48 protein-coding genes (1 of these 48 running past the window's edge) are annotated in these 57,671 nt (G+C 33.4%); 18 read left to right on the top strand and 30 right to left on the bottom strand.

The annotated features are described in order from the left end of the window. The 5 genes in view from DNC80_RS01160 to DNC80_RS01140 are tightly spaced (at most 38 nt apart) and all read left to right on the top strand, a layout consistent with a single transcriptional unit that may run on beyond the window. Positions 1 to 21, top strand: partial view of a DinB family protein gene (locus tag DNC80_RS01160; protein ID WP_182648512.1) — the final stretch only. Its footprint begins 468 nt before the window's first position; 21 of the gene's 489 nt are visible here — the last part of the coding sequence; its start codon lies off the left edge, out of view; the stop codon is at positions 19 to 21. Next, complete coding sequence (locus DNC80_RS01155) at positions 9 to 719, top strand: NRDE family protein (protein ID WP_182648511.1); 711 nt, start codon at positions 9 to 11, stop codon at positions 717 to 719. The genes DNC80_RS01160 and DNC80_RS01155 overlap by 13 nt, the downstream gene beginning before the upstream one ends. 11 nt (positions 720 to 730) lie before the next feature. After that, the gene (locus DNC80_RS01150; RefSeq protein ID WP_182648509.1) at positions 731 to 1,765 is read left to right on the top strand and encodes a D-alanine--D-alanine ligase; all 1,035 of its coding nucleotides are present in this window, start codon (positions 731 to 733) and stop codon (positions 1,763 to 1,765) included. 4 nt (positions 1,766 to 1,769) lie between these two features. After that, positions 1,770 to 2,423, top strand: a complete 654-nt coding sequence (locus tag DNC80_RS01145; protein ID WP_182648507.1) for a hypothetical protein — start codon at positions 1,770 to 1,772, stop codon at positions 2,421 to 2,423. A gap of 38 nt (positions 2,424 to 2,461) precedes the next feature. Further along, positions 2,462 to 3,442: a M28 family peptidase gene (locus DNC80_RS01140; protein WP_182648506.1), complete on the top strand. Its 981-nt coding sequence runs from the start codon at positions 2,462 to 2,464 to the stop codon at positions 3,440 to 3,442. Here DNC80_RS01140 and DNC80_RS01135 read toward each other — a convergent pair whose 3' ends face one another. Continuing rightward, complete coding sequence (locus DNC80_RS01135; RefSeq protein ID WP_182648504.1) at positions 3,443 to 4,012, bottom strand: GNAT family acetyltransferase; 570 nt, start codon at positions 4,010 to 4,012, stop codon at positions 3,443 to 3,445. It lies immediately after the preceding gene. 129 nt (positions 4,013 to 4,141) lie between these two features. On the opposite strand from DNC80_RS01135, the gene DNC80_RS01130 reads away from it, so the two are divergent. Both DNC80_RS01130 and DNC80_RS01125 read left to right on the top strand, forming a co-directional pair. Next, entirely contained in the window at positions 4,142 to 4,819 is a 678-nt protein-coding gene (locus DNC80_RS01130; RefSeq protein WP_182648502.1) for an SDR family oxidoreductase, read from the top strand. A gap of 12 nt (positions 4,820 to 4,831) precedes the next feature. Continuing rightward, complete coding sequence (locus DNC80_RS01125; protein WP_182648500.1) at positions 4,832 to 5,431, top strand: SprT-like domain-containing protein; 600 nt, start codon at positions 4,832 to 4,834, stop codon at positions 5,429 to 5,431. Positions 5,432 to 5,435: 4 nt separating this feature from the next. On the opposite strand, the gene DNC80_RS01120 is transcribed toward DNC80_RS01125, so the two are convergent. The 8 genes from DNC80_RS01120 to gcvP all read right to left on the bottom strand — a co-directional run bounded on the left by DNC80_RS01120 (position 5,436) and on the right by gcvP (position 15,904). Beyond that, positions 5,436 to 6,197 (bottom strand): ABC transporter ATP-binding protein, encoded by a 762-nt coding sequence (locus tag DNC80_RS01120; RefSeq protein WP_144893976.1) that lies wholly within the window; start codon positions 6,195 to 6,197, stop codon positions 5,436 to 5,438. After that, positions 6,194 to 6,943, bottom strand: a complete 750-nt coding sequence (locus DNC80_RS01115) for an ABC transporter permease (RefSeq protein WP_086453470.1) — start codon at positions 6,941 to 6,943, stop codon at positions 6,194 to 6,196. Before DNC80_RS01115 ends, DNC80_RS01120 begins: the two co-directional genes overlap by 4 nt. Before the next feature lie 79 nt (positions 6,944 to 7,022). Further along, positions 7,023 to 7,871 carry a glycosyltransferase family 2 protein gene (locus DNC80_RS01110; protein ID WP_182648498.1) on the bottom strand — a complete coding sequence of 283 codons (849 nt, stop codon included), beginning with the start codon at positions 7,869 to 7,871 and terminating at the stop codon, positions 7,023 to 7,025. A gap of 26 nt (positions 7,872 to 7,897) precedes the next feature. After that, complete coding sequence (locus DNC80_RS01105; protein ID WP_182648496.1) at positions 7,898 to 8,425, bottom strand: methyltransferase; 528 nt, start codon at positions 8,423 to 8,425, stop codon at positions 7,898 to 7,900. 234 nt (positions 8,426 to 8,659) lie between these two features. Next, on the bottom strand, positions 8,660 to 9,718 hold the full coding sequence (locus DNC80_RS01100) for a 3-oxoacyl-ACP synthase III family protein (RefSeq protein ID WP_182648494.1): 1,059 nt from the start codon (positions 9,716 to 9,718) through the stop codon (positions 8,660 to 8,662). Positions 9,719 to 10,044: 326 nt separating this feature from the next. Then, a complete protein-coding gene (locus DNC80_RS01095; RefSeq protein WP_182648492.1) occupies positions 10,045 to 11,592 on the bottom strand; it encodes a DUF6770 family protein in 1,548 nt (515 codons plus the stop codon). 23 nt (positions 11,593 to 11,615) lie between these two features. Continuing rightward, the gene (locus DNC80_RS01090; RefSeq protein WP_182648491.1) at positions 11,616 to 12,962 is read right to left on the bottom strand and encodes a M48 family metalloprotease; all 1,347 of its coding nucleotides are present in this window, start codon (positions 12,960 to 12,962) and stop codon (positions 11,616 to 11,618) included. A 92-nt stretch (positions 12,963 to 13,054) separates the two neighbouring features. After that, entirely contained in the window at positions 13,055 to 15,904 is a 2,850-nt protein-coding gene (gcvP, locus tag DNC80_RS01085) for an aminomethyl-transferring glycine dehydrogenase (protein ID WP_182648489.1), read from the bottom strand. A 145-nt stretch (positions 15,905 to 16,049) separates the two neighbouring features. Between gcvP and DNC80_RS01080 the strand changes: the two genes are divergently transcribed. Continuing rightward, complete coding sequence (locus tag DNC80_RS01080) at positions 16,050 to 16,865, top strand: hypothetical protein (RefSeq protein ID WP_182648487.1); 816 nt, start codon at positions 16,050 to 16,052, stop codon at positions 16,863 to 16,865. Here the strand turns inward: DNC80_RS01080 and DNC80_RS01075 are convergent. The 10 genes from DNC80_RS01075 to DNC80_RS01030 all read right to left on the bottom strand — a co-directional run bounded on the left by DNC80_RS01075 (position 16,842) and on the right by DNC80_RS01030 (position 25,601). Next, positions 16,842 to 17,300 carry an SRPBCC family protein gene (locus DNC80_RS01075; RefSeq protein WP_182648485.1) on the bottom strand — a complete coding sequence of 153 codons (459 nt, stop codon included), beginning with the start codon at positions 17,298 to 17,300 and terminating at the stop codon, positions 16,842 to 16,844. The two genes, DNC80_RS01080 and DNC80_RS01075, sit on opposite strands and share 24 nt — an antisense overlap. Then, entirely contained in the window at positions 17,297 to 18,208 is a 912-nt protein-coding gene (locus DNC80_RS01070; protein ID WP_182648483.1) for a TIGR01777 family oxidoreductase, read from the bottom strand. Before DNC80_RS01070 ends, DNC80_RS01075 begins: the two co-directional genes overlap by 4 nt. After that, positions 18,208 to 19,032 carry a hypothetical protein gene (locus DNC80_RS01065; protein ID WP_182648481.1) on the bottom strand — a complete coding sequence of 275 codons (825 nt, stop codon included), beginning with the start codon at positions 19,030 to 19,032 and terminating at the stop codon, positions 18,208 to 18,210. Before DNC80_RS01065 ends, DNC80_RS01070 begins: the two co-directional genes overlap by 1 nt. Beyond that, positions 19,029 to 19,739 carry a YqjF family protein gene (locus DNC80_RS01060; RefSeq protein ID WP_182648480.1) on the bottom strand — a complete coding sequence of 237 codons (711 nt, stop codon included), beginning with the start codon at positions 19,737 to 19,739 and terminating at the stop codon, positions 19,029 to 19,031. Before DNC80_RS01060 ends, DNC80_RS01065 begins: the two co-directional genes overlap by 4 nt. Positions 19,740 to 19,887: 148 nt before the next feature. After that, the gene (locus tag DNC80_RS01055) at positions 19,888 to 20,391 is read right to left on the bottom strand and encodes a GbsR/MarR family transcriptional regulator (RefSeq protein WP_182648478.1); all 504 of its coding nucleotides are present in this window, start codon (positions 20,389 to 20,391) and stop codon (positions 19,888 to 19,890) included. A 225-nt stretch (positions 20,392 to 20,616) separates the two neighbouring features. Next, a complete protein-coding gene (locus tag DNC80_RS01050; RefSeq protein ID WP_182648476.1) occupies positions 20,617 to 22,641 on the bottom strand; it encodes a M3 family metallopeptidase in 2,025 nt (674 codons plus the stop codon). A 327-nt stretch (positions 22,642 to 22,968) separates the two neighbouring features. Then, a complete protein-coding gene (locus DNC80_RS01045; protein ID WP_182648474.1) occupies positions 22,969 to 23,196 on the bottom strand; it encodes a hypothetical protein in 228 nt (75 codons plus the stop codon). A 23-nt stretch (positions 23,197 to 23,219) separates the two neighbouring features. Further along, positions 23,220 to 23,705, bottom strand: a complete 486-nt coding sequence (gene purE, locus DNC80_RS01040) for a 5-(carboxyamino)imidazole ribonucleotide mutase (RefSeq protein WP_182648578.1) — start codon at positions 23,703 to 23,705, stop codon at positions 23,220 to 23,222. A 107-nt stretch (positions 23,706 to 23,812) separates the two neighbouring features. Beyond that, positions 23,813 to 24,964, bottom strand: coding sequence for a 5-(carboxyamino)imidazole ribonucleotide synthase (locus tag DNC80_RS01035; RefSeq protein WP_182648472.1), 1,152 nt, complete (start codon positions 24,962 to 24,964; stop codon positions 23,813 to 23,815). Positions 24,965 to 25,067: 103 nt separating this feature from the next. Next, complete coding sequence (locus DNC80_RS01030; protein WP_182648470.1) at positions 25,068 to 25,601, bottom strand: hypothetical protein; 534 nt, start codon at positions 25,599 to 25,601, stop codon at positions 25,068 to 25,070. Between the two features lie 105 nt (positions 25,602 to 25,706). Here DNC80_RS01030 and hpt point away from each other — a divergent pair, with 105 nt between their 5' ends. The 4 genes from hpt (at position 25,707) to obgE (ending at position 29,221) form a co-directional block, all read left to right on the top strand. After that, a complete protein-coding gene (gene hpt, locus DNC80_RS15950; protein ID WP_230154034.1) occupies positions 25,707 to 26,237 on the top strand; it encodes a hypoxanthine phosphoribosyltransferase in 531 nt (176 codons plus the stop codon). Between the two features lie 12 nt (positions 26,238 to 26,249). After that, a complete protein-coding gene (locus DNC80_RS15945; RefSeq protein ID WP_255493141.1) occupies positions 26,250 to 26,822 on the top strand; it encodes an adenylate kinase in 573 nt (190 codons plus the stop codon). 52 nt (positions 26,823 to 26,874) lie between these two features. Further along, on the top strand, positions 26,875 to 28,149 hold the full coding sequence (locus DNC80_RS01020; protein WP_182648468.1) for a hemolysin family protein: 1,275 nt from the start codon (positions 26,875 to 26,877) through the stop codon (positions 28,147 to 28,149). 70 nt (positions 28,150 to 28,219) lie between these two features. Next, on the top strand, positions 28,220 to 29,221 hold the full coding sequence (obgE, locus tag DNC80_RS01015) for a GTPase ObgE (protein WP_182648466.1): 1,002 nt from the start codon (positions 28,220 to 28,222) through the stop codon (positions 29,219 to 29,221). A gap of 67 nt (positions 29,222 to 29,288) precedes the next feature. On the opposite strand, the gene DNC80_RS01010 is transcribed toward obgE, so the two are convergent. The 3 genes from DNC80_RS01010 to DNC80_RS01000 form a co-directional block, all read right to left on the bottom strand. Then, on the bottom strand, positions 29,289 to 35,558 hold the full coding sequence (locus DNC80_RS01010) for an alpha-2-macroglobulin (protein ID WP_182648464.1): 6,270 nt from the start codon (positions 35,556 to 35,558) through the stop codon (positions 29,289 to 29,291). A gap of 207 nt (positions 35,559 to 35,765) precedes the next feature. Beyond that, entirely contained in the window at positions 35,766 to 36,227 is a 462-nt protein-coding gene (locus tag DNC80_RS01005) for a DUF962 domain-containing protein (protein ID WP_182648462.1), read from the bottom strand. A gap of 208 nt (positions 36,228 to 36,435) precedes the next feature. Next, the gene (locus DNC80_RS01000) at positions 36,436 to 37,425 is read right to left on the bottom strand and encodes a glycosyltransferase family protein (protein WP_182648460.1); all 990 of its coding nucleotides are present in this window, start codon (positions 37,423 to 37,425) and stop codon (positions 36,436 to 36,438) included. 243 nt (positions 37,426 to 37,668) lie between these two features. Here DNC80_RS01000 and DNC80_RS00995 point away from each other — a divergent pair, with 243 nt between their 5' ends. Both DNC80_RS00995 and murC read left to right on the top strand, forming a co-directional pair. Then, the gene (locus DNC80_RS00995; protein WP_182648458.1) at positions 37,669 to 38,319 is read left to right on the top strand and encodes a lipopolysaccharide assembly protein LapB; all 651 of its coding nucleotides are present in this window, start codon (positions 37,669 to 37,671) and stop codon (positions 38,317 to 38,319) included. A 61-nt stretch (positions 38,320 to 38,380) separates the two neighbouring features. Beyond that, positions 38,381 to 39,790, top strand: a complete 1,410-nt coding sequence (murC, locus tag DNC80_RS00990) for a UDP-N-acetylmuramate--L-alanine ligase (RefSeq protein ID WP_255493140.1) — start codon at positions 38,381 to 38,383, stop codon at positions 39,788 to 39,790. Between the two features lie 32 nt (positions 39,791 to 39,822). Here the strand turns inward: murC and DNC80_RS00985 are convergent, their stop codons facing one another. Further along, entirely contained in the window at positions 39,823 to 40,428 is a 606-nt protein-coding gene (locus DNC80_RS00985; protein WP_182648456.1) for a DUF1287 domain-containing protein, read from the bottom strand. Positions 40,429 to 40,497: 69 nt separating this feature from the next. Between DNC80_RS00985 and radC the strand changes: the two genes are divergently transcribed. From radC to DNC80_RS00970, 3 genes are read left to right on the top strand one after another with little or no spacing between them, the layout of a single operon-like run. Further along, positions 40,498 to 41,190, top strand: a complete 693-nt coding sequence (gene radC, locus DNC80_RS00980; protein ID WP_086452773.1) for a DNA repair protein RadC — start codon at positions 40,498 to 40,500, stop codon at positions 41,188 to 41,190. 9 nt (positions 41,191 to 41,199) lie between these two features. Beyond that, complete coding sequence (locus tag DNC80_RS00975; protein ID WP_182648454.1) at positions 41,200 to 41,886, top strand: YjjG family noncanonical pyrimidine nucleotidase; 687 nt, start codon at positions 41,200 to 41,202, stop codon at positions 41,884 to 41,886. Position 41,887: 1 nt separating this feature from the next. Then, positions 41,888 to 42,652 (top strand): hypothetical protein, encoded by a 765-nt coding sequence (locus tag DNC80_RS00970; RefSeq protein WP_182648452.1) that lies wholly within the window; start codon positions 41,888 to 41,890, stop codon positions 42,650 to 42,652. Positions 42,653 to 42,713: 61 nt separating this feature from the next. Here the strand turns inward: DNC80_RS00970 and DNC80_RS00965 are convergent, their stop codons facing one another. Continuing rightward, entirely contained in the window at positions 42,714 to 43,991 is a 1,278-nt protein-coding gene (locus tag DNC80_RS00965; protein ID WP_182648450.1) for a replication-associated recombination protein A, read from the bottom strand. Positions 43,992 to 44,264: 273 nt separating this feature from the next. On the opposite strand from DNC80_RS00965, the gene DNC80_RS00960 reads away from it, so the two are divergent. Further along, positions 44,265 to 45,035, top strand: coding sequence for a rhomboid family intramembrane serine protease (locus tag DNC80_RS00960; RefSeq protein ID WP_182648448.1), 771 nt, complete (start codon positions 44,265 to 44,267; stop codon positions 45,033 to 45,035). 44 nt (positions 45,036 to 45,079) lie between these two features. Here the strand turns inward: DNC80_RS00960 and rlmB are convergent, their stop codons facing one another. The 6 genes from rlmB to DNC80_RS00930 form a co-directional block, all read right to left on the bottom strand. Beyond that, positions 45,080 to 45,814, bottom strand: a complete 735-nt coding sequence (gene rlmB / locus DNC80_RS00955; protein WP_182648446.1) for a 23S rRNA (guanosine(2251)-2'-O)-methyltransferase RlmB — start codon at positions 45,812 to 45,814, stop codon at positions 45,080 to 45,082. Positions 45,815 to 45,881: 67 nt separating this feature from the next. Further along, positions 45,882 to 47,333 carry a SusD/RagB family nutrient-binding outer membrane lipoprotein gene (locus DNC80_RS00950; protein ID WP_182648444.1) on the bottom strand — a complete coding sequence of 484 codons (1,452 nt, stop codon included), beginning with the start codon at positions 47,331 to 47,333 and terminating at the stop codon, positions 45,882 to 45,884. Between the two features lie 3 nt (positions 47,334 to 47,336). Beyond that, complete coding sequence (locus DNC80_RS00945; RefSeq protein WP_182648441.1) at positions 47,337 to 50,549, bottom strand: SusC/RagA family TonB-linked outer membrane protein; 3,213 nt, start codon at positions 50,547 to 50,549, stop codon at positions 47,337 to 47,339. A gap of 610 nt (positions 50,550 to 51,159) precedes the next feature. Further along, positions 51,160 to 52,704, bottom strand: a complete 1,545-nt coding sequence (locus DNC80_RS00940) for a SusD/RagB family nutrient-binding outer membrane lipoprotein (protein ID WP_182648439.1) — start codon at positions 52,702 to 52,704, stop codon at positions 51,160 to 51,162. A gap of 9 nt (positions 52,705 to 52,713) precedes the next feature. Further along, a complete protein-coding gene (locus DNC80_RS00935) occupies positions 52,714 to 55,809 on the bottom strand; it encodes a SusC/RagA family TonB-linked outer membrane protein (RefSeq protein WP_182648437.1) in 3,096 nt (1,031 codons plus the stop codon). 83 nt (positions 55,810 to 55,892) lie between these two features. Next, complete coding sequence (locus DNC80_RS00930; protein WP_182648435.1) at positions 55,893 to 57,578, bottom strand: hypothetical protein; 1,686 nt, start codon at positions 57,576 to 57,578, stop codon at positions 55,893 to 55,895. Positions 57,579 to 57,671 lie beyond the last annotated feature (93 nt).

Below are 57,671 nucleotides of genomic sequence, written 5' to 3'. Positions count from 1 at the left end.
AGAAATCAATGTGCACAGTAAGTTTTGTAGCAACAAATGATAGTTTTATCATTACTTCGAACCGGGACGAAAAAACAATAAGACCTAGTGCCATTCCTCCAAAAAGTTATACAGTAAATGGACAAAATCTTATTTTTCCAAAGGATCCAAAAGCTGGTGGAACATGGTTTGTGACCAAAGCTGATGGAACTGTTTTGGTATTGCTAAATGGTGCCGCAGAAAAACATGAAGTCCAACTACCTTATCGAAAAAGCCGTGGCTTGATTGTTTTAGAAATGATTAGTAGCACGTCTCCAAAAGATTTTTGGATTGAAATTGATTTAGAGGCAATAGAACCATTTACTTTAGTGTTATTTCAAAATCAGGAACTTTTTCAATTGCGTTGGGATGGGAACAATAAGCAAACTCTAGCTTTAGATAACAATAAAAATCACATTTGGTCTTCATCTACTTTGTATCCAGCTTTGGTGAGGGAACAACGAGCTGATTGGTTTCATACCTTTATGAGCGAAACTGATGTTATTTCAAAAGAAAAACTATATGATTTTCATCGGAATACGCAGGAAGGAAATGAGGAAAACGGTTTAGTAATTAATCGAAATAACGAGATGAAAACCTTAAGTATTACTCAGGCTGTAGTACATCAAAATAAAGTTAGTATCTTACATTATGATTTGGTAGAACAACTCGATTTTTCAACCTCATTTATCACCATCTAAATACTACAATTTTGAAATTATTTTTTCATAAAATTACCCATTGGGAATATTGGCCTTTTCAAATTGTTTATATTCCTATTTATTTTTTGTGGTCTTACTATTCAATCAAGGCAAAATCGATTTTTTTCTTTAATGCTTCTAATCCCACTATAAAAAATGGAGGTTTTATGATGGAGTCTAAGAAAGAAATTTATGATTTGATACCGCAGCAGTATTACCCAAAAACAGAATTAATAGAAGAAGGAATTGCGGTAGAAAATGTTATAAAGACTGTTGAAAGCGCAGCGATTAAGTATCCGTTTATTGCAAAACCAGATGTTGGACTAAGAGGATCTGGAGTCAAAAAAATTAACACGGTTCAGGATTTAAAAGAATATGCTGAAAAAGCAAATTTCAATTACTTGGTTCAAGATTTAATACCTTTTTCAAATGAGGTTGGTATTTTTTATGTGCGCTATCCTAATGAAAAATTAGGAAGAATTACCGGAATAGTATCTAAAGAATTCTTGATTATTACTGGAGATGGTTTTTCAACCGTTCAAGAGTTAATCAAGGAGAATCCGCGATATGAACTTCAATTGAATGTCTTGAAAAAAGAGTACGGTAAAAAATTATTCGAAATTTTACCAAAAGGCGAGAAGTTAAATTTAGTTCCTTACGGCAATCATGCTCGCGGTGCAAAATTTGTAGATGGTAGTCATTGGATAACTCCAGAATTAACAAAAACGATTAACGAAATGTGTTTGCAAATCCCAGGTTTTTATTTTGGTAGACTGGATGTCATGTACAATACTATCGAAGAATTAGAACAAGGAATTAATTTTGCTGTGGTAGAGTTAAATGGAGCAGGTAGTGAGCCAACTCATATTTATGACCCGAAACATTCACTATTTTTTGCTTGGAAAGAATTAGGGCGTCACATTACGTATATGTATGAAATAAGTGTGGCCAATCATAATAAAGGTGTTCCTTATTTAAGACAAAAAGAGGGAATGAAGGAATATAGAATGCACCTAGAACAAAGTAAAAAAATTATAAATTTCTGATTCCATGAGAGCCATAAAAAATATTTTTGTTGGTTTTTTGGTCAGCTTTATTGGTTCAATTCCATTAGGTTATCTAAACTTGATTGGTTTTGAAATCTATTCGAAACTTGGAATAAGTAGTTTGTTATTATTTTTGTTTGGCATTCTAGTGGTAGAAATGTTTGTTATTTATTTCACATTACTTTTTGCAAAACAACTTGTTTCCAATAAGAAATTAATGAAGGTTATTGATTTTTTTGCCATTTTTTTTCTCTTAATTCTTGCCTGTACTTTTTATTTTAGCGGGAATACATCGCTAAATAGCCCGTCAGTATTTGAAAAATATGCTGCTTTTTCTCCTTTTTTAATTGGTCTGGGATTGAGTGCAATAAATTTTGTTCAAGTTCCATTTTGGACAGGATGGAACCTATATTTAATGAATGGGAATTATATTACGGTTGCAAAAAGGTTGAAACTGTATTATATTGCAGGAACTTTGGCAGGGACATTTGCAGGAATGCTTGCTTTGATATTGCTTTTAAGTGTTTTGGCACAACGCACAACAAGTTTTTCAACGTTTGTAGTCCCAGTACTTTTTCCGTTGTTTTTTGTTGTTTTAGCTCTTTTTCAAATTATAAAAGTCTACAAAAAGTATTTCTCAAAAAAAATGCCATCATAAAATTTATAAATTTCGCTAATAACTAAACCACAATATCTATGAAAAATATTTTCGTATCTCTTCCTAAAATTTTTCTTGTATGCTTTTCAACTGCAACAGTCTTTGCTCAAACTAATGGTACTTTGCCGCTTAAAAGTATTGAAGCGGTGTATCAAGTAAATGAAAAAGAAGTAGCTGCTACATTGCAATTTTTAGCGTCAGATGCATTAGAAGGTCGAGAAACAGGGCAACCTGGCATAGTGAAAGCTGCAGATTATTTAGAACAATTTTTTAAGGATAATAATGTAAAGCCTTACTTTAAATCGTATAGAGATACCTTATCTACTTTTAAAGAAACTGCTTTTAATGTTGTAGGTTATCTTGAAGGTAGTGATCCTGTTTTGAAAAATGAATTTATACTTCTGAGTGCGCATTACGACCACATTGGTATTACAAAAAAAGGTGTTAATGGTGATTTTATTAACAACGGTGCCAATGATGATGCATCAGGTACCACTGCGGTTGCTGAAATGGCGAAATACTTTAGCATAACAAAAAACAACAAGCGAAGTATTCTGTTTGTGTTCTTTGCAGGAGAGGAAAAAGGGTTGTTAGGATCTAAGCATTTGGCTAAAAAACTAAAAGAACAAAATTTCAACTTGTACACTCACTTTAATATTGAAATGATTGGCGTTCCTATGAAAAGAGATTATCTAGCCTACATTACTGGTTTTGATAAATCTAATATGGCGGCTAAAATCAATGAATATACTGGAAAACAAACCATTGGTTTTTTGCCAAAAGAAGCCGAATACCAATTGTTTTACAGATCTGATAATTTTTCTTTTTATGATGTTTTTAAAGTGCCGTGTCAATCTATAAGTACTTTTGATTTTGAGAATTTTGAATTCTATCACCATGTTTCCGATGATTTCAAAGCGATGGATGTTCCTCACATGACCTCGTTTATTAAAGAATTATTACCTGCTGTGACACAAATGGCAAATACGGTTTCTCACGAAATCATCATGCTCAAATAGTTAAGGAAGGGCTTGATTCATATCATACGCAAGAATGTAATAGTCATTATTGTTGAATTGGAATTCGCTAATGATTGACCAATTCAGTTTTTGCGTATGTGCTTTTGTAGAAGGAATATTGATTTTGTTTATAAAAGTTAAGGCTAATGGATATTTTTGCGACATATGTACGCGCATGAATTCAAACAGAGGGAATATTAGTCCTTTTCCACGGTAATCCTGATGAATTGAAATTGGTCCATATTGAAAACTATTGGATAGCGTAAAAGTATCATCTAAAAAGTGTAATTCCGGAAGTAGTGAACTCATGTATTCAAAAATGGGCCATTGTTTGAAAAAATCCCAACTTCCAGCAAAAATGTACCCAATAATTTTATCATGGTCTTTTGCAATGAATAGTTCTTTTTTTTCAATAACTTCATTTAATTGTGAGATTGTAAAAGGAGTAGTGACAAATCCAGCAGCTTTTTCAGTTTCAGTTAGGTTTGCAACGAGGTATAATTCTTGTAAGGCCAGCACTCCGTCAATGTCACTTATTTGGGCTATTTCATAGTATAGATTCTGTGTCATATTTTGAGAATTCAAAGGTTCATGTTTTGATTTAATACTACATGTAATAATACGAATTTTAATTTTTATTGAGATAACAATCTCCAGGTAAAGCAGTATTTTTTTGCTGTTTTTGTTTATTTTTGTCCTATGAAAAATATCATTATTACTGGAACTAGTAGAGGCATTGGGTTTGAATTGGCATTGCAGTTTGCAACCGCGGGACATCAAGTGCTGGCAATTTCTAGAAACATTCCACAAGCATTAGTAGCATACCAAAATATTACGTGCCTATCAGTTGATTTGTCTGTTGAATCAGAATTAAATAAAGTAAAAGAATTTCTGGACCAATCTTGGAAACAAGTAGATGCTGTGATTCATAACGCAGGAAGTTTATTACTGAAGCCTTTTGTTGAAACCACTCAAGAAGATTTTGAAAATATTTATAAAGTCAATGTTTTTGGAGTTGCTAATTTAACTCGCATTTGTTTGCCGTACTTGCAAAAAGGGAGTCATGTTGTAACCATAAGTTCTATGGGAGGTATTCAAGGAAGTTTGAAATTTGCTGGTTTAGCTGCGTATAGTTCAAGTAAAGGAGCTGTTATTACCTTATCTGAATTATTAGCTGAGGAGTATAAAGAGCAAGGAATTTCGTTTAATGTTCTTGCACTAGGTTCTGTTCAAACTGAAATGCTGGAAGAAGCTTTTCCTGGATATCAAGCACCTATTCAAGCAAATGAAATGGCAAATTATATTTTTGATTTTACTTTAAATGGCAATAAATATTTTAACGGTAAAGTACTTCAAGTTTCTTCTACAAATCCATAATTCTGAATTATTTTGATAGAAACGCTTGCTAAATTTCTGCCTGATCATGCCGTCAAACCTGCATTTGAATTGATCGTGATGCATGGTGTTCATTTGAAAATTGTTAATGAACGCGCTACACGTCATGGCGATTACAGGAAAGGGCTAAGTGGTAAACATGAAATAACAGTCAATGGTAGCTTAAACAAATATAGGTTCCTAATGACTCTTATTCATGAAATTGCTCATCTTGTAGCTTTTGAGAAATATGGTCGCAATATTAAACCGCATGGTCAAGAATGGAAACATACTTTTCAGCAATTGATGGTTCCTTATATTCGGCCAGAGATTTATCCCAATCATTTGTTACCCTTGCTAGCAAGACATTTTAGAAATCCAAGTGCTACAAGTGATACCGATACTACTTTGGCATTAGCCTTGAAACAGTATGACAATCAAAATGATAAAAATTATGTTTTCGAAATTCCGTATGGTAGTGTTTTCCGAATTAAAAATGGAAAAATTTTCAAGAAGATAGCTGTAAGAACTAAGCGTTTTGAATGTCTCGAAATAAGTTCTGGTAAACTCTACCTTTTTAATCCAAATGCTGAGGTTGAACTGCTACAATCATAATTGCTTATTCTTTCAAGTAGGCTTCTCTCACTTTTTTGAACAAGTTTGAGGAGTATACAAAAGCAACTACAGCTTCATTATCAGTTCTGAAAATTTCTTCTTTGGTACCTTCCCAAGCTTTCAAACCATCTTTTAAGAACAAAATTTTCTCACCAATTTCCATTACTGAATTCATGTCATGTGTATTAATTACAGTAGTGATGTTATATTCTTCGGTGATTTCTTTGATGAGGTTGTCAATCAAAATTGCCGTATTTGGGTCTAATCCTGAATTAGGTTCGTCACAAAATAAGTATTTAGGATTGTTTACAATAGCACGAGCTATGGCAACACGTTTTTGCATTCCACCAGATATTTCAGATGGTAGTTTGTTATGAGCTTTAACCAATGCAACTCTGTCTAAAACAAAATCAACACGTTCCTTGATTTTTGCAGTATTATCTTTGGTGAACATTCTCAAAGGGAACGCTACATTTTCGGCTACGGTCATAGAGTCAAAAAGGGCGCTTCCTTGAAAAACCATTCCAATTTCGGTACGCAATTCTCTTTTTTCATCAGCTTCCAAATCAGAGTACACGCGACCATCAAAACAAATTTGTCCAGTCTCGGGTGTATGAATTCCTAAAAGACTTTTCAATAAAACAGTTTTTCCAGATCCACTTTGTCCAATAATAAGGTTTGTCTTTCCTGTTTCAAAAACAGTCGATATCCCTTTTAGAATTTTATTTCCGTTAAATGATTTTTCTACGTTTTTTACTTCTATCATGACCCTAGTAACAATTGTGTTAATATATAATTGATAAGTATGATACAAACAGATGTCCATACAAATGACACTGTACTTGCTTTTCCTACCTCTAGTGCACCGCCTTTCATATAGTAGCCATGAAAAGAGGGAATTGTAGCAAGTAACATAGCGAAAATTAAGGTTTTTATAAAAGCATACGTAATGTGAAACGGAATGAATTCCATTTGAGTCCCGTTTATAAATTCGTCACTAGATATAAATCCGCCGTAAACACCAGCCATCCAGCCACCTAAAATACCTAAAAACATAGCAATTCCTATTACAAAAGGGTAAAGTAATAAGGCTATAATTTTTGGAAAAACAAGGTAATTTAAGGAATTTACACCCATTACCTCTAGCGCATCAATTTGTTCTGTAACACGCATCGTTCCTATACTTGATGTAATAAAGGAACCCATTTTTCCAGCCATAATAACAGAGATGAAGGTAGGAGCAAACTCAAGAATCACAGATTGTCTTGTGGCAAAGCCAATAAGATATTTTGGAATTAATGGGTTTGTAAGGTTCAATGCAGTTTGAATAGCCACTACACCTCCCACGAAAAAGGAAATAAAAGCAACAATCCCAAGTGAGTCAATGACCAAGTCATCAATTTCTTTGAAGATTAATTTTTTCATTACAGACCATTTCGTCTGTTTGTTGAAAATTTCTTTAAGCATCAGGAAGTATCTTCCTATTTGCGTTATATATCGAATGAGCATCATAAGTTTACGAATATGGGCTAAATTACAAAATTGTAAGCATTTTGCGAGTCAAGTAAATTAATAGTTTACTGCTGTAAAACTAAAACAGTTTTTCTTTCATTTTTTTCAATCGGTAACTGCGTATGAATTTTGCTTGTTCTACAGTAACTAATAAAGGTGTTTTTGATTTTTTTGCTTTCCAAAAACCGTTTATGTAATCTATAAAAAGAAGTGGTTTTTTTTTCATCATAGCTAGTTTTATCGAAGCTATCGCTGTGATGACAAACCCATAACCAAGTGTATAAAAAGCTTCGCCTTGCTTGTAACGTGCTTTTTGATTGTAATTTGCACCTGTTGGTTTTAAATGCTTTACGTGTAAACTTGCATTAGTTACGACTTTCCAATTATAAAATTTACATAATAATTCATCTACGGTATCCCAACCCATGGCTGGTTTTAGTCCGCCAATTTGTTGAAAGGTTTCTTTTCTATAGGCTTTTAATGCGCCACGAATATGATCTTTGTCTGTTAAGTTTTCGAGTATCCATTCACCGTTTTTTTCGATGTAGCAAAATCCACCTGCCATTCCAATTCTTTCATCGGACTGGAAGTGTTTGATAATTGTTTCGAAATAATTAGCAGGAAATATTAGGTCGGCATCAATTTTTACAATTAAATCATAGTTTTCATCTAAAGTATCAAAACCTGTTTGAAAGGCTTGAATCACTTTACTTCCGGGTAAATGAACAGCATCTGAAGTTTTGTTAACCAATGAAATAAAAGGATGTTTACTGATAAATGAATTGACAACAGCAGCTGTATTATCAGTAGAATTGTCATTTACCACTACAATTTTAGCTGGTAAAAAAGTTTGGTCCACTAAGGATTGAAGTGTCAAAGAAATCAATGCTTCTTCGTTATGTGATGGAATTACGATATAATATCTCATTAGAAAAATCTGTTTTCTTTATTCTATTATTTATTTTCTCTAACAGCGCAAACAATATAATATCTAGGTGTGAAATAGCGTAACAAAGGTCTAAAGCCAAGTTTTTTTACCGGATGTGTAAACTTTTCTCGAGCGGTGATTTTCCAACCCGTTTTTTCTAATAACCAATCTAATTGCCAATCTTCAAATTCATGGTAATGCCTGTCCCACATGTCGGTTTTGCTGCGGTACGCTGGCGAAAACCAAAGACGTAACGGAATAGAAATGACTAATTTATTGCAGTTTACATTTTCTAAAACAGTATATGGATTTAATAAATGCTCGAATATTTCGAAGGCAGTAAAAACAGAATAAGTTTCGGTTTGCAATGCCGTTTGGTCGTTATCTAAATCTTCTCCTTTGGTGTTTTTTACTTGGTATCCATTTTCTTCCATGATTTTAGAAAACGGATTAGGTACTCCTAAATCAAAGATGGTTTCTGAGGTGGTAACGTGTTGTTTTAAAAATTCTAAGGTATGTTTGAATCTTTTATTAGGAAATGTTTTTTCGTACATGTTTTTTTGATTTTGCCGCTGTGGCACGCAGGTACAAATATAGTAATAAATGTGTTTTGGGCACTGTTTTTTAGCCCGGATGGCAACGAAAATCCCGCAGGTATAAAATGTAGTTTTTCAAGGGGCAAAAAGCGACTAACAGAAGCTTTATTGCCCCTTAGAAAAACAAGTTTTATAACGAGGAATTGCAGTGTACAGCCGGATTAGCTTCATGTACTCGTGCAATTGTTGTAGTTAATATCTATAAATAAAGGCATTGATGTTCATTCCTGCGCCTACAGAGGCAAATAGAAGGATGTCCCCTTTTTGAATGGATTGATTTTCTATTTGACCACGAATTAGTAAGTCAAAAAGAGTCGGTACGGTTGCAACGCTGCTGTTTCCTAATTCATGGATGCTCATAGGCATGATGTCCTTAGGTACAGTTTTGTCAAATAATTTATAGAATCGCTGAATAATGGCTTCGTCCATTTTTTCGTTGGCTTGGTGAATCAAGATTTTTTTCACGTCGTCAATGCCTATTCCGCTGGTATCAAGACAGCTTTTCATGGCCAAGGGAACATTGTTTAACGCAAATTCATATATTTTACGACCGTACATTTTGATGTAGCGGGTATCTGGATCTAAATCAATATTGTATGATTTACCAAAAAATAAATAGTGTGACTCGTCAATGGAGTATGTGGCACTTTCATAGGCTAACATTCCAGTTTCATCATCAGAAGCTTCAATAATGGCAGCACCAGCTCCGTCTGAATAGATCATGGAGTCTCTGTCATGAACGTCAACAACTCTGGAAAGTGTTTCGGAACCGACTACTAAACATCTTTTTGCCATTCCAGATTTGATGAATGCATTTGCTTGTAAAACGCCTTCAATCCAGCCTGGGCATCCAAAGAGGATGTCGTAAGCAACACATTTTGGATTCTTTATTTGCAGTTTATTTTTCACACGTGTGGCTAAGCTAGGTAGCATATCCGATTGGTTTGTGCCATATTTCACATCACCAAAATTGTGTGCAAAAATGATATAATCAATGGTTTCTGGATCGATTGATGCGTTTGCTATTGCTTTTTCACAAGCAAAAAAGGCTAAGTCTGATGAATTGAGATGATCTTCGGCGTAGCGTCTGTGTTCAATTCCAGTAATGCCTTTAAATTTTTTAATAACAACTTGGTTAGGATAGCCAAAAGGAGTTCCATCTTCATTCAAAAATACATGTTCGCCAAAGTCAGTATTGCTTACTTTTTTCTCAGGAATATAGCTTCCTATTCCAGCTATTTTTATTTTCATTGTGTTAATTTTCCAAATTTGAGGCTAATTTAATCAATATTAATTTAGAACACTCACAAAATTTACTATGCGTGCATATAATTATGAAATAATAGATAATTGGCAAAAAAAATGATAATTCAATTATGAATCTAGAAAATCGTTGAGATAATTATTTTGTAATTCTAGCAATTCGTAAACTTGCCTTTTATGGATTTATTAGTATCTTAAATGCCATAATGTGATTGCTTCTTTGTTATGGCTTTTTTGATGATAATAGTAATGGGGAATTACTTTCCTGATGTGTATGCAAAAAAATGAGCCACTATTAAGTGGCTCATTAGATATTATTTAATATTTAATTTTTCTAAATGTATATTTATTTCTTTTAATTTCTTGTCATATTCTAGTAATAAAACATTTCCAACTTTTGCGGGTAAAACTCTAAAATCAGAATTGTTTTTATCATTTGTTAGATATATTTTATCTTCGGATAATTGTCCATTATCATAAATGATAGTTTTAAAAGCACTTTTGTTTTTTTCTCCTTTTAATCTTTCGTAATCTATAAAACAAGCGTAGAAACGATCATTTTTTTTGTCTAGTTGAGTATATTCATAATCAAATGCGCCATATGCTTTTAATGCGTGTGCGTTTAATTGAGGGCTTCCAAAATCAGATAAGCTTGGAGCTCTTGATTTTCCTTTTTCAAATTCTTGAATTCCTGTAAGTTTGAAATCAGAATTGAACTTAAATACCACAGAATTTGTAATGGTTAGTTGTGTAACACTTGCGCCACCGCCGCCACCGCCTAATATAGACAATGTTGTTAATGCTATTCCTCCAGCACTTGCAGTTCTTTTATAGAATTCTCCAATGGCATAGTACTCATTGTTCTTTGTTCTGGCAATATTGTGGAAATAGATATAGCCTTTATCTTCAATATAATTCCCACTTACTTTTGCCATTTTAGCAACATCTTCTTTCCAGCTAGTGAAATTTTCTTTTAAAGTTTTTCCTGATAAGTTGATAACCTCAGTAAAAAGGCCTAAACTTTTATCATCAACAATATTATCACCTTCTTTAAAATATTCCCCCATTAGAACAACATTGTTGTCATTGTCAAGGAATGCATTATTGATCAGTCTTGGTTTACTGTTTTTATTATATTCTTTTTCGCATAATAAAAGTCCTGTATTCACATCAATAATTTTTGTCTTTAAAGTGATTTTTCTAGACAAAAGACTTGATTTTGATGATTCTAAAGCGACAATTACTTTATCATTTACTTCAATAGGATTTATTGACAACATTTCTTTTGAATCACTAGGAGAATTATATTCCCATGATTTTCCACCATCAGTTGGGTAGTATTTTAAAGAATATCCTATTTTTTTATTGTCTTCAAACTTGTTGAAAATGAATCCTTTATTTTCTACAGGAAATAGAATGTTAAAATCACCTGTTTGCTGCATGTATTGGATATAACGAATTTCTTTGCTTTCTAAAGGAATGTCAATAGTTGGTAATTGGTTAACTTTTTTATCGTAGCTTAAAAGACTGATTTTTTTTTCTTTAAAATTAGCCATTGCAAACATTATTCCTTGATTGTTAAAGCTACTTTTCATCAAAAAAGTATTTTTATTATCGATGTATGTTTTCTTAGCAACTTCTACTAGATTTTTATCTAAAACTTGAATTGCAAACTCACGGTCGCCTTTTTTTAGTTTATCCAATTCATAAAAGAAATAATAACCATCAACATCTTTCTCTTTGTTAAGTATTGCTCCTGAATTCTTCACTATAAAGGTATTGACTTTGTCGATTTTTTTTTCTTGTGCAAAAGTCAAATTTGCCACAAAGGAGATTAAAAGTAAAGTAGAGATTCTTTTCATAATTGGTTTGTATTTAAAGTGTATTAATTTTTATTTAAAGTCTTGAAAAAAGTATAAGCATCTTGGAATTCAGTATCATCTTTGGATATCAATTCATTTTTTTGACAAAAATAATAACCTATTTTTCTAAGGTCTTTTAGTTCAAGATTGTTTAGAAATAGCCGTATTTCATTAATGTATTTTTCTTCTGAAAAAGAGTTTACTGGGCCAACATATTTTCCGAAAACATGTTTTTCTTTTAAGATGTAGACTTTTTTCAATAAGTAAGCAACATAACTATTAAAGGTTTTTCTATCCAATTCATTTTTTTTATGAAGAGATAATAATTGGTACAAAGCAAAGTCTAGTTTAGAATCGTCAAAAAAAGTTATAATACTATTTTCAGATGCTTTTTTCTGTACTAAGTCTATTTCGTTTTTTGTTGCATTTGTGGAAGTGATAGTATGATCGTGAATTAAGTTTTCTATACGAAGTGGAATGTTTGGATGTGTTTTTAATGAATCTTTGTCAATTTCTAAATCATTTGCACTTTCAGTAGTATCAAACATTTTTTCTTCTTTTTCAATCCAAACTTCTTTAAATGGATATTCTTCAAAGGTGAAATTTTGTTTTAAATCGGTTGGATTATTAAAAATTATCCCATCAGTCAAATCTAGTTTTTTTAGAATGTTTATGGAAGCCTGCTTGTTGTATTTAGTATTATTAAACATTATAAAACCAAGTGAGTCAGCTTGTGTCTCTGCACTTCTGCTTCGTTTCATAAAATTAAATTTTAAATCCTTTAATAATAAAGTTACAGCAGACCTTCGACCATATTTTTTATTGGAGGCGGTATTTAGTTGTTGTTTGAAGTCCTTAGAGTTGAATGTTTCGAGATGCTCTATAAGTGCTTTGTCATTATGTTTTAAGATGTAATGTGCTAATTCATGACAAATAATAAATGCCATTTCATCATTATTTTCAATAAGTGAAAATAGGCCTAAATTGATAGAGAATATACCGTTTCCATAACATCCAGCATTAGGTATTAAGGATTTGTTAATCAGAAAATAAAAATCTTTTGAATCAATTTGTGGATTAGATTGGTATACTTCGACAAGTATTTTTTTAAGAAATCCATTGATGGTTTTGTCAAAAATAAATGTGCTGTCTTTTATATCTTTTAAGAAAGATACTTTACGATCTGAAAGTATTTCTTTTACCTTTTTTTGTTGAATAGAGCTGAACTCGTTTATTTTATTATTCGTTATTTTAGTAATGTAATTTTCCAGTGAATCAATACTTTCAGGGGAATATTTAAATCCAGAATTCTGGGCTTGACATGTTCCAAAATAGGATAGCAATAAAAATAATAATAGGTTTGTTTTCAAAATCTAGTTGTAAGAATTATTTTCCAATGCAATAGTAATAAAAATACCCCGATATATCGAGGTATTTTTATTATTTAAATATTATTAGAAAATTAACTCTCCATATACGCTTCAATTGGAGCGCAAGAACATACTAGGTTTCTATCACCGTAAGCTTCATCAGCACGACGTACAGTTGGCCAAAATTTATTATCGGCAATGTATTCTAATGGGAATGCAGCTTGCTCACGTGTATACGGATAAATCCAAGTATCAGAAGTTACCATTGTCAATGTGTGTGGTGCGTTTTTCAATACATTGTTTGGATTCTCCAATGTCGCTGCTTCAATTTCTTTACGAATAGAAATCATAGCATCACAAAAACGATCTAGTTCCTCTAAGTTTTCACTTTCAGTAGGTTCAATCATAAGTGTTCCTGCAACTGGGAACGAAACAGTAGGAGCATGGAAGCCATAATCCATCAAACGTTTTGCAATATCAGTTACTTCAATTCCTTTTTCTTTAAACGGACGACACTCTAAAATCATTTCGTGTGCAGCGCGACCCATTTCTCCAGAATATAACGTATCAAAATGACCGTTTAGCTTTTCCTTGATGTAGTTTGCATTTAATATAGCGTACTCAGTAGATTTTTTCAAACCTTCAGCACCAAGCATGCAAATGTATCCGTAAGAAATCAAACAAACCAAAGCAGAACCCCAAGGAGCAGCAGAAATTGCAGTAATCGCATTTTCGCCACCTGTAGGTATTACTGGATTTGTAGGTAAAAATGGAACCAATTGTGGTGCAACGCAAATAGGACCTACACCTGGACCACCACCACCGTGAGGGATAGCAAACGTTTTGTGTAAATTTAGGTGACATACATCTGCGCCAATTGTTGCAGGATTTGTCAATCCTACTTGTGCATTCATATTGGCACCATCCATATATACTTGTCCACCATTATCGTGAATCAATTGTGTGATTTCTTTGATAGCGCTTTCAAAAACTCCGTGAGTAGAAGGATACGTTACCATTAAACATGACAAATTATCTTTGTGAAGAATGGCTTTTTCACGTAAATCATCAATATCAATATTTCCGTTTTCAAGAGTTTTAGTAACCACTACTTTCATACCAGCCATTGCAGCTGATGCAGGGTTTGTACCGTGAGCTGATGATGGAATTAAAGCAATATTACGGTGGTGATCACCGCGAGATTGGTGGTATGCGCGAATAACCATTAAACCTGCATATTCTCCTTGAGCACCAGAATTTGGTTGCAATGTAGTTCCTGCAAATCCAGTTACTACATTAAGTTGTTGCTCTAGTTTAGCTAGCATTTCTTGGTATCCTTGTGCTTGATCTAATGGTGCAAACGGGTGAATGTTGTTCCATTGTGCCATACTTAAAGGCAACATTTCAGAGGCTGCATTCAATTTCATGGTGCAAGATCCTAGTGAAATCATCGAATGGTTTAATGCTAAATCTTTACGTTCTAACATTTTAATGTAACGCATCAAAGCCGTTTCTGAATGGTGTTTGTTGAAAACATCATGTGTTAAAAACGTAGATGTTCTTTCTAAATGAGACGGAATTTGATTTTCGGTTGCTAATTCTGAAATTGTTGTAGCTGGTTTTCCAGTAGCTTCAGCAAATATAGAAACGATGGTGTTCAAATCAGCAATGCTTGTTGTTTCGTTTAAAGAAATTGAAACAGTATTTTCGTCAGCATAAAAGAAATTTACTTCTTTTGATTCTGCTATTTCTTTAATTTTTTGAGCGTTAGTTTTGATAACGATAGTGTCAAAAAACGAAGTATTTGTTTGGTACAAGCCCAGTTTTTCTATTTCGTTTGCCAATGTTACTGCCGAAGCATGAACTTTATCAGCTATGTATTGCAATCCTTTTGGACCATGATAAACAGCGTACATTCCCGCCATTACAGACAATAATACTTGAGCAGTACAAATATTTGATGTAGCCTTGTCACGTTTTATATGTTGTTCCCTCGTTTGCAAAGCCATACGTAAAGCACGGTTGCCATCAGTATCAACAGTCACACCGATAATTCGACCTGGCATTGAACGTTTGTATTCTTCTTTCGTAGCAAAATAAGCAGCGTGTGGTCCGCCGTATCCTAACGGAATTCCGAAACGTTGTGTAGTTCCTAGCACAACATCGGCTCCCATTTCTCCTGGAGGAGTCAATTTTACCAAACTCAATATATCAGCAGCAACTGCAACTTTAATTTCATTTAGTTTTGCCTTAGCAATAAAACCAGCATAATCATTTACTTGACCAAATTTTCCTGGATATTGTAAAATAGCACCATAGAAATCTTTTGAGAAATCAAAATCTTCATGGTTTCCTACTACAAGCTCAACGCCAATAGGAGTAGAACGAGTTTGCAATACTGAAAGGGTTTGTGGTAAAATTTCTTCGGAAACGAAGAATTTATTAACATTGTTTTTCTTTTGATCACGAGAGCGAACATCGAATAATAGCGCCATTGCCTCGGCAGCAGCTGTACTTTCATCAAGTAAAGATGCGTTTGCAATTTCCATTCCGGTCAATTCGATAACCGTAGTTTGAAAATTCAAAATAGCCTCTAAACGACCTTGAGCAATCTCTGCTTGATAAGGTGTGTATGCCGTATACCAACCTGGATTTTCAAAGATATTTCTTTGAATAACCGCAGGAATAATAGCAGCATTGTACCCCAAACCTATATATGATTTGAATACTTTATTTTTGTTTCCTAAGTTAAAAATGTGGTTTGCAAACTCGTACTCTGTCATGGCAGGTTCTAAGTCCAAATCAGCTTTTAATCGGATGTCACTCGGAATGGTTTCATCAATCAATTGATCTAGTGAGTCGGCACCAATTGTTTTTAACATGTGCGTTAAATCATTCTCTCTAGGTCCAATGTGTCTTAAAGCAAAAGCGTCTGTTTTCATTGTATGTCTAATGGGTTGTGTGTTTCTTAATTTAAGGCTGTAAAATTAAATATTAAAATGCTATAAATAACCTTTTTTAAGTTGATTTTCTATGAATTTTTCAACTAAAAGCCTTTCTTATTAACACATTGATTAATTTTGTCTAATGCGATATTTTAAAAATATTTTTGAATTTTACATCAATAGCAGTATTCACGTGGCATTATCTTGTTTTGCGCTGGTTCATCTCACGTATATTATGTTCCACATTTCTTATAACACTAGCGTGGCTTTCTTCACTTTTTTTGGAACCATAGTGGGTTATAATTTTGTAAAATATGATGCTTTAGTTAGGAGTAGAGCAGTAAAATTTAGTGCTCAACTTCAGTGGATTGCCTTTCTCAGTTTTCTATCGTTGATAGCTACGGGTTATTGTTTTTTTCATTTAGAAAAAGGCACACAAATTATTGGTTTTGTTTTTCTAATCATCGTTTTGCTCTATACATTGCCTTTCTTTCCGAATAAGAAAAATGCCCGAAATTGGGCTGGAATTAAAATTTATATTGTGGCTTTATGTTGGGTAGGAGTGACGCTTTTTTTACCCATCGTTAACAATAATGTAGAAGTCACAAGTTTTGTTTTTTTAGTCGCAATACAACGATATATCATGATTTTCGTTTTGATTTTAATTTTTGAAATAGTTGATTTAAAATTAGATGATCCAAATTTGAAAACCGTTCCGCAACAAATAGGTGTGCAACGTACCAAGCAAATAGGCGTTGTATTTATGGTTTTGTTTGTACTGTTAGAATTTTTATCAAATGATATTAGAATCGAATTTTTAGCTTTAAAAACAGGATTGGCAATCACTACCATCTTATTTTTAGTATATGCAAATGAGAACCGTTCCAGATATTACGCTTCTTTTTGGGTGGAAAGCATCCCTGTTTTTTGGTGGTTATTTTTGATGTTTTTCAGCTAGTGTTTTGATAAAAGAATTCCTTTCAGAAATGAACGAGCTTAAATGGTTTTTTAATAATAACAGGTCAAACAGTTTTCCAAAAATGCCATAAGGTGTCTCATATTGGATTTTATCTTCCATGATAACAAATCCTTTTTTCTGAATAAAAGTATGCTGGTGTTTGAAAGATTTAAACTTGCCTTCGAGCATTTCATCTACAAAGTAAGTTGGGATTTCCATTGCTGATATCAAGCTTTTGTGTTTTAAATAAACGCCAAAATGTTTGCCACGCCAAGTTACGGTTTCGTTTAAATTTATTAAACCTGAAGTTACTCCATCAATAGCAGTTTCATTTGATTTGGCAGTAGATTGTTGATGAACATCTATGTTTCTGGATAAATCAAAAATGAGTTCAATTGGGGCGTTTATTCTAGTTGTTAGTTGTATGGTTGTCATTTCTTGGTTAAGTTTTTAAATGTTTTTTCTAAAGTTTCATATTCAAATGTAAAACCATTTTCCTGTAATCTTCTCGGAATTACATTGCGACTTTTTAAAACTAATTCTGTTTCCGTTCTGATGAAAAACGATCCAATTTCTAGCAATAGTTTATTTGTCGGTATGCCAAATGGAACCCCAATTATACAACGAAGAGTAGTCATAAAATCATAATTTCGGACTGGATTTGGTGAAACAATATTAACAACTTCTGTCAGCTCTTTTTTAATAATATATTCGATGGCTCGAGCAAAATCTTTTTCGTGAATCCAACTTATAAATTGATTTCCTTTTCCTTGTTTTCCACCAAGTCCAAATTTAGCAAGGATTTTTATTGGAACAAAAGCGCCGCCATTTTTTCCTAACACTATGGAAGTTCGCAAAGCCGTTTTTAATGTCTTTGTAGTTTCAGTTTCAAAAAATACTTTCTCCCAACTTTTTGCAATATTCATGGAAAAATCATCGCCAGTTTCACCAGTAACTTCATCCATTTGTTTATCCAATGAAAACCTATATATGGTAGATGTTGATGAATTCAGCCAGTGTTTTGGCGGATTTTTACAATTTAAAATCGCTTCATTTAATATTTTGGTACTGTCAATTCTAGAATCGTAAATCTCTTTTTTGTTGGCTGCGGTATATCTGCAATCGACAGATTTTCCTGCAAGATTTATTAAAACGGAAGCGTTTTCTAATTCATTTTCCCAACCAGAAAGCGTTTTGGCATCCCAATTTACATATTTTACAGAATCAATACTTGTAGATTTTCCTCGAGTTAGAATTACAATTTGATCAAATTTATCTTTAAAATGTGTTACTAAAACTTGACCTAAAAATCCTGTTCCTGCTGCAATGATTAACTTTTTCATTAGTTTAAATTTAAGATGATTGTTAAAGCAATTAGTCGATAAATCACCCAAGTTATAGATAAGTAAAAAGGTAACTGTAGTAGTTTGAGTCTTCGTGAATGTTCTACTAACATTAGTAAACCTGTTATTCCAAACCAACCCAAATTGATTAGTTCTGGGATATTACCAATTAAATTTAATATCAATATCGGCAGTAATAATAAAGAACCTAATAGTGAAACGGTCATTAAATTTCCTATGTAATTCAAGATTATTTTCTTGTCCAATTTTATTAAAAATAAACTCTGAAAAACCATTTGACCAAATGCAAGGATAAGTTCTCTTGCAATAGTAGATTTTGGCAAAATGGTTATAGAATCTGAAAATTTATACAAAACAATTGTTGTTATTGTCGTTGCAAAGAAAATGTACAAAATTCGATACTGATAATTAAAATCAGGAATACATTGAAACTTGATTTCTTTTTTAATCTTACTCGGAATGATTACTTTACGATTATAAGAAATGAAGGAATATAATTTTTTCAGAAAAAACTTTATTGGTTTTAGATTTCCGATTGTCTCCATCCGCGGAAATGAAAATCCGATTACTTTTAGCAAACTGTCAATTCCATAAATTACAGTTTTGTTTTCGTTATTAACTAATGCGATTTCGTTTGAGGCGCGTTGGACATCAATAAAGTTTTGTTCCTCATCTGATAATTGACAGTATGGTTTCTTGCCATTTTTGTCCAACATTCCAGCTTTTATAAATCCAGAAGTATACACGCGACAAAGCGGACAATCTTCGTCATATAATAAGGTTTGGTTAGTTAAGGTTTTCATCGTATCGTTTTTTTACCTTCAATCGTTATTTTTGAACCAATAGCAAGAAATTCAGAGGTAGGTTTTAGGTCTTGTAAAAATTTAAAATCCTTGCCGTAAATACTCTCAAAATCAACATCAATTTTTGAATTGATTACTTGCAGTTGTTTCCACCTTGGGTGAGAAACAGCATATTCAATTGACTTATCTTTGTTATAGTTGGTGTACCCAAAATAATGTTCGGTAATAAACTCGGCTTCTGAATTTAGTTCAATCGGAATTGCATTTTTTTCTGTTGTCATCGAAATAGAATTCCATTTTGCATCCTTGAACCATTCGTATTGAAAAGATTTTGAAGTTTCGTTTTCAGTTCTTGAATGACGCATTTTCAATGTTTGGTAATGTTCGTTGTATAAAGTGTTGGCAAAAATCGTTATAGCATGCTTCGGAACAATTTCTTTAACGAAAACAACACCGCGTTTCCAAATTCCATTTTCGAATCTTTTTACATAAAAGCGTAAATTGACTTCTTCAAAATTGACATGAAACGGAACTTTAATTCCTAATACTTTCACGTTTTCAAACATAAAACCAATTAAACTAATGTAGCATTTGCCGTTCCATAAATCGAGTTCAGTTCCTTTTGGAACATAATTTTCTAAGTTTTTTGGATCGATTTCGTAATTGAACATTGCTAAATCATTCCATTCTGCGGTTAAGAAGCTCATAATTTTAAGTTTTATTTTTAAACTTTCAGAAAAAAATGAAAGTTACAGTTAAATTTTTTTAGTACTATTTAATTCGTTATTTGTTATTGTTTTTTATTGGTCTCATTGAATAGTTTTTTATAATGTGATTTTTACAATGTTTAAAAAACTATTTCATTATTTTAACAACCAATTTTGCTAGCCAATTGTCTTTATACTCGGTCATTTTGTCCAAAACATTATCTGCTTTTAGAACAAAATCATACAATTTAGTTGTTTGATCTACAAAATGTTTTTCTTCTGGAGTATTGTCTGATGTTATGGAGGAAACTTCTTTTAAAACCTTTAACGCAGGTTTGATTTCGCGTTTGCTTCTTTCTCTTGAAATTTTCAAAGCCAATTCGTCTAAGTCTTTTTCAGCGGTGAAAAATTCGCGTCGTTCGCCCGCTTTGTATTCTTTATAAACAATTCCCCAATCCATCAAAGCACGTAGATTCATAGATGCGTTGCCGCGTGAAATTTGCAATTCTTCCATAATGTCTTCCATCGAAACGGCTTCGTGTGAAACCATCAAAAGCGCGTGAATTTGAGCCATGGTTTTGTTAATTCCCCATTGACTGCCTAATGCACCCCAAGTTTGAACGAATTTATTTTTTGCTTCTTTGAATTCCATAGTGTAAAGATAAATAATGTTTTCAAACTTTCAATAATAAATGAAAGTTTGTTTTCTTTTTTGGCGTTCCCTTTCAGGTCGGGCTTTTCGTTGCAAGTCCTCGTTTCGTCGTTCCTCCTTACTGTGGGCTTTTCACTGCAATCCCTAACGCAAATCCCATTAAAAAAGTCGAGATATTGCTACCTCGACTTCCTTTTATAACTTACTATGTGTTTTAACATTGATCTATAGCAACCCAGCACGTTTCAACAACGCATCCGCCTTTGGTTCTTGACCACGAAATTTTTTATACAATTCCATTGGTAATTCGGTGCCACCTTTTGAAAGTACGTTGTCTTTGAATTTTGTAGCAACTTCTTTATTGAAAATTCCTTTTTCTTGAAAATAAGCAAACGCATCAGCATCTAGAACTTCGGCCCATTTGTAACTATAATATCCAGAAGAATATCCACCTTGAAAAATATGTGAAAACGAGGTGCTCATGCAATTCTCAGCAACATCAGGATACAAACTAGTGCCTGCCATTGCTTGTTTTTCAAAAGCTTTTACATCTTGAATTGCTTGCGATTTTCCGTGATAGGTCATATCTAAAAGTCCAAAACTGATTTGTCTTAATGTTGCCATTCCTTCTAAAAAACTCGCACTTTCTTTGATTTTTTCTACGTATTCTTGAGGGATAACTTCACCCGTTTCATAATGTTTTGCAAACAATGCCAATGCTTCCGGCTCGTAGCACCAATTTTCCATTACTTGACTTGGCAATTCCACAAAATCCCAATAAACCGATGTTCCAGACAAACTTGGATAAGTCGTATTAGCTAACATTCCGTGTAAGGCGTGACCAAACTCGTGGAATAAGGTCGTTACTTCATTGAAAGTTAATAAAGATGGTTTAGTCTCTGTGGGAGGTGTGAAATTACAAACAATAGAAACATGTGGTCTTTCATTGATTCCATTTTTCATAGCTTGCGATTTGTAAGATGTCATCCAAGCGCCGTTTCGTTTTCCTTTTCTTGGGAAAAAATCAGCGTAGAAAATAGCAACCAATTGTCCCTCGAAATCCAAAACTTCAAAAGTTTGAACATCTTCATGGTACTTGTCAATATCAAAAACTTCTTTAAAAGTAATACCGAATAGTTTATCAGCAATAGTGAAAGCGCCATTCAACACGTTTTCTAACTTGAAATAAGGTTTTAAAATCTCATCATCAAAGTTGAATAATTTTTGTTTTAATTTTTCAGAATAGTAAGCGCCATCCCATTTTTCTAATTGATCAATTCCGTCTAGGTCTTTTGCGAAAGCGGTTAATTGAGTAAATTCTTTTTGGGCGGCTGGTTTCGCTTTTTCTAATAAATCATTCAAAAAAGAAAGTACTTTTTCAGGATTTTGAGCCATTCGTTCTTCCAAAACAAAATCAGAATGTGATTTGTATCCCAATAAATTAGCACGTTTATGACGCAGTTCTACAATGCGTTTTACGTTTTCTTTATTATCGAATTCGTTGTCTTGAAATGATTTTTTTCCGGCAGCAATGGCAATTTCTTTTCGTAATTCGCGATTGTCAACATACGTTACAAAAGGCAAGTAACTCGGGAAATCAAGAGTGAAAACCCATCCTTCGAGTTCTTTTGATTTTGCCAAACTTGCGGCCATTTCTTTGGTGCCATCAGGTAAACCTTTTAAATCCTCTTCGTTGGTGATATGTAATTGATAGTTGTTGGTTTCAGCCAAAACATTTTCGCCATACGTCAATTTAATTTTGGCTAATTCGGTATCAATTTCGCGTAATTTTAACTTGTCTTCTTCATTCAACAAAGCTCCATTTCTAGAAAATCCTTTGAATTTTTTATCTAATAAAGTCGCTTGCTCCGTGGATAATGTCAACGAATCTTTTTGATCATAAACGGCTTTTACTCGTTTGAATAAGTGTTCGTTTAAAGCAATATCATTGCTAAATTCAGTCAACAACGGAGAAACCTCTTGAGCGATTTTTTGCATTTCGTCATTAGTTTCAGCTGAATTCAAATTGAAGAAAATCGAAGATAATCTATCCAATTGTTCACCAGCAAAATCTAAAGCCACAATCGTGTTTTCAAAGGTTGGAACATCAGAATTAGTGATGATGGCATCAATTTCGGCTTTTGCAGCAGCGATGTTTTCAATAAAAGCAGGTTTGTAATCTTCTAGTTTTATTGCCGAAAATGGGGCTGTATTGTGTTTGGTATTGAATGTTGAGGTAAGTGTTTTCATAATTTTATTTGAAGGGACAAGTCGGAACTGTCCTTACGTTTTAAAGTTTAAAATTTTCTAAATCTTGGTACGTATTCCAAAATCGGAGTAATTCGATGGTATTAGAATTTATTCTGTAATAAAGTGTTATTTGTTTCGTAATTACAACTTTGTTTACGTTTTTGTAATTTGTAGAAATAAATTCAATGTTGTTATTTACTAATAGAGCTATTGTGTTGTCTACTTTGTCTATAAAATTTACAACATCTTGAAATGACCATTCAGCTTCAAGATAATCAATGTTTTATCAATAGTCTTTTTTTGCTTGTGGAGACCAAATAACAATCACTATTTGAAATATTTTGAATATCGATTTCTTGTTTCCTCCATGACCAAGTCATGAGCAATCCCTTCCTTGTTTTCTAAAGAAAAAATGGCTTCATCGATGGCTGTCTTTTGTTTTTCGGTTAAAGTAGATTTAGATTGAATCAAATGAATAATTTCTTCAATCAATTTTGGGTTTTCAATATCCAAAATAACTTTGGCTAACTCAATTTTTGAAGTGTGAATATTCATAGTTTTCTTTTTAATAAAGATAATTATTTTTTCAATTCAGATGCTGCTTTGTCAACGGCTTGTTTTAATCCTTCTTTATAAAAAATGATTTTGTCTAACACACATTGATCGTGACTACCGATGATTTGCGCTGCAAGAATTCCAGCATTTTTGGCTCCATTAAGCGCTACTGTTGCTACGGGAACGCCACCTGGCATTTGAAGTATTGACAAAACCGAATCCCAACCATCAATAGAATTGCTCGATTTTACAGGAACGCCAATAACAGGAAGCGGTGACATAGAAGCAACCATTCCGGGTAAATGCGCCGCGCCACCAGCACCAGCAATAATTACTGAGATACCACGCTTGTGGGCATTTTTACTGAAATCAAATAATTTTTCAGGTGTTCTGTGTGCCGAAACGATATCAACTTCAGTTTCGATGTCAAATCCTTTTAATATGTCGATGGCTTCTTGCATTACTGGCATATCCGAAATGCTTCCCATTATGATGGCTACTTTCATTATTTTTTATTTAAAGATTTAAAGATTTAAGAATTTAAAGATTTTAGAGTGGAATTTTAAATTTTGTTGCAAACCAATTTTTCAATCTTTCAATTTTTCAATCTTTTAATTTATGAAATCACTCTAATACTATTCTTAACTTCTTCCGCAATTCTCCTTGCTTCAACCATATTCTGATTTACAATTGTAACATGTCCCATTTTTCGAAAAGGTCTTGTTTCTCTTTTGCCGTAAATGTGAGGTGTAACGCCATCAATTGCCATTATTTTTTCGATATTTTCATAAAGTACTTGACCCGAAAAACCTTCTTCGCCAACCAAATTTACCATAATTCCGGCAACTTTGCTATCCGTATTTCCCAATGGTAAGTCTAAAATGGCGCGTAAATGATTTTCAAATTGAGAGGTGTAACTCGCTTCAATAGAATAATGCCCGGAATTGTGTGGTCTTGGAGCGACTTCATTGACTAAAATTTCATCGTCTTCGGTTTGAAACATTTCCACAGCTAATAATCCAACGTGATCAAACGCCTCAGAAACTTTTAATGCTATTTCGATTGCTTTTTGGGCAACTCTTGAATCAATTCGGGCGGGACAAATCACATATTCAACTTGATTGGCTTCGGGATGAAATTCCATTTCAACCACAGGATACGTTTTTACTTCGCCCGAAGCAGAGCGAACAACAATAACTGCCAACTCATTTTTGAACGGAACCATTTGTTCCGCAATGCATTCAACATCTGGTAATTTAACTAAGTCTATTGCTGAACGGCATACTTTTACTCCGTTTCCATCATAGCCAAATTGAGCACATTTCCACACAAAAGGAAATTCTAATTCGTCTTTCTCTAATGATTTTCTCAAATCATTTAAATCTACAAATCGTTGATGAGGTGAAGTTGGAATGTTATTTTCGACATAAAAATCTTTTTGACGACCTTTATTCTGAATCATTCGCAATGTTTTTGGCGATGGGAATATTGGTAAACCCTCAGATTCTAGTGCGTCTAAAGCATCTAAGTTTACATTTTCAATTTCAATAGTTAATAGATTTGCCATTTTTCCAAATTGATAAACGGTGTCATAATCCATTAAACTTCCTTGGTAAAAAGCATTGCAACTGTATCTTGCAGGTGATTCTTCATTTGGTTCTAAAACCAAGGTTTGTATGTCAAACTTTCGGGTATCGGTCAATAGCATTTTGCCTAATTGGCCGCCGCCAAGAATTCCTAATTTAAAATCAGATGAAAAGTAGTTCATTGTGTTGTTGTTTTATTTCTTTACAATTAATGTGTTGCAGTTATTTGTAAGCAGTAGTTGTATGTTCTGCAAAGATACTTGTTAAAGGTCAAACCGAAAAGTACTAAGCAATTTTCTTCATGATTTCTCTGGCAACGGCTTTGTAAGCAGATGAATGTTTAGTGTAATCATCAGTTAGTATTCTGGCCAGATTAGCATGTATTTCTGTATTTTTTTTACCCATTTGGTAGAGTGTTCTTATGGCATAAGCCTTTGTGGCTACTTTTCCATCAGGATCTATGAGCCAGTCATAGCTACTTTCTATCAAGAGTTTTTCTTGTTTCTCATTAAGGGAAGCATGCAGTGATAGAAACATGCAAATTTTTGATATGGATCTCAAGGCACTGTAGTTTGTATATAAAGTTAAGGTCTCGCAAAATTGATCTAAATAATTGAAAATTAGATGCAAGTCTTTTTCTAAAATCATTTCCAGGATCCAACAGGCTTTGTGATGATTTTTGTCTGATGTTGAAAGAACAATTTCAAAAAAATCTGGCATCAAGTCTGGATTGCTTAAAATGTATTGAGTATTTACTACTTTACTAGCTACATGAGCCGTGCTTTCTTGTAATTTTTGATACAATTCTGGATTTAGCATAAAAGATTTTTTTTAATTTTAAAGTATGGCTATTCTTGTAACAATTATTCTAAGATGTAAAGTGAGAAATTGCTATCTTTGCCCATTATTTTAAATACAAAAATAATGATACAACTTCACGATAAACAATTTGTTCCATTTATTTCGGCAAAAGAAATTGATTTTGCTATAGCTAAAATGGTATCACAAGTTGAGGCAGATTTTGCTGATGAAACGCCTATTTTTGTAGGAGTGCTTAACGGTGCTTTTATGGTAGTAGCTGATTTTGTAAAACAATATAAAAAACCATGTGAGGTTTCGTTTATAAAAATGGCTTCGTATGAGGGTACTTCAACAACGAATGAGGTAAAGCAATTGATAGGAATTAATCAAGATTTTACTGGTAGATCTGTTGTTATTATTGAGGATATAGTAGATACAGGAAATACTTTAGTTGAACTAAAAGAATTGTTTAAAAAACAAAATGTGAAACATTTTAAAATTGCAACACTTTTTTTTAAACCTGAAGCATACCAGAAAGACATCAAAATTGATTACATCGGAATTCGAATTCCTAATAAATTTATTGTAGGATACGGTTTAGATTATGACGGACTTGGAAGAAACTTACCTGAAGTATATAAATTAAAAGAATAACTACAAAACAACATGATTAATATCGTTTTATTTGGCAAACCAGGAGCTGGAAAAGGAACTCAAGCAGAGTTTTTAAAAGAAAAATACAAGTTAACTCACATTTCAACAGGTGATGTTTTTAGATTTAATTTAAAAAATGATACGGAGTTAGGCAAACAAGCCCGTGTTTATATGGATGCTGGGGATCTTGTACCTGATGAATTAACTACTAAAATGCTAATTGATGAAGTCAATAAACATCCAGATACAAACGGTGTTTTATTTGACGGGTATCCAAGAACACTTTCTCAAGCAGAAGCATTAGATGGTTTTTTAGAATCTATTGGGTCAAAAGTTGCAGCTACAGTAGCGCTAGAGGCTGACGATGAGATTTTAATTCAGCGTTTACTTGAAAGAGGAAAAACAAGCGGTAGAGTTGATGATCAAGACGAAGAAAAAATCAGAAACAGATACCAAGAATACAATGAAAAAACTGCTCCTTTGATGGATTTTTATAAAAATCAAGATAAATTTTTCATCGTAGACGGGATTGGTTCCATTGCTGAAATTACGGAAAGAGTAAGTGCAGTGATTGATAATTTATAATTGATAATTTCAAATACGCAGAACAAGAGATATAAACGAATCCATTAAAAAATTGGAAATACTAATAATATTTTTTCTGATATTACTAAACGGAGTGTTCTCAATGTCAGAAATAGCATTGATTTCAGCTCGAAAAAACCGATTAGAGACAGCAGCAAAAAAAGGCAATAAAAGCGCTAAAATAGCATTGGACCTTGCAAATTCTCCCAATAAATTTTTATCAACAGTACAAATAGGTATTACTTTGATTGGGATTTTAACGGGTATTTACAGTGGTGATAAGATTACTCAAGATGTAGAAATTTTTGTAAGTGGTTTTGAATTTTTAAAACCCTATGCACAGCCAGTTGCAGTAGGTTTAGTTGTGGTAGTATTGACTTTTTTCTCTTTGGTTTTAGGAGAATTGTTACCCAAACGAATAGGACTAAACCATCCAGAAGGTATTGCTAAGGCAGTTGCTTTGCCAATGAAAATGGTATCAATTGTGACAGCTCCTTTTATTTGGCTTCTTACTACTTCTACAGATTTTTTATTAGATGTTTTGCAAATTAAACCAACAGCTGATGGAAAAGTAACCGAGGAAGAAATAAAAGCTATCATTAAGGAGGGAACTGAGGGAGGAGAAGTTCAAGAAATTGAACAAGATATTGTGGAGCGTGTTTTTCATATTGGTGACCGAAAAATCAATTCTTTAATGACACATCGCAAGTCGGTTGTTTTTTTACCACTTCATGCAGATAAGGAAAAGGTAAGAGAGTTTATGCTCAAGGAACTTCATTCTATTTATCCCGTATTTAATGAAAATTACGATGATATAGTAGGTGTGGTGAACCTTAAAAATATTTTTGCTCATTTTGAAAACGATGAATTCAATTTAGCATCAATCATGACCGAAGCTCCTTTTATGATGGAGCAGACTACTGCTTATGTGGCGTTAGAAAATTTTAAGAAATCAGGTATTCATTATGCTTTTGTATCTGATGAATATGGTGTTTTTCAAGGAGTAATTACATTGAATGACATCCTTGAAGCACTGGTAGGTGATGCTTCTGATTTTTATAAGGATGATTTTCAATTGATAGAAAGAGAAGATGGTTCGTGGTTAGTAGATGGACATTACTCGTTGCATGACTTCTTGACTTATTTTGAATTAGACGAATTAATAAATGATTATGAAGTAACTACGCTAAGTGGTTTAATAATGACAGAACTGTCACACATACCCAAACAAGGTGAGAAATTGATTTGGCAAAAATTTGAATTGGAGGTTATCGATATGGATGGCGTGAAGATTGATAAAGTAATGGTGAAAGCCTTAAAAGATTAAAATAGTTTTAAGTCCCAGTTTTTTAATATGAGAAGTAAGAAACTAGAACTGTAACTGAATACTAAAAAAAATGACTGAGGGAAATTTTGTAGATTACGTTAAAATATATGTTTCATCTGGAAAAGGTGGAAAAGGATCTACGCACTTGCATAGAGAAAAGTTCATACAATATGGTGGGCCGGATGGTGGTGATGGAGGAAGAGGTGGACACGTTTATCTAGTAGGGAATAAAGCATTATGGACGTTGTTTCATCTCAAGTTTGCAAGACATATCAAAGCAGGTAATGGTGGAGATGGAAGTGGAGATAGGAGTACTGGTGCTGATGGAGATGATAAATATATAGAGGTGCCACTTGGTACTGTTGTAAAAGATAAGGAAACAGGAGAGATTTTATTTGAAATTACCGAAGAGGGAGAAAAACAGATACTTTCTCGCGGTGGAAAAGGTGGTTTAGGAAACTGGCACTTTAGAAGCTCAACCAATCAAACACCACGATATTCTCAGCCAGGTTTGCCAGGAGTAGAAATGGATGTTATATTGGAGTTGAAGGTGCTTGCTGATGTAGGTTTAGTTGGTTTTCCTAATGCGGGTAAGTCAACATTGTTATCTGTTTTGACTTCGGCCAAGCCAAAAATTGCTGATTATCCTTTTACAACTTTAAAACCTAATTTAGGAATTGTGGCGTACAGAGATTTTCAATCTTTTGTGATTGCTGATATTCCGGGAATTATTGAAGGAGCTGCTGAAGGTAAAGGTCTTGGACATTATTTTTTAAGACATATTGAGCGTAACTCTACATTGTTATTTTTAGTTCCTGTTGATACACCAGATATCAAGGGAGAATATGATATTCTTGTGAATGAGTTGACCAAGTACAACCCAGAAATGCTGGATAAAGAGCGTTTATTAGTCATTTCTAAATGCGACATGCTCGATGATGAATTGAAGGCTGAATTGAAAACAGAACTGGATGCATCTTTTAAAGATATTCAATACATGTTTATATCTTCTGTAGCGCAACAAGGTCTTACAGAATTAAAAGATAAATTGTGGAAAATGTTAAACGACTAATTTTCCTTTACAAATAGTAAATCCGCTTCAAGAAATTGAAGCGGATTTTTTTTGTGGCATACATAATTTATTTTTTAACTTTTATACGAATCCCTTTGCTATGACTGCTGAATTCTGGGGCGTACATACTTTGAATAGTTGTAATTCCATTTGAAAATGCTCCCGCATTATTGACACGAATGTCATATTCTAATACATAGGTTCCTTTGTTTATGGAGTCAAAAAAGAAATGAGTAGCAGCATCTTTTGTACTGTTGTAAAATCCTAATCCTCCTTTGTATTTGTATTCGGAGAGTACATTTACAGGTTCAAAACAAGAGGCTCTTAGGTCTTTTAAATGAACAAATTCCATGTCTTCCTTTGCCGTAATGATTAATCTCACTGTAACTAAGTCACCAATTTGTAATGGAATTGTTACATTTATTTTTTGTAAAACATCACCATTAGCTGTGTTTTTTTTGATAAACAATTCTTTTGCAACCGATAAAACACCTCCCGAATGATTTTTTATTTGATCTAATTCTTCAAAATATTGCCAATAAATCCCACCAAATCCAGGAACGTTTGATTTGTTTTGAATGCTAATAGTTCCCATTTCTTTTTTGATTTCATCTGATTTCCAGTTGAGTTTTATATAACCAGTTTCGGCCTCTTTTTCGTTTTCGGAGAGTTTTTTGGTAAGTATTTTTTCGTCACCAATTTTGATAACGGTATTGTCTTTTACACTCAACCAATCAGTTCCTTGCATTAGTAGTGCGTAGACAGCTTCGGTAGTTGCTTTTGTGGTAGGCCAGTTCTTAACTTGTTTGTTTTTTAGCAACCAAACTTTCATTTCGTCTACTGCTTTCTTGTCGTTTGTCACTTCGGCGAAAGCCTCAATGAGCAAAGCTTGCGTTTCAATAGGTGCTTGATGCCAATACCAGCCTGCTTTGTTAGCAATCCAGTACATGCCCCAATCTTCATTGTTAGAGGCTGTTTCTTTTAAGCTTTCGATTATTTTATTGGCAGTATCTTTTTCACCAAATCGATTTAATGTTAGTGCTGCCAAACCTTTTTCGTATAGGGAATAGGATAGCCAATCTTTTTTTGCAGTTGCAATATACCATTTTGTGGCTTTCTTTATCGTATCAGAAAGAGGTTGCTGCTCTACATAAAAACTACGCGTATAGAGGTAATGCAATTCAGAGTATGGATTGTGCCAAATTATTTTTTCTGATGGAGTTGATACACTTATTCTATTTTTATGTTGCTCTAAAAACTTTTGGTCTAAGAATGGAATGCCTGTTTTAGCAATTTGTGCTACTTTTTCAGTACTGTTAATAGTTTTGCTTAATTTTGTTAAATGCCCTAGACCCGCCAAGATATGTCTTGTAATGTATTCGCTTTCAGTTCCGCCGTCAAACCAACCAAAGCCTCCTGAAGGTTTTTGTTTCTGTTTTAATTTGGAAAAAGCAATTTTTTGCGCACTTTTCATTTTCTCCAAATCAAAAAGTAAAGCTAGGTTTTTCTTTTTTTCGGCATCACTTTTTGCATCATTGATCCATGGTGTTTCGGCTAGAATTATTGATTTCAATTCTTCATTCTCCTCCAGTTTGGAGTCATTTTTTTTGTTTGCTGTCCAAGTTTTAAAAAGACTTTCAATTTTTGGGTTGCTTGAAATGATTTCTGACGCCAACGCATTCGAATAGTAACGTGCAAATGTTTGTTCAGCACATTCGTGTTCGTATTCCATTAAGTATGGCAAGGATTGAATGGCGAGCCAAGTAGGATTTGAGGTGTACTCAAAGGTAAATTGATGGTTTTTTAAAGTAGTAGAGGTGTTGATTTTTAAATTTTCAAGTGAATACTCTTTTTTAGAATTGTCTCTAACCCAAACCGGAATGCTCTCTGTGACAAGCATGCTATTCGTTAAAACTGGTACAATGTTTTCTTCACCATCTGAAAAGTCTCCTGCTTTTGCTACTATTTTATATTGAACTCCTTGTAAACCTTCAGGAATATAGATTTTCCAACTTACAGATGTGTTTCCAAATGCTGCAATAGTGAAGTTTTTGACGGTGTTACTATTTGCCATTTTAACATCAACTGCTTGCATGGTAGTGGCATCAAAAAGTTGTAAAACGGCCATTCCTTTTTTAGTTTCATTGGTGATGTTTGCAATTTTGGCTGTAATCACGATTGAATCTTTTTCTCGAAAAAAACGAGGAAAATTTGGGGTAATCATTAGTTCTTTTTGAGTAACGGTCATTTTTTCTAAATACCCTGAAACAGCGGCTTTGTTATGCGCTAACAAACGGAGTTTCCAACTGGTTAAAGCCTCTGGTGCGCTAAAGCTAAAGCTAAGTTTTCCTTTGTTATCGGTTTTTAGATTTGGGTAAAAGAAAGCAGTTTCAGAAAGATTTTTTCTTGCTTTTACTTGTGTTAAGGCTTCAAGTGCTTTTTTGGTGGTGATGATGATGACACCATTTTTGCCTTTTTCGCCGTATAAAGTCGTTGCTTTGTCGGCTTTTAAAACTTCGATGTCAATAATGTCATTTGGTGCAATTGCTTTTATTTGCTCCATGGTCATTGTTACTCCGTCTACTATGTATAAAGTACTATTTTCTTCAGATGAAGTGCTATTTCCCCGAATGACAATAGGTTTTGTGAATTTTACCATATCAACTTTTAGAGCAGTTTTATATACTTCTTCTTCTTCTTCTTCTTCAAGTACGGCTGCTGTTCCTGTACCTATAGGCTCTGCAGTTAGCACTGCATCAGGATCTCCTTTTATCATTTCACTTCCAAGTTTTTTATCTTTTATCTCATAGAAAGACATTCCATTTCCATAAGTTGATTCATTAAAATTAAAGCCAAACCATTTTAGGAGGCTAATTTCATTTAGAAGATTTAATGGAATTGATTCTAAATTTAAATTCTGAAAATAGATATACGTATTCTCAAATCCTAAACCTGTTTTGAAGTAGATATTATTTCTACTAAAATCATTAAAATTTAATGCGTCCCACGACGTTTTGGTAAACTGGTCTAAAGAACTGTCATACATGGAAGCCAACATTTCAGCCTCCAAATTAGTATTAGAAGCATTCAATTTGAATGACCAATTTTCAATAGTTCCAGGCTGAATTTTATTTCTAAAACTTTCCACTGAAATTTCCATTTTAGGTTCCTCAGATTTTAATGCAACTTCTAGTTGTTCCGTAAATGCCTGGTTCTCAAACACACTTTGGAAGCCAACTTTTAGAGACTTTTCGAAATCCTTTTGAAGGGGAATAGTGACTGTAGCTTGTTTGTTTTCTAAAACAATGTCTTGTTCATTAAAAGTGCCGTTTTTATAAATGGCAGTAGTATGAATATGTAATGAGTCTAATGCAGAGCGGATTTCAAAGGTTACAAAACCATCCTTTTTTGGGTCTTTGTTGATTTGCTCAATAGTAAATAATTTATTTGGGTTGTACTTGTCTTTGCTTTGTATGATTGAGAAATTAGAAACAGTTTCGATAGGGTTTTCAAAACTATCTTTGGCCGAAAATACAACTTTATAATTTCCAGATTGATAATCAGTAATGAAATCGAGTGCGATGTTTTTGTCCTTTTCAGTATCTATTTTCTTAGAAAACAGTAAGATTTCAGTTGGTTTTTTGGAAGTTTCAGATTGGTTAACTTCGTAAGGAAATAATTTTTCAAAATCGGCATCCGAAATAGTAGCGATTTCGGGTTGTGTGAAAACTCTAGATTTGAATTTATTTTGAAACGGATTTACGAAATACACTTTAATTTCTCCTTTTGTAGCTTTAAATTCTCCATTTAAATTTGTGCTGCTCAGTGTAATTTCATTTTTGTTTTTCGTTTCTATGCTGTTTGCAGTAAAAGCATTCAATACCAAATCATGGTAGCCTACTTTAATAGTGGTAACGGCAGTATGTGTTTCTCCATTAATATCGGTAACGCTTGCGTTTATTCTATAATTGAAAATAGGAAGCTGTTCCTTAGTCGCATTTTTAGACGGTTGTGCAATGAAATCAATCACAAATTTGCCAGAAGCATCTGTTTTGGTTTCGCTACTAATTAAAGTTTCTTCGGGCTCGTTACTATAATAATTTCTGAAAGAATTCGTAAAACGAGTTATGGTGTAGGTTACTTTGGCATCCGAAATCGTGCTTCCAGCAAATGCTTTGGCAATTCCTTTTACGGTAACTGATTGATTCACCTGAAAGCTTTCTTTTTTAGGTTCAAAAGTCACTTCAAACTTCGGACGTTTGTATTCTTCAACATTAAAATAAGTTGATGAGTTTTCAAAAGTTACATTATTTAACAAAGGTTGTTCGTCTCCTGTAATGTCAGCAGAAATATTTTTGGTGTAAGCTGCAGTGTGTTTTGCTTGAATTCTAAAATTTCCCGTCAAGCCTGTTTTTGGCAAAATGAATTCACCAGAAAAAGAACCAAACTCATTTGTGGTAACTTCAAATTCTTTAAAGTTATTGTAATTAGGATCTTGAATGCTTATTAGGAAAGAAGTATTGGGAACAACATTGGATTTGTTACTCTTTTGTTGAATGGCAATTCCTTTGAAATAAACCGGTTGTCCGGGTCTGTAAATAGCACGGTCCAGGTAAAATTCAACTTTTCTAACAATTTTTTTATCTTCTATTTTTTTATAATCATAACTGTTATTTAAATATTCCTTTTGGATGAATAGGGAGTCATTTTTGGTTGAGAATTGTATATCCCCATTAGCATAATTGTCTTTTTCTTTTGTATGAAAAGCGAGTCCATTTTTATCTGTTTTTATGGTTTTGTTTAGCAATTTTATGGTAACATCTTCTAATGGTAGTCCTGTTTTTCTATCTAAAACAGTGTAATATTCGGTACCATCTTTTGTATTTGCCAAGACTGAAATATTCGTAACTGTGATGGTTTCAAACCCAAATCCTTTTGTTTCTTTGGATTCAGTATCACTTTCAAAATAGACCAAATAACTACCTGTTTCTAATTGTGGTAGAAGTACTTCAGTGGTGTATTCAAAATAATCTTTTTTGTCAACAAGTTGGTAGTTTTTTGTTAGTAATGGTTTTTTATTAGTCACAATTTGAGTAGCCAAACTGTCACGTTTTTGGTATGTATTGTGAAATTCTACAATTTTTCTATTACTTATTTTAAAAAAAGAAACCTTTAAATTGTTGGTGTTTCTATATCGAATAAATACTCTTGTATTTTCTCTATTATAAATGTATTGTTGCAGTTCAACTTGAATGGTTTTTGAAAGTAGTTCTTCCTTGGCTTGTTGTGCCAGTTTGAACGTATTAGAATTATTGTTGGTGTTCAAAATGCTTTCTAATTCGGCTAACGCTTTATTGTTATAATCGGGATGTGTCTCTTTAGATGCTAATTTGCCGAAAATGGTAGCTTTTTCTAATTTAATTTTTTGTAATTCAACAGTTTCATTTGTTACTTTTTCTATGTCAAGTAATGCAATCAGTAAATTTTCATCAGATTTTATAAGATACTTAGAACAAAATAGTATGCGCTCTAATTTATTTTCAATAGTTGGTGCATCAGCTTCTAGCTTTTGATACAAGGAAAGTACTTTTTTTAAATTTTCATCTTCAATCAATTCAAGGTTTAATTTTAAAAAGGCATCAGTATTTCCTAATAAATTATTTTTATAAGCTTCAAATTGTTTCGCTTCAAACTGCCATTCATTTATTTTTGATTTGTAAAAGACAATATTTTCTTTTAGCAAATAATCAAACAGGTTTTCTTTTTTTAATTTTTCTAAAGTAAAAAAATCAAAAATTGCCTCATAATTGGTTAGCGGAGTTGTTTTTAAAACAGCCTCGTTTTCTAATGTTTTTTCGAATATTTTGTCAATGTCTTGTAATGTATTATAGTCATTAACTGTTGCACTGTCAATCGTCTCTTCGCTATTTTCATTTTCGAGTGCGATTGTATCCACAACTGCGACTGCAATATTTTCATAGTCGTCATTATAATCGCTCAAACACTTCGCATACACTAGGTTCAAAATTGCTTTTGAAGGTATATTTGCAGTATTTATTTCGGCTTTAAGATTGCGAATGATTTTGCTTTGTGCATCTTCTTCAAGAACTTGCAGGTATTTTGACTTGTAAAAAAAACATTTAATGATTTGAACTTCATTGTGCTCTTTTTTTGCTTTTTTGTAAATAGCATCAACAAGTTCACTCGCTGTTTTTATTTTGCCTTTATTTTCTTGGACTAGGATCTGTGACCAATTCTTTTCATACTGCTGCGAGAAGGCGGTTACTGTCATAAAAAATAAAATTAAGATGTATTTTTTCATGGTAAATAGTTGCATCTATTGAAGTTTTATCTTGATTGAATTGCGCTACAAATTACACTTTTTTTGAATGCAATTTATAAAGAGTTTTACTAGATTTTTTTTGGGACTGCTAGGCATAAAAAAACAGCAACTGTTTTATTTTAAGTTGCTTTTTTGTGTGATACTGTTTTTTCTATTTATGCTGTAAAGAAACGAAGTATGAAATACAATTTCACATCATTTTTATTTGGTGCTAAACACCGAGTGTATTACCCATGCTGGGCCAATTAATAAGAATTGTAAATCTTTAATGAAAGATGGTTTTTTACCTTCAATTTTGTGCCCATAAAACTGACCAATCCAACCTACGGTGAATACAATTATAGAAAACCAAACTAACGACACATATTGGGATACTAAATAATTTCCGATGAGACAAATAGCAGTAAAAAAGGTCATTTTTATCCCCATTACTAAGGAGAGCCTAAAGTAAAAAAACAAAACAAATAGCAATATAACAAAAGCCCAATTGGCAAGTACCGGATTTAGTGAGGCTAGTGGAGATAAAACACCACTCGGGATACTCATGAACAAACCAAACACCGAAAAAAAGATAAGAGGTACACAGATATAATGAATCTTTTTATTGGTCAGGTTCTTGTGGCTTACGCTATATTCTTCAAACCATTCTGCTAGTGTTTTCATAATTTATTTTTTACTAAAGTAATAAATAAATTAGATTTTGCTTCGATATTTTATTTTTTCACTTTAGCTTTCGGATTGCCGTAACTGTTTATAGCAGTGCTGAATGAGGGATAGAAAGGGAAATCCTTTTTTGCGTTTTCTTCGCAAAAAAGATTGTACTGTATAGCCCGACCCGCTTTTTTTGCGGGGCATTCCCAAAAATTAATTTTTAATCTCGATAGGTATCAAAAAGGTATTGAAGCGTTTCAGGAATATTATTGGCTTGCATTTCAGGATACGTAATTTTCATGTTTAACCAGTTTGAGATTGTAATGTCAAATTCTTTATCCACAGTATATACCACGGGAACTCCAAGTTTTTTTAATGCTGCTGCGTTACATTCTTGCTCGTAATGATTGCGAATTGGTATACTCAATACTTTCTTCTTGAGGTATAGTGCTTCGGCTGGAGTTTCAAAACCGCCGCCCGTAATAATTCCGTCACAAGTAATGAGACTCTTATTGAATTGTTTTTGGTTAACGGGATAATAGGTAATGTTTTGAATGGTGTGTTTGTGAGTTACGCTACTAAGGAACCAATGAAATGTTACATCGTGTAACTTATGAAATGCTTTTTCGAGGCAGTCTTGGTCAAATGATGGTAAATAAACGGTGATATGTTGTAAATTTTTGGGACTGGCTTCAATTATTTTGTCCTTGATCATGGGAGGCCTTATGAAGCTGTCGTAGTTTTCAAAGTGCAAGCCAATGTTTTTAGGAGCTTTAGCATAATGCTGTAAAATGAGCTCGCCCATGATGTTTTTTTTATCGGGTCTGGGAGTGTTTTTAGAAAGGAAACTGGCTTGATGTCCCAATTGAACCGAATGTACGTTTTGCATTTTACAGGCTAGTGAAGTGATGGCGTCAAAATCATTGATGACAACATCATAGTCTTTAAGTGGCAGTGCATCAGCGTCTTTGTAGATTTGGCGTGGTTTGATATTTTTTGTGATGTTCCAGTAATCGAGTCCACCGCACTTGCTGTAGTACAAGCTGCAGCCATTGCTTTTATATCGAATAGGTATTTTAAGATCTAAGCTAGCATTGTTGCCACTCAAGAAGAAATCTACTGTGCCGTATTGAAGTAAATAAGGGTATAATTGTGTGGCTCTACTGATGTGACCGTTTCCTGTGGCTTGAATGGCATAAAATATTTTCATATTGTTTTTTTGGTTGCGAAAAATAGAGTCTTTTTACTAATTCATTTGTGCTAAGTTGACTTTGTGGCAAGAACTTTGTTTGTGAATATGTAGTATGAATATCATTTCATTTAATATCTAGCTAAAGTAATAACAGCATGTTATGGGAAAGTTTTTTTAAGTTTTCCATTTCATTATACTTTTAGTTGCAATGTTGGCTCATAATCTTTTCACATCCTTATATAAATTTCTTATTTTTGAAAAATGAAACAAATTCTTTATTCTTTTTTATTGCTACCAATGATGATGTGGTCTCAATCCAATTTTGAAAAAGCAGAGAAACTTTTCAAGGAAGAAAAATACAGTCAGGCAGAAGTTCTTTTTGAAGGTATTTTGAAAACCAATCCTTCTGATACTAAGGTTATAGAATACTTGGGAGATATTGCGGGTCAATCTAAATCATGGGACAAAGCGATAGTATATTATAAAAAGCTCAAAGTGCTTAAGCCATCAGAGGCAGATTATTATTATAAATATGGTGGTGCGCTAGGAATGAAAGCGAAGACAGTGAATAAGTTTAAAGCGCTTGGAATGATTGATGAGGTTAAATCTTCATTTGAAAAAGCCATTGTATTAAACCCAAAGCATATTGACTCCCGATGGGCATTGATAGAATTGTATATTCAGTTGCCTGGAATTGTTGGCGGAAGCGAGTCTAAAGCGATTAAATATTCAAATGAATTAGCAAAATTATCACCTGTAGACGGCTACCTTTCAAGAGGGCATATTGATGAATATTTTGAACGATACGTTGCTGCAGAAAATCAGTATAAAAAAGCCATTCAGGCGGGTAGTACAAAAGTGGGTTCCCAAAAATTAGATAATTTATACAAACATAAATTAAAGAAAACATAATAATCTCACTCCGTTATTTGGCTGTGGCCAATGAGTAAATAAAATTCAGAAAAATATAAATATGGAAACTAAACATCCAAATTCTAACCCATCGGTATTAAGTTCAAATACATCTAACCATCTTCATTTTATAGCAATAGGAGGTAGCGCCATGCATAACTTGGCACTTGCTTTGCACAACAAAGGATATAAAGTTACAGGTAGTGATGATGCAGTTTTTGAGCCTTCAAAATCTAGGTTAGAAAAAAAAGGATTACTTCCGCAAGAGATGGGCTGGTTTCCCGAAAAAATAACACAAGATATAGAAGCAATTATTTTGGGTATGCATGCCAAAGCGGACAATCCTGAATTACTGCAAGCACAAGCTTTAGGGTTAAAAATATATTCTTATCCAGAATTTTTATATGAGCAGTCAAAAAATAAAACCCGCGTAGTGATTGGTGGTTCTCACGGAAAGACAACCATTACCTCAATGATCTTACACGTAATGCATTATCATAATATTGCTGTAGATTATATGGTAGGAGCACAACTCGAAGGTTTTGATACGATGGTACATCTGACCGAAGAAAATGATTTCATGGTACTTGAAGGAGACGAGTATTTGTCATCACCTATAGACAGGCGTCCTAAATTTCATTTGTATCAGCCTAATATTGCTCTAATTTCAGGTATTGCTTGGGATCACATAAATGTTTTTCCGACATACGAAAATTACGTAGAGCAATTTGAAATTTTTATTGATAAAATTACTAACGGTGGCATATTAGTATACAACGAAGACGATGCCGAAGTGAAGCGCGTTGCTGAGGCTGCAACTAATCCGATCCGTAAATTAGCGTACGCTACACCACAATATACAGTTAATGATGGAGTAACACTTTTAGAAACTCCAGAGGGAGACATGCCAATTGAAGTTTTTGGAGCGCACAATTTAAATAATTTGGCTGGTGCCAAATGGATTTGTCAAAACATGGGTGTTGATGAAGCTGATTTTTACGAAGCAATTGCTAGTTTTAAAGGTGCAAGCAAACGACTAGAGAAAATAGCCGAAGGAAAAGGAAAAGTAGCCTACAAAGATTTTGCACACTCACCAAGTAAAGTAGCAGCCACAACTAAAGCAGTAAAAGAACAGTACCCAAGTCGTACATTAGTAGCCTGTTTAGAATTGCACACCTACAGTAGCTTGAATGCGGAGTTCTTAAAAGAATATGAAGGAGCGCTGGAATATGCTGATGTAGCAGTTGTTTTTTACTCCCCTGATGCTGTAAAAATCAAACAACTTGAAGAAGTAACTTATGATCAAATAGCAAAATCTTTTAACAGAGAAGATTTGATTATTTATACCAATCCACAAGATTTTAAAGACTATTTGTTTAATCTTGATTTAGACAATTCAGCTTTGTTGTTGATGAGTTCTGGAAATTATGGCGGATTAAATTTTGATGAGGTCAAAAATCTAATGCAGTAATAAACTTTAAGGCGCCATTATTAAGGCGCCTTTTATTTTTCATATTGATAGTGTCCTACTATTTTGTATTTAAATAAACAGTCTTCTAGTACTTGACCTGACCCTACGTTATGTACAAGTAGTGGACGCATGCCGTCACTCGTTTTTTTATGAGTTACAATACCTATGTGAGGAAGTTTTCCGTTAATTATCCAAGTTACAATAGCACCTGTTTTATAATCTTGAGCTTTATCTGATACTAGTAGCTTTCTACCTTTTCTTTCAAAGAAAACCTCTAAGTTTGGAACTCTTCTTTGATCTATATTTGTATCAGTCCTTTTCATGCCCCATTTTTTAAGGTTGGGATATTTAGAAAAATTAGTTTTCATATCTTCATGTACTTCTTTTTGTAAATCAATATTCAATTTTCTGTAGGCTCTAATGACTACATCCGTACAAACTCCTTTGTTTTTAGGTACATCTCCTTTAGGATAGGGCATGGATTTATAAGTTGGATCATAGATAATATTGGGGTTTACAATGGATAAAGCCGCTTTTGAAAGTCGTGTTTCAAACAATAGATTTGTCTCTTTAGGTTGCGCTTTTGAATCAATAGTAAAAAGTGCTGTAAGAATTATAATTAAATAAATAGCTTTCATATTTTTATCTTTAATTAAAATAACGTTATTTTTACTTTTGTATTACGCTTAATTTTAAAAAGTTACGACTTGGAACAAACTAATTTTCCCATCACAAATTGGTCCGAAGATGATAGACCACGTGAAAAATTGATGCTCAAAGGTAAAAGTGCTCTTAGCGATGCGGAGTTGATAGCTATATTGATAGGATCGGGTAGTCGGAATGAGTCCGCTGTTGATTTAAGCAAACGAATTTTATCCAGTGTTGACAATAATTTAAATGCATTAGGAAAATTATCCTTAGCACAATTAACCACTTTTAAGGGAATTGGTGAGGCAAAAGCAATTGCAATTATTGCGGCTCTTGAATTGGGTCGACGACGTAGAGCAGAGGATACTGTGGAGTTAAAAAAAGTAACCTCAAGTAAAGTGATTTTTGAAATCATGCAACCCGTAATAGGAGAGCTGCCACATGAGGAGTTTTGGATTATTTTTTTGAATAACTCTAATAAAATTATTGCCAAATCTCAACTGAGTAAAGGAGGTATTACCGGGACACTTGTTGATGTACGAATCGTTTTTAAAACAGCTCTTGAAAATGGCGCAACAGCCTTAATTTTATGTCATAACCATCCTTCAGGAACACTTGTGCCCAGTGATGCAGACAAACACATTACCAAAAAATTAAAACAAGCTGGAGAAAGTTTAGAAATAAAAGTACTAGATCATCTTATAGTGACTGAAAACAGTTATTTTAGCTTTGCCGATGAAGGCATAATTTAATTACAAATTATGAAACAAAAATTAACGGATGTTTTTTTTGACCTAGACCATACATTATGGGACTTTGATAAAAATTCAGAACTTACTTTCAATACTATTTTTAAAAACAATCACCCTGATGTTGATGCTAAGCTATTTATTGATAAATATGTGCCTATAAATCAGGAATGTTGGAAATTATATCAGTTTGACAAAATTACGCATGAGGAATTGCGTTATAACAGATTGAAACATTCTTTTGATGCTATTGATTACTCCATTTCGGATGCTCAAATCAATAAAATCTCTGATGAATACATCAAACTTTTACCAGATAGTAATCATTTATTTGACGGAACATTTGAAATTTTGGAGTATTTAAAGCCAAAATATAACTTACATATCATTACAAATGGCTTTGCCGACGTACAATCTAGAAAAATGTACAACGCAAAAATTGAAAGTTATTTTCAAACGATTACAAACTCTGAAATGGCTGGAGTAAAAAAACCTAATCCAGGTATTTTTAATTATGCACTTGCGCGAGCTAATGCAGCTGTTACATCTAGTATCATGATTGGAGATAGTTATGAAGCGGATGTTCAAGGGGCTCTTAATGCTGGATTAGATGCTATTTTTTTTAATGAAAATAGTATGGAAGTCGATGGCAATGTTAAACAAATTAACCATTTATTACAACTTAAAAATTTTTTATAAGATGAAAAAAATAGCAGTAAGCATTTTACTTTTATTCGTAACTATTTCTTTTGGACAAACGGTAAACAATTATAAAGCGGTAATTGTACCCGTAAAATATGAATGGTTAAAGATTGAAAATCAATACCGACTAAATACTTTAACAAAGTTCAATCTAGAGAAAGCTGGATTTACAGTTTTTTATAATAAAGAAACTCTACCTATTGAATATAGCAACAGGTGTGATTTACTCTTTGCAAACGTTGAAAAAGAAAATGGTTTTTTAATTTCTAAACTTTTTATAACACTAAAAGATTGTAATGACAGGCTTGTTTTTAAATCAGAAGTAGGTAAAAGCAGGGATAAAGATTATAAAGCAGCGTATAATGAAGCTTTAAATGAAGCTTTTAAATCGGTAAATGCTTTAAAATATAAATATAGTGGAGTTCCAGAAAAACAGGAAAATAACCAGACAAATTCAGTAATGGTGACACAAAGTGGACAAAAAACAGTTGGAAGCCCAGATGCTTCAACCCTTGTTTCTAGCTTGCCAACATCTGTAGATTCAGCTGATCTTTTGTATGCTCAACCTACTGCAACGGGATATCAATTGATTGACAAAACACCAAAAGTAGTCATGAAATTATTAAAAACTTCTCAGCAGAACTCATTTATTGCTATTAAGGGTGATATTCAAGGTTCTTTAATTTTAAAAGAGAACCAATGGTACTTTGAATATTATAAAAATGATGTATTGGTTTCAGAAAAAATAAATGTAAAATTCTAGAAAATAAAAGTGTTTCTTAATCATAGAAAAGCCTTGATTCGTCAAGGCTTTTCTGTGAAATTTAATATCCATATTTATCTTTCCAGCGGTTTTTTAAAAATTCCCTAATGGTATTTTCTCTCGAATTATTCCCAGGTACATAAATTGGAGTATTGCTCAAATCATCAGGTAAAAATTCTTGTTCTGCAAAATTATTAGCGTAATCATGAGAGTATTTGTACTCCTCACCATAGCCTAGTTCTTTCATTAATTTGGTTGGCGCATTGCGTAAATGAATCGGCACTGGTAAATCTCCCGTTTGTTTCACTAGTTGTTGTGCAGTACCTATAGCTAAGTAGGATGCATTACTCTTTGGAGATGTGGCAAGATACACTGCACATTGACTCAAAATGATTCGGCTTTCCGGATAACCTATAGTAGCCACTGCTTGAAAAGTGTTGTTGGCCATGATAAAAGCAGTAGGATTTGCGTTTCCAATATCTTCGCTACTTAATATGAGCATTCTTCTGGCTATAAATTTTACATCTTCACCGCCTTCAATCATTCGGGCTAACCAGTACACAGCTCCATTAGGATCGCTACCACGAATAGATTTTATAAATGCCGATACAATATCATAGTGCTGTTCTCCTGTTTTGTCATAAAGCACCGTATTTTGTTGTACAACTTCAAATACACGATCGTTAGTAATGATAATTTTGTCATCAAGAGATGCATTTACCACAAGTTCAAAAACATTCAATAATTTCCTGCCATCACCGCCCGAAAGCCTTAATAAAGCTTCTGTTTCTTTGAGCTCAATATTTTTTTGAGACATCAGTACGTCTTTCTTCATGGCACGTTCCAGTAAGGTCTCTAAATCTATTTTTGTAAACGGATTCAACACATAGACTTGACATCTTGACAGTAAGGCGGGAATTACCTCAAAACTGGGGTTTTCAGTTGTAGCGCCTATAAGGGTAACCCAGCCTTTCTCTACCGCAGCGAGTAAGGAATCCTGCTGCGATTTACTAAAGCGGTGAATCTCGTCAATAAATAAAATAGGATTTTTGGCTGTAAACAATCCGCCACTCTGTTTTGCCTTTTCAATAACTTCCCGGATGTCCTTAACTCCAGAATTAATAGCGCTTAAAATATAAAACGGACGTTTAGATTCCTGAGCGATAATTTGTGATAAGGTTGTTTTTCCAGTGCCTGGTGGTCCCCAAAAAATTAATGATGGGATTATTCCTTTAGCAATTTGCTGTGTCAATGATCCATTTGGCCCTACAAGATGAGACTGACTCACATAATCATCCAGTTTTTGAGGGCGTATTCGTTCTGCAAGTGGTGCTTCCATTTTCTTAATTTGGTTGACTGTAACTAGCTTTTTATGGGTGTAAAATTACAGCTTTATTTGTAGCTTTTTCCAGCTGTACATTCTATCTTTTAAATCTTGTAAAAAAACAAGATCTAAAAGGATGTCATTTCCATCTGGGCTAGGGCGTGTTACTTTATGAAATATTGACTTTATCATGACAAAATTACATCTTAAGTTTTTTGGTTGCATTTTTGTACTTTGATCATATTCGTTAATATGAATTAGCTTTTTAGATCAATCGAGTCAACATCTATGGACAAACATTTCAAGTTTACAAACTCAGTTCTATTATTTCCATTTTTTAGTGTAGTACTATTGTGGTTTGTTTATTGGTTGCAAATAAAATTTGACTTTGATTTTTATCAAAATGGTATCTATCCCCGAACTTTTTCAGGACTTCAAGGTGTTTTTTTGAGTCCATTCATTCATGGTGATGTAGAGCATTTGTACAATAATAGTATACCGCTGTTTATCTTGCTTGCAGCTTTGCAATTTTTTTATGCAAAAGAGTCTGTTCCTGTTGTTGTATTCGGGATCATTCTATCAGGAATGATAACATGGTGCATCGGTAGGGAAAGTTATCACATAGGTGCGAGCGGATTAATTTACGTGTTGTTTAGTTTTATTTTTTTCAAAGGAATCCAAACCAAAAATCAAAGACTTGTTGCCCTATCACTTACAGTCATTGTTATTTATGGTGGATTAGTATGGTATGTTTTTCCAAGTCCCGAGATTGTAACTGAAAAGTCAATTTCTTGGGAAGGTCATTTGGGTGGTCTTATTTCAGGAATTGTATTGTCTTTCCTTTATGATACCCCTCAGTTAAAGAAGCCTATAAAATACGATTGGGAACACCCGGATTATGATGCTTCGCAAGACAAATTCATGCAACGGTTTGATGAAAAAGGAAATTTTGTCAATTTACCCGTTGCGGTTCCTATTGAGCAATCTCCAATCTATGAGTATTATACGTCTAGTGTACCCGTGCAATATGAGTTGATTCCAAAAAAAAAAATGAGTTAAAACTATAGTTTCAACTCATTTAAATTTTAAAAATATTTATTGCGTTAAGATCGTTGTCTAACAGCTTCATATAAAAAGGCACCACACGCTACGGAAACATTTAAGGAACCAATTGTCCCAAACATTGGTAGCTTTGCTTTTTCATCTACAATTTTCAATACAGATGGATTTACACCTCTGTCTTCTGATCCCATAATAATTGCAACAGGTTCGTTCAAAGAGATGTCATATATGTTTTGCTCCGTCTTTTCTGTAGCAGCAATTGTTTTAATTCCATTGGCTTGCAATAAAAATATAGCATCCTTAATGTGTTCAACTTTACAAATTGGAATATTAAAAACGGCTCCAGCAGATGTTTTTACGGTATCTCCATTCACAGGCGCCGATCCGGCTTTTTGAACAATGATTCCATTTACTCCAGTACATTCAGCAGTTCTGATGATGGCTCCAAAATTTCTAGCATCTGAAATCTGATCCAGAATCAAAAACAATGGTTTTTTACCGTTTTCAAGTACCGTATCTATTAAACTTTCCAAATCAAAAAATGAAATAGGAGAGATAGTAGCCACAGCTCCTTGGTGGTTATTTGGGGTTAATCTATTTAGCTTTTCAACGGGTACGTATGAGAAATTGATGTTTCCACGTTTCATCACTTTCATCAAGTCTTTCATTAGTTCGCTACTTGCTTCCTTTTGAATATATACTTTGTCTACTGTTGCGCCAGATTGTATAGCTTCGATTATCGCTCTAATCCCAAATATTTGATGTTCTTTTTCCATAGTGCAAATATATAAAAAAAAACCACCCCAAAAAATGGGATGGTTTTAGTATTAAATCAAAACCTGCTTATTGATGTACAGGAGTTTTAGTCACAATTGGTGGTACTGGACTTGGTGTGTTTGGATTAGCATTTATCTCTACTTGTGGATATAAAAAGCGTTGCGGACTTCCTGCTTTTCCTGTTTTTAATTGAATTTGTGCGGTATTATTAGACCTTCCGAAATCATTAAAGCTTTCGAAACTTCCCATGAAATAAATATATCTTTCTTGAAAAATTTCTCTTAATAGTGCATTTTGATCAGTTAAAGAATTTCCAGAATTGTTTTCTATTCCACCAGCAAGAAAATCTGATGATACATAAGGATCGTAATTAAACGTTTCTGACTCATAACCTGAATTTGAAATACCTATTGAATAGCCAGTATCTAATAAAGCTCTGTAAGTGTTGTAGGAAGATAAGCCTGTCGTAAAAGAACTTCTTGTATCAACTTCTGCTATTATTAATAGCATTTCTCCGTATGTTACCATTGGTAGCCCTGAATCACTTCCAAATTTACCGTTTGTACCACCGTAATCCCCTCCGTAAATATTTAAAGAATATGGAGAAAAGTATTCTTGATTGTAGCAAAATGCAAAGCGCGCATGTTCGTCAGTTTTTGCATTTCCTCTGTAAATTGTTGTTGATGGATCTAATAATCTTGCGCCATAACTATCGCCAGACATATAATCATCTCTTTGGTAAACTAGGAAATCATAAAATGGATTGAAACTTTGACCACTTGAGTTCCCAAACTTTGCAATTAAATCATCTGAAGGACCTGACATTCCTAGCAAGGCATTTGCTTTTGCTTTTGTATAATCCTTAATATGAAGGTAGTATCTTGCTTTTAGTGAGTAAGCTAGTTTTAACCATTTCGCAGTATTACCAGCGTAGTAAAGGTCTTTATCAGCTGGAATTCCTTTACCAGTAGTTGCTTTTAAATTAGTTATAGCTTTATCCAATAAAGTTTGCAAACTAGTATATATAGCTAGTTGAGAATCATACTTTGGCGTTAAATTTTTACCAGTAATGTCAAGTTCACTATATGGTGCATCTCCCCATAAAGAAGTAACCGATCCCATTGCATGAGCTTCAATAACTTGTGCTGCACCAGCTAATCTAGGATTTAACTCTTTTTCTGCTTTTAAAGAAGTTATTTTTGCATTTGTAATACAATTTACATAGGCATTATTCCAACTATCATCAAAAGTGGATGCTGTTGACAGGTTCCAATCGTTTAATGCTACATATTGTCTATTTTCACCATTTGCTTGATTCAACCAAATCATAACATCTCTTGTATTTGAGCTAGTCTGAAAAAATTGATCAGCTAAGAGTATTCCTTGAAACAAATTTTTAGCATCTGAATCTGTAATTAAATCTGGGTCAACATTATAATCTGATACATAGTCTGTACAACTAAATAACGTAGATGCTATGAAGCATAGACTAATTGACTTTATAAATATATTTTTCATGTTTTAGAATTTTAAGTTAACGCTAAATATTAATGATTTAGTGTTTGGAGCATTGAAGTATTGTAATCCTCGTCCATTTGATCCACCTGTAAGGTTTGTCTCTGGGTCTTGACCTAAATCAGCTTCAGTCCACAACCATAAATTTCTTCCTGTAGCTGTGAATGTAATATTATCAACACCTAGATTTTTCTTGCTTAAATTTAAATTGTAAGATAAAGAAAGTTCTCTCCATTTAATCCAAGATGCTGATTTAACAAACTGTTCTCCAACTGGTCCGAAACCACCTCCAAGAGATTGGTACCAAGACTGATCTAACAACACAGGTCCTGCACCAAAGTCTCTTAAATTACCCCTTACTGTTCCTGGCGCAATAGTTTGTCCAGCATAGTTTACAGTAGGCGTGGTTAAAGTAACTTCGTTTGCAGTTTCTATAGTTTTACCGAAGTTGTTTAAAGCTCCGCTTGTTCCGTCCCATAATTGACCTCCTATTGAAGCATCAAATAAAGTGCTTAATTTGAATCCTTTATAAGTGAAAGATGTACCAATAGCACCTCTCCAGTCTGGATTAGGATCTCCGATAATTCCCTCGGATTCAGCTGCTGTTGGGAATCCATTAGCGTCTAATATTAATTCTCCAGTAGTATTTCTGTCAAATTTACCTCCCCAAAGTACTCCTAATGGTTGTCCTAAAACTGCACGAGAAGAAGATCCAGTAAATCCGTTAAGGAATAAAGAACTTGTTCCATCTAGTTTAGTCACCTTATTACGGTTAGTACTCCAGTTTCCAAAAAGATTCCATTTGAATGCTGAACTTGAATTTAATAAGTTTACATCAAACTCTACCTCAAAACCTTTATTTTCAATAGTTGCAAAATTGCCATAAAGGGTGCTGTAAGTTGAACTTCCGTTTAAAGGAACGTTAACTAATAAATCTTTGGTTTCATTAGAGTAATAAGTGGCGTTAATTGTAAGTGCTTTAAAGAATTGCAAGTCAAGACCTGCTTCCATTTCTGTTTTGATTTCTGGTCTTAAATTTTGGTTACCACCCGTTCCTGCTTGTTGGAAAGATCCATTGTATGCTCCTGAATCATAAGCTGGTCCATAACCTTCTGCGCCCAAGGCTGAATTAAAATAAGTTGTTCCAGCATAAGGTCTTGGAATTGATGCTATTTGTCCAAAAGTAGCTCTTAATTTACCGTCGGTTAAAATTTCACTTTCAAAACCATTAGTGAATTTGTATCCTAGTTCAGCTGTTGGATAGAAATACACTTTTAAGTTTGGATCATATGTTGAAGAAGTTTCAAATCGTCCGCCTAAGGTCAAGAATAAATAATTTTTGTAATCAAATGCAGTAGAAAAGTATGCCCCACTTAATTTTGAATAGGTTCTGTCTAAGAAAGTTGTTTTATCTACTAGCAATGCATTATCATAAGAAAAGCCTTTAGAATCAGTAATGAAATTTTTGTATGAACCTCCTCTTTGATCATAATTTGTTTGAGAAAAGTTAATACCTGTCAAATATGATAAGCCAACATTTTCTGTAATTTTAGTATCTCCTAATGCTATTATATCAGCATTAAATGATTGATAGTCCGTTACGCTTTCATTTGCTCTACCATTACCTGCGTTCTCGGCTGAGTTCATCGGGAACATAGTGATTCTTTGATCGCTATATCCATCTAATCCTAGTCTAGCTAATACAGAAATCCAAGAAGTAAAGTTATGTTTTAATTCAAATCCACCTATATATCGGTTTACTGTATTTGGGTTTTTTTGTACGTCAGTTGTCCAAAGAGGGTTATTGTAACTTGGATTTAAATCTGTAGCAAATGTTCCTACATCTTGTCTATAAGCTCTGTGACTATTGAGTTGAGCTGAGCCATTAGCTTGTATATTTGTTCCTATGAAATCTCTGTTATCAAAATCAGAGGGTGATCTATATAGTCCTAAATATAAACCACTTGTGTTTGATCCAGTTTGAATTCGATTAGAATTTACAGATGAATAGCCAAATTTAGTTTTAAAAGAAGTTTTATCACCAATTTTTGATTCAGAAGTAAAGTCGATGCTAGTTCTTTCATAATCGGAGTTTCTTATAATACCTTGTTGGTTTGTATTACCTAATCCTAAATAAAAGTTAGTGTTTTCTCCACCTCCGCTTATACTTATGTGATTATCAAGTAATAGTCCATCGCCAATTACAGCATCCATGTTTGATTTTTGAAAATTATCAGTACTTTTCTTTCCTCCTGCAGCTATGGGATAAATTTTTCTTCCATCATTAGTTACGAAATATTGGCCAGTTGTGTTGAATACGTCGCTTCCCCCTATTCTGGATGCTATTTTATCACCATAGGAGTTAGCATTATTTCGTGTCCAAACACCATTTGTACCTTGGCCAAATTTGTCTTGTAATTTCATTTCAACATTTACCTTGTCAAAAGAAACAGTGGAATTAACGTCTACTGAAATTTTTCCTTTTTTTCCTTTTTTGGTCGTTATTAAAACTACACCATTCGCAGCTCTGTAGCCCCAAAGTGCTGCTGCTGATGCACCTTTAAGCACTTGAACACTTGCAATGTCATTTGGGTTAATATCGTTCAGTCTGCTTTGTTGTCCTACACCATCTACACCGCTTCCAATTTCGTCATTAGAAACAGGCGTACCGTCTATTACAAACAATGGTTGTGTTGAGCCTGTAATTGAGTTTTGGCCTCTAATTTGTATGTATGCCCCTGATCCTGGATCACCTGAATTAGAAACAATAGCTACACCTGAAGCTTTTGCTGAAAGTCCTTTTATCAAAGAGGTTTCTCCAGACTTTGCTATTTCACTTCCTTTTACTTTTGAGAAAGATGATGCTTTTTCGTTTCTTTTTACCTCAATCCCCAAAGTGTTGATAACTACATTTTCTAGTTCCATCGCAGAACCAGTCAATTTAACATTAATTGTTGCTGATTTCGCAAGAACTTCCTGTGTGTTCATGCCGATAAAGCTAAAGACCAAAATTTGGTTAGCATTTACTTTGATCACGAATTTACCATCATAATCAGTTTGTGTTCCAGTTTTTGTCCCTTTCACTAATACACTAGCACCTGGTAAAGGTAGTCCTGCATTGTCTGAAACGACACCTGAAACAGTTCTTTCTTGCGCAAAAGTAATTTGCGCTATTAGTACTAATAAAAGCACTAGTAATCCATTAAACTTTAGTTTCATTTTTAATTGTTTTGATTAGTTAAACAAAACTCTTAATTTTTTGTTAACTATCCTAATAAAATTGATATAATTTATCTTTTATCATAATTTATTGTTGTTTGTATTGCCTTATGTGTACTTGTAAGTATGTTATTTTGGTTTATATAGTTTCTAATTATATTTATGACGGTTGCGTTTGAAATTATATAGGTAAAGAGTAATGATTTGTGAAAGGATTGGTAATTTTATTATTTTTTGTTATGATTAACTTTTGAATGAAATATGATAGTAACTAATTTAGCTTCTCTACTTGCTTTAGTTTGTATTTTTGTTTGGCAGTATTACGCTGTAGATCTTGCGGTCCCTATTTTTTATAATTCCTAATTTAAACTATATTATTTTACCGTTAGTTGTGATTTTTGATGAAGTAAGATATTTTATCTTTTGCTTTTCTTCTAATTTGAGTTGCTATTAATGTAGTGTAGGAGTCTGGTAGTGACAATTATAAAAAAAAACCACCCCATTTTTTGGGGTGGTTTTCAATCTGTTAAAATGTGATAGTAATGATGTTGTGATGTAATTAAAAAAGGCTGTCTTTTCAGACAGCCTTTTTTATAATCAAAAGATTTAATTACGGTACATACCAAAATGGACCTTGAGTTGTAATTTGAGCCGATGTTAAAATTGGCACATTTCCAGAGTTAGCATTGTACTCTGATAAAGGATAGATTAGTCTCTTTGGTCTACTTGGTTGTAAATTAAAACCATTAATAGAACCTGGAATCACAGGAAAACCTGTACGTGTATAGTTGATGTAATTTTCAACACCGTGTATTCCACTTAAAGCAATCCATTTTTGAGTCAAAATGGCTTGGATTTTGTTTGTACTTGCAGTCCAACCAAAATTAGGTGTAGCATCAATATCAGTCAAATAAGTTCCTATTGTAGCTCCTAAATATGTGAAAGAAGCTTGAACACCTTCATTGAATAAAGTTTGTGCAGAACCCGTTAAGAAACCTCTTTGTACAGCTTCAGCTTGAAGAAATTTACTTTCTGAAAGTAGCATCAATACTCCAGCTCTAGCTGATCCAAGATCGTTGGCAGGTTTATTTCTATTTCCGTTTGGACCCGCTATTCCTTGTCCAAATCTTGAAGTTGGGTTTGTATCATTGTTTTGTCCAGGTAGTGGTTTTTGTCCTTGGTCCGTACCCACTACTTTTCCGCCTACAAGATTCCATATTCTTGCTCTTCTTGGATCAACAACACCTGCTGTTGGCCCGCCTGTCGCTCCATTTAATACATCAGCAAAATGTTTTGAAGAAGTGAAAAAAGTATAGGTTGTATTCGTTGTAGAACCTGCTGCGTCTCTTACAAATGAACCAAAGAATGGATTCTGTTTGTCATTGTTAGCAGATGAATATCCTGGATTGATTAAAACATCGCTTGATACAAAATTGTTTAGAGCTTGTAATGTAGCATATTTTGAATTCAAATAAGTTACTGTAGCAGGATCTGTAAGTTTACTTTGTCTAAGTAAAATTCGTAACTCAATTGTATTTGCTAATTGTAGCCACTTGCTCATATTTCCGCTAAATATAACATCTGTTGAAACAGTTTCTGCTGTAGCTGATGGATTTTGGATTAAGGCACGCGCATCTTCTAATTCTTTGATCAGCTCTTTGTAAATAACAGCATCATCTGTATAAGCTGGTGTCAAATTTTGTTGTCCTTTAAATGCATCAAAGTATGGTGAATCACCATATAAATCTACAATATATTGAACATAGTGTGCTTTCATAATTTTAGAGATAGCTACGTAATTCTCTTGATTAGGTAAGTCAGTTTCGATTATTTTTTGAAAGTTTGATACGTTACGGTATAAACCATCCCAAATAGCAGCATAAGTATTATTGTCAAAATTATACGAATATTCTACTTGTAATGGGTTTGTAAATTGGTAAATATTACCACCCCAAGCGTTGGTCATTACACTACCTAAACGGTTCATGTTTATAGCCTGTGTTCTGAATGTTTGTGCTTGTGCACCTGGTAAGATAAGTCTCGGTGGAAGTTCTGATTCCAGCGGACTATTTACGTTAGTGTTGTCAGCCAAGTAATCACTACAAGATGTCAGTGATACAGCTGCTACTGCTAGTATAAAAAATATTTTTTTCATTTCTTTTAATTAAAAAGTTAAGTTCATGCTACCACCAAAAGTTCTAGTGTTTGGATATTGTCCTGTGCCAGAATATCCTTGCCCATTACCATTGTTAGCTGTACTATCTGAAGCCTCAGGATCAGTATATCCTTTGTTGCTTTTTGCTAAAACTGTAAAAGGGTTTCTTGCATTTATACCAAATCTAAGTGATGTCAATCCAATTTTTTCAATAAATGTTGTTGGTACCGAATAGCTTAAAGAAAGTTCTCTCACTTTAAATGCGCTTGCATCAATTACATTGTGTTTTCCAGATCTACTTAATGTAGCATAGTAGTCAATAATACCATTAGCGTCATGACCTTTAGCTGTATATACAGATGTGTTAGGAGTATAAATTCCTGATCCTGGTGCTGTTTCAATTACAGAATTTGGTAAAATGAATCCAACTTCTCTGTCGAAACTTGCTGTTTCTTCTAAACGTCCTGGCCAAGTTAAGTCATATTTAGTTCCTGAAACTATTTGATGACCTGTTCTATAATCCATAACAGCAGATAATGTGAATCCTTTGTATGTTACCGTGTTTGATAAACCTAATATATAATCTGGAGTTGCTTTTCCTAAAATAGAGTTAGAAGAAGATCTTGTAGGCAAACCAAATTGATTAACGATTACGCTTCCATTTGCGTCTGTTACAAATGTTGTTCCTTTAATCAATGGGAACTCTTGACCAACTTCTGCAAAAATTCCTGTTCCAGTAAGTGCGTCAGAAAAAAGGTTGATTTCATTTGCGCCAGCTGCAAGTGAGTTGATTATAGATTTATTAGTAGAATAGCTAGCTCTTAAATTCCAAGAGAAATTTTCTGTTTTAAATGGTACTAATCCTAAATCGATTTCAAGACCTTTTGTGGTCATGTCACCAACATTTGATTGAGAAGTCGCTAATCCAGAAGCAGAAGATGCTGTGGCAGCAGTGATCAAATCTTTTGTATCAGAGATATAAGCAGATCCGTCAATTGTAATTCTGTTATTGAAAAGGCCAACACTTACTGAAGCTTCTTTTGTAGTTACAAATTCAGGTCGGATATTTTTATCAGTAGGTCTTTGATTAATGATATAAGATCCTAATTGACCATAAGGGAATCCAGTTGGGAATACACCTATTTCTGAAGTTGCATATGGTTGAATAGATGATGAGTTACCTACCTTAACAATGTTAGCAGAAAGTTTTAAATAATTTAAAGTTTCACTCTTTAATCCTTCAAAAGCTAATGTAGGAATAAATGAAACCCCAGCACTTGGATAGAAGAAGTTATTGTTTTCTCTTGATAATACTGATGTCCAATCATTTCTTCCAGTTAAGTTAAGAAACAAGTAATCTTTGTAACCTAAATCGATATTTGCTAGAACAGATGCACGATTTGATTTTTGAGATCTATTGTCAAGCGTTGATGGATTTGCAGGACTTAAAACGTTATTGATATGATACCATCCAGGTATGTCAAGATTTTGACCTCCTTGTGAAGTTATTCTGTAATTACGATCTTGCATATTACTTCCAACTAAAGCTTTCAAGCTGAAGTCATCATTTAATTCATAATCAAAATTCACTAATAAATCTCCATAATAAGTTCTTAAAGAAGATTGGCTTGCGTAAAACTCTGATGTTTGATTTCTATTTGCTCCAACTGCAGCTAGTGCAAGAGGTTCAGTGTATTGGTTAATGTGAGATTGTGCATCTCTATTAGTGAACTGTAAATTACCAGTGTAGCTAATATTGATGTTTTTATTTATTTCGTATTTTAAGGCAGCAATAGTGTTTACGAATGTTCTTCTTGCATCGTTACGATTGTTGTCAACAGTCCAGTAAGAATTTTTGAAATAGATGGTGTAATTTCCTTCGTTCCCTGAGTTTTTAAACATTTTCAAATCAATATTTCCTGCTGTTTGAATTAAGTCGTCTAAAAGATCTGGAGACGTTTCTGATGATTTTTGATATGAGTAGTTTACGTTACCGTCTATGCTAAATTTACCAATTTTTTTACCAGCTTTGAATAAGAAGCTATTTCTTTCTAATTGATCACCATTTACTACAAACTCTGTTTTTACTTTATTTGCAGAAAATAAAGCGTATGAATCTTCGCTACCAGCATTGATAGAGAAGCCATTTTGATAAGTAGTACCTGTTTGGTAAAAAGCTTTAACATTGTCCTTAATAAAAGAGTATGGTGCCTCAAATTCAAGTCCGTCTGCTTGAGCTAAACCTGTAGGTCTTACTACCCCATCAAATGGAAGTCCCCAAGATCCATTTTCATCTGGAAGATGAACTCCATCCCATCCTTGACCATATTTGTTTTGTGTTTTAGGCATGAATGAAATGCTTTCATAATCAATTGCCGAATTTACGTTAACTGTGATTTTTCCTTTTTGTTTTCCTTTTACAGTAGTTACAATTATTACACCATTAACTCCTTGCTCACCATAAAGGGCAGCTCCTTGCATACCTTTAATAACGTTCACATTTTCAATTAATTCTGGTGGTAATTGTTGTAATGCAGCTGAAGTAGATATAGAGTTGTCAATTACTACTAAGGCTTCATTGTTACCTGTTATAGATCTTGATCCTCTTAGTACAATTCTATTGGTCGCATTAACTCCATTACTACTTTTGTTTATTTGAAGACCTGAAACTTTACCTACTAAAGATTGTACAACGTTAGGGTTAGCAGCTTGTGTTAACTCTTTTGATGCAACAACTTGCGTAGATGATGTCAAAGCGTTTTTATTTCGCTTTATTCCTAACGCACCTACAACTACACCTTCTAGTTGTATTGAGTCATCTGATAATTTTACATTTACAGTAGTTGAACTTGCAGCTACTTCTTGAGTTTTCATACCAATGTAGCTAAACACTAGTACTTGGGTTGGACTAACTTTGATAGTGTAGGTTCCATCAAAATTACTCTGTGTTCCAGTTTTAGTTCCTTTCACTAATACACTCACGCCTGGTAAAGGCATTCCTGTATTATCAGAAACAGTTCCCGAAACAGATCTTTCTTGGGCAAATGTTATTTGCGCCACTAATACTAGAAGAAGTACTAGTAATCCATTAAACTTTAGTTTCATTTTTTAATATTTTGAATTAGTTTCACAAACGTCTTAATATTATCTTAACATTCCTAATAAAAAATTGTTTTAAAATGTTAAAGTTAGAATTTGATGTTGTAACTCAAATGTAGGATTCCGTTTTCAGTTTTAATTTTCTGAGAATTTAAAGCGCCACTTGCTAGTGCAATGCGTAATAATCCGTTTTTTGTTTGTGCACCAAAGCCTAGACCGAGGCCAATTAGTTGGTTGTTCCTTAATGAGTTGGGTGTGTTGTTTTTAAAATAAGCGAGATCTGCTATGGTGTGGATATAAAATTTGCTAGTCAATGTATAACGATATTCTGTTAAAAATGCAGATGTCCAAAATGCAGCAAGACTATTTTCTCGAAAACCTCGAACACTATTAAATCCTCCAAAGCGATGCAACTCATTTTCTAAATATTGAGAACTAGCTAGGTAATGATTTTGATTGTTGATATAGAATGAGTGTTTGGAATTAAGTTCAAAAAGGAGAATGTTTTTTATCTCTATTTGAATTTGTTTGGTCGGTTTTGGTTCTGGTTCTATCTCTGCTATTCTCTTGCCTGCTCCTAGCAAAGCAATAAAACCAAAACGTGGTATAAACCTATTTTTTCTGATGAAGAGATCTTTATTTTCATAACCTATTGTTAGGAAATTGTTATTAAATCCCGCTATGTTTGAGTTACCGTCTTGGATTACGCTGGACTGTGTGGAATGGTATCCTAACTTTATTTCAGAATTGTTTTTCAATCTATAATTTAACCCTAAAGTTGTTTTTGTATTTTGAAATGTAGTGTCTTGCCTGAAAATTTGTAAGTCTGTTTGGATTCCTATCGGAGAATTAAAAAGATAGGGTAAAGCTAAACTCGCTTTGAAAGTTTTTTGATCATTGCCGTCGCTTTTCCAAAAAATTTGTATTTGTTCTCCCTTAGTTAAAATGTTTTCAAGTTGAATGTCCAAGTAACCATTTAAGGTAAAACGATTTTCATTATTGCTAAAGCCGATAAACCCATCAAATGTATTCGAATTTTTCTTTTCTAGATACACATATACCTTGGTCGTATCTTTGGTTACTAAAAATTCAGGGTATTTTATTTGATTGACAAAGTTGAGTTTATTAAAATCAGAATGGATTTGTTCAAGACTTTTTAAATTAAATAGTTTGTTTTTATATTTTCGGTTTATTTGAGTGAGATGACCTCTTGGGAATTTATTTTTTCCTTCCTGTTTTATGACTATTGCATTGATGTTTCGGGTGGAGTTTTTTTGAATGTCTAATTCTGCAAGTAAAAGAGATTGCTTTCTTTTTATACTGATGAGTTTTACTTTTGCAAAAGCATATCCGGTATCTTCTAGAAGGTGTAGTGTATGATCTAGAAACGTCTCGATTTCTGAATAAGGTATTTCAATTGTTTTTTTTTGTAGTTTTAATAGTGTCACTGTTTCTAGATCCGGAATGGTGACGATAATTTTTTTTATTTGTTGTCCTAAATCAATTTTATTTTGAAAAGTAGAGTCGTTAATTTTATTTAGTTGAAATGTTTTTACTTCAATATAACCTATAAAGGAAGCTTTTTTGAGAAAGCCTTCTACTTCATGATTTATAGAACTTACATTTTTATGTTTGGTTTGGTAATTTAAGGAGTCTATTATTTTGGTTTCTTCTTTTGAATTCCCAATGATTTGTAATCGAAACTCTTGAGCGTTACATGTGCTTTCTAATATTAGAAATAAAAATAAAAGAAGTGTTTTTTTTTTATTGCTCATTGTGCAAATTTAGAGATACAAATATGAGATCTTTGTAATGATTTTCAAAGTTCTAAATAATCTAATTGAAAATTAATAGTTTAACGTTTGTAG

This window comes from Flavobacterium sp. SOK18b (assembly GCF_014156605.1).
GTDB lineage: Bacteria > Bacteroidota > Bacteroidia > Flavobacteriales > Flavobacteriaceae > Flavobacterium > Flavobacterium tiangeerense.
Note: the sequence above shows the minus strand (reverse complement) of the source record. Positions and strands in the feature narration are given on the sequence as shown.

Bases quoted from the DNA above. Each gene is read 5' to 3' on its own strand.
- DNC80_RS00995 (WP_182648458.1), top strand. From the start codon at position 37,669: ATGAAACAAATTCTTTATTCTTTTTTATTGCTACCAATGATGATGTGG.
- DNC80_RS01135 (WP_182648504.1), bottom strand. From the start codon at position 4,012: ATGACACAGAATCTATACTATGAAATAGCCCAAATAAGTGACATTGAC.
- DNC80_RS00970 (WP_182648452.1), top strand. From the start codon at position 41,888: ATGAAAAAAATAGCAGTAAGCATTTTACTTTTATTCGTAACTATTTCT.
- DNC80_RS01100 (WP_182648494.1), bottom strand. From the start codon at position 9,718: ATGAAAATAAAAATAGCTGGAATAGGAAGCTATATTCCTGAGAAAAAA.
- DNC80_RS00940 (WP_182648439.1), bottom strand. From the start codon at position 52,704: ATGAAAAAAATATTTTTTATACTAGCAGTAGCAGCTGTATCACTGACA.
- rlmB (WP_182648446.1), bottom strand. From the start codon at position 45,814: ATGGAAAAAGAACATCAAATATTTGGGATTAGAGCGATAATCGAAGCT.
- DNC80_RS01130 (WP_182648502.1), top strand. From the start codon at position 4,142: ATGAAAAATATCATTATTACTGGAACTAGTAGAGGCATTGGGTTTGAA.
- DNC80_RS00985 (WP_182648456.1), bottom strand. From the start codon at position 40,428: ATGAAAGCTATTTATTTAATTATAATTCTTACAGCACTTTTTACTATT.
- DNC80_RS01050 (WP_182648476.1), bottom strand. From the start codon at position 22,641: ATGAAAACACTTACCTCAACATTCAATACCAAACACAATACAGCCCCA.
- DNC80_RS01035 (WP_182648472.1), bottom strand. From the start codon at position 24,964: ATGAACTACTTTTCATCTGATTTTAAATTAGGAATTCTTGGCGGCGGC.
- DNC80_RS01065 (WP_182648481.1), bottom strand. From the start codon at position 19,032: ATGAAAACCTTAACTAACCAAACCTTATTATATGACGAAGATTGTCCG.
- DNC80_RS01000 (WP_182648460.1), bottom strand. From the start codon at position 37,425: ATGAAAATATTTTATGCCATTCAAGCCACAGGAAACGGTCACATCAGT.
- DNC80_RS01075 (WP_182648485.1), bottom strand. From the start codon at position 17,300: ATGACAACCATACAACTAACAACTAGAATAAACGCCCCAATTGAACTC.
- DNC80_RS01105 (WP_182648496.1), bottom strand. From the start codon at position 8,425: ATGTACGAAAAAACATTTCCTAATAAAAGATTCAAACATACCTTAGAA.
- gcvP (WP_182648489.1), bottom strand. From the start codon at position 15,904: ATGAAAACAGACGCTTTTGCTTTAAGACACATTGGACCTAGAGAGAAT.
- DNC80_RS01110 (WP_182648498.1), bottom strand. From the start codon at position 7,871: ATGAGATATTATATCGTAATTCCATCACATAACGAAGAAGCATTGATT.
- DNC80_RS01010 (WP_182648464.1), bottom strand. From the start codon at position 35,558: ATGCAACTATTTACCATGAAAAAATACATCTTAATTTTATTTTTTATG.
- DNC80_RS00975 (WP_182648454.1), top strand. From the start codon at position 41,200: ATGAAACAAAAATTAACGGATGTTTTTTTTGACCTAGACCATACATTA.
- DNC80_RS01055 (WP_182648478.1), bottom strand. From the start codon at position 20,391: ATGGAATTCAAAGAAGCAAAAAATAAATTCGTTCAAACTTGGGGTGCA.
- DNC80_RS15945 (WP_255493141.1), top strand. From the start codon at position 26,250: ATGATTAATATCGTTTTATTTGGCAAACCAGGAGCTGGAAAAGGAACT.
- DNC80_RS01030 (WP_182648470.1), bottom strand. From the start codon at position 25,601: ATGCTAAATCCAGAATTGTATCAAAAATTACAAGAAAGCACGGCTCAT.
- DNC80_RS00965 (WP_182648450.1), bottom strand. From the start codon at position 43,991: ATGGAAGCACCACTTGCAGAACGAATACGCCCTCAAAAACTGGATGAT.
- DNC80_RS00935 (WP_182648437.1), bottom strand. From the start codon at position 55,809: ATGAAACTAAAGTTTAATGGATTACTAGTACTTCTTCTAGTATTAGTG.
- DNC80_RS01060 (WP_182648480.1), bottom strand. From the start codon at position 19,739: ATGAGCTTCTTAACCGCAGAATGGAATGATTTAGCAATGTTCAATTAC.
- DNC80_RS01095 (WP_182648492.1), bottom strand. From the start codon at position 11,592: ATGAAAAGAATCTCTACTTTACTTTTAATCTCCTTTGTGGCAAATTTG.
- DNC80_RS00930 (WP_182648435.1), bottom strand. From the start codon at position 57,578: ATGAGCAATAAAAAAAAAACACTTCTTTTATTTTTATTTCTAATATTA.
- DNC80_RS01045 (WP_182648474.1), bottom strand. From the start codon at position 23,196: ATGAATATTCACACTTCAAAAATTGAGTTAGCCAAAGTTATTTTGGAT.
- obgE (WP_182648466.1), top strand. From the start codon at position 28,220: ATGACTGAGGGAAATTTTGTAGATTACGTTAAAATATATGTTTCATCT.
- DNC80_RS01155 (WP_182648511.1), top strand. From the start codon at position 9: ATGTGCACAGTAAGTTTTGTAGCAACAAATGATAGTTTTATCATTACT.
- DNC80_RS01080 (WP_182648487.1), top strand. From the start codon at position 16,050: ATGCGATATTTTAAAAATATTTTTGAATTTTACATCAATAGCAGTATT.
- DNC80_RS01140 (WP_182648506.1), top strand. From the start codon at position 2,462: ATGAAAAATATTTTCGTATCTCTTCCTAAAATTTTTCTTGTATGCTTT.
- DNC80_RS00960 (WP_182648448.1), top strand. From the start codon at position 44,265: ATGGACAAACATTTCAAGTTTACAAACTCAGTTCTATTATTTCCATTT.
- DNC80_RS01070 (WP_182648483.1), bottom strand. From the start codon at position 18,208: ATGAAAAAGTTAATCATTGCAGCAGGAACAGGATTTTTAGGTCAAGTT.
- DNC80_RS00945 (WP_182648441.1), bottom strand. From the start codon at position 50,549: ATGAAACTAAAGTTTAATGGATTACTAGTGCTTTTATTAGTACTAATA.
- DNC80_RS00950 (WP_182648444.1), bottom strand. From the start codon at position 47,333: ATGAAAAATATATTTATAAAGTCAATTAGTCTATGCTTCATAGCATCT.
- hpt (WP_230154034.1), top strand. From the start codon at position 25,707: ATGATACAACTTCACGATAAACAATTTGTTCCATTTATTTCGGCAAAA.
- DNC80_RS01115 (WP_086453470.1), bottom strand. From the start codon at position 6,943: ATGATGCTCATTCGATATATAACGCAAATAGGAAGATACTTCCTGATG.
- DNC80_RS01145 (WP_182648507.1), top strand. From the start codon at position 1,770: ATGAGAGCCATAAAAAATATTTTTGTTGGTTTTTTGGTCAGCTTTATT.
- DNC80_RS01120 (WP_144893976.1), bottom strand. From the start codon at position 6,197: ATGATAGAAGTAAAAAACGTAGAAAAATCATTTAACGGAAATAAAATT.
- murC (WP_255493140.1), top strand. From the start codon at position 38,381: ATGGAAACTAAACATCCAAATTCTAACCCATCGGTATTAAGTTCAAAT.
- DNC80_RS01005 (WP_182648462.1), bottom strand. From the start codon at position 36,227: ATGAAAACACTAGCAGAATGGTTTGAAGAATATAGCGTAAGCCACAAG.